Source organism: Dyella marensis (assembly GCF_900112865.1).
Lineage (GTDB): Bacteria > Pseudomonadota > Gammaproteobacteria > Xanthomonadales > Rhodanobacteraceae > Dyella_D > Dyella_D marensis_A.
The window spans coordinates 168,713-226,383 of sequence record NZ_FONH01000002.1 but is presented as its reverse complement, the minus strand read 5'-3'; the positions used below and the strand labels follow the sequence as shown (position 1 = coordinate 226,383).

The window sequence follows — 57,671 nt, the reverse complement described above, 5'->3', positions numbered from 1 at the left end:
CGCTGGTGGAGCGTCCCGCCGCGCCGGCGGACGAGGAGGCCGGCATGGAGCCATCGCCGCCCACTGCCGCGCCGCGCCGCCGCCTGCTCTGGATCGTCCCTGCCGTGCTCGCCTGCCTCGTGCTGCTCGGCGCCGGCTGGTGGTGGACCGCGCGCAAGGCTTCCACGCCGGCGCAGGCGCTGGTTCCCGCGGCCCTGGTGGTGGTGCTGCCGGCCAAGGTGCAGGCGCAAGGCGAGTGGGGCTGGTTGCGCTACGGCGTGATGGACATCGTCGCCAACCATCTGCGCGCCGCCGGCCTGCGCACGGTGCCCAGCGAAACCGTGGTGGCCTTGTCGCGCGACGGCGCGTTCGACGAGGACGACAGCAGGCATCCGTTCGATGCCACCTGGCAGATCGCGCCGGAAGTGCAGTTCCTCGACGGCGCATGGCGCATCCACCTGGGCTTGCGCTCGGCCGACGGGCACGTCGATGGTGTCGACGTCATCGCCAGGGACGTGCTGGCCGCCGCCAAGCAGGCTTCCGACGCACTGGTGAAGCGGCTCGGCGTGCCCGGCACCGGCAGTGCGCAGACGCCTTCGCAGCTCGACGACTGGCTGGCGAGAGTGGCGGCCGCGCGCATGGAAAACCAGATCGATGCCGCGCAGAAAGTGATCGACGACGTGCCGGCGGAATGGCGCAACGACCCGAAGGTCGACTACACGCGCGCCATCCTCGAATGCGACCGCGGCCAGCGCGACGCCTGCGAGAAACACCTGCAGGAGCTGCTTTCGCGGCTGGAGCGCGAGCACAGCAAGGATCCGATCCTGCGCGGCCGCGTGCTGTTCACGCTGGGCCTGCGCTATGCCTCCGCGCAGAAATTCGACCGCGCCGCGGCGGCGCTGGACGAGGCGATCCACGTGCTGGAGCAGGCCAAGGCCAGCGACGAGCTGGCCAATACCTATCTCAACCGCGCGTGGCTGGCGCAGTCGCAGGACAAGATCGACGTGGCCATGACCTTCCTGGGCAAGGGCAGGGCGACGTATACGCTGACCGGCAATGTGTTCGGCATGTCGCGCGCGGATTTCGACATGGGCCTGATCGCCGCCAAGCAGGGCCAGCTCGACAGCGCGATGACCTTCCTGCAGCGCGCCTACGACCAGTATTCGCGCTACGGCGCGCGCACCATGCTGCCGGCCGTGCTGGACGGCATGGCCAGCGTGGCCAAGCAGCAGCTGAAATACCGCGACGAGCTGGCCATCACCGACCGCTTCTGGCCCTTGAGCGCGGACCTGGCCGATGTGCACATGCGCCGCGAACTCACCTTCGTGCGTGCGATCGCGCTGGCCGACAACGGCCGCATGCTGGAAGCTTCCTCGCTGGCCCGCCAGCTGCTGCGCGAGATCGATCCGCACGAGGATGCGGTCCTCGCCGCCGAAGTGCCGGCGCTGCTGGCGCAGATGGCGTTGGACATGGGCGACGACGCCGAAGCGGCACGGCAGGCGCGCCAGGCGATGGCGCCGGAAGAAGGACTGGACCAGCAGGATCGCGCCACCGTATGGCTGGTGCTGGTACGCGCGCTGGAGCGCGGCGGGCATGCGGACGAAGCCGCCGCCGAGGCCGCGCGCTTCGGCGCCTGGGCCGCCAGCCAGCCTGCGGGCGACGGCGACTGGTCGCTGCTGTATGCCAACCTCGCGCAGGCCGAAACCGTCGCTGCGAAAGATGCGCCGCGCGGCCTGGCGATGCTCGAATCCCTGCTGGCGCGCGCGCGCCGCGAAGGCGTGCCCTCGCTGATCGTCAATATCGGCTGCTCCTACGCCGCGGCGCTGCTGAAGGCGGGGCAGGCCGACCAGGCGCTGACGGTGAGCGGCACGCTGTCGGCCTGGGCGCAGGACGATGTGCGCGTGGTGGCGCTGGAAGCGCGCATCTACCAGGCGCTCGGCCACGCCGATGCGCGCGACAAGGCGGTGCAGCGCGCCAAGCTGCTGGCCGGCGAACGGCCGCTGCCCTCCGGCTGATGCATCCGCACCGAAGATTGGCCCGTGCTGACATGGCCGGGCCGGGGTGCCGACCCTAACCTGGGTCTACCTCGCACTGGCACCACCTTCGGGACTCCACTCCCACCGAAGGCCGCGGTGGAGGGAGCGGCGCCCAAAGGGCGCGCAACGGTCTATCGGCGCCGCGCTTTCTAACAACGTCTCGCTCGCCCCGGGGAGGATGCCCCGGTCCGGGCGGCCACGCAGCCCTCGCCCCCGGGGACTGCGCTGTCCGGCCGGTCGCGAGTGAAGACGCCGCCTCCCTAGGCTGTGTGGGCAGTGCAATGAACCTCCGACTCATTGGCTGTACCGTTCGAACCGGCGACCTACCATCGCCGGTTTTTTTTGCGCCGGATTTCTTTTTTCGATGATTTTCCCCGCCCGTTTTTATTGCGCTGATTTGCGCATCTTTCATGCGCCGATCCGCGCACGCCAGCGTGAGCGCTTCAGCTTGGTGAAGGATAGTTTGCGAAATATCACAGCGGCATTTGCGTTTTTTTCTGGATCGATTGAGCGCCGCTCGGTCCGCTCACTAGTCTCGCGGCCATTGCACTCGGATTTTCCGATGGCACGGATGTGGACAGGCAGTATGAAAGTGACAGCGAACCGGGCGGTGCCATGCGCGAAGCGGTGAAACGCCAGGTAGCCATCGTCACCGCCGACGCCGGCCTGCGCGGCAAGCCGGCGCTCGCGCAGTTGCACGAATCGGGTTTTGCCGCCGTCGCCATGGGCTCGGCCGCGGATCTCTACCGCGCCTGGGTCGGCCAGCTGTTCGATGCGGTGGTGGTGGACGTGGCCTTGCCGGACGAGCATGGCCTGACCGTGGTGCGTCACCTGCGCCATCTGTCGCGCACCGGCATCGTGCTGCTCACCGGTTTCGGCGCGAAGGAAGGGGCGCTGGAAGGCCTGCATGCCGGTGCCGACATGTGCCTGCCCAAGCCGGTGGATGCCGCGCTGCTGACCGCGGCGCTGACGCGTCTGGCCGAGCGGCTGGATCCGGAGCCGCAACCGCTGGCGCGCTCGTGGCACTTCGGTGCCGACGACTGGCAGCTGTGGGCGCCGAACGGGCGCGTCGCGCCGCTGTCCTTCGCCGAACGGCAGGTGCTGCGCCACCTGGCCGCTTCGCCGGAAGTACCGGTGAGCCGCGAGCAGCTGCTGCGCCTGCTGGAAACCGCGGAGCAGGAGCCGCGTACCGCGCGGCTGGACCTGCTGGTCCACCGCCTGCGCCGCAAGGTGGAACAGCGCACCGGCTTCGAACTGCCGCTGACTTATATGCGCGGCATCGGCTATCTGCTGGACCTGGAGAAAGCCGCGCCGCGCGCGCGCTAGCGCTAGCGGTGGTCCGGGCTGAGCACGGTGCCCATCGCCGCGAGCAGGTTGCTGATCTCGAACGGCTTGCCCAGGAACATGCTGCCCGGCACGCCCTGCACCTGCCATTCCCCGCCGGCGTGCCCCGACATGTAGATCACGCCGAGCCCGCGGTACAGCGCGCGGGCTTCGCGCGCGAAATGCCAGCCGTCGAGGCCGGGCAGACCGATGTCGGTGAGCAGCACGCCGATGTCCGAGCGTGCGCGCAGCACGGCGAGACCTTCCTCGGCCGATCCGGCCAGCAGCACTTCGTGGCCGAAGCGTTCCAGCAGGAAGCGCAGCGAATCGCGCAGCTCGACGCGGTCCTCGACGACCAGCATGGCGGTGCGCGGGACGCGGGCGGAGTGCAGCGGGCTGGTGGGCGCCGCGTCAAAGCTTCGGATGGGGGGCATGGATGGCGTTCTGGCGGGAGAGGATGGCGGAACCTAGCCATGCGCGCCGCTGGATTCCATGTCGCGACGGGCCAAAAGAATGGCCATCCGGGCCATCGGCTGGCGCAGGCTGGAATGAGCGAACGCGAACCCCGGCGCCGCGGTTTACGTGCAAGGCCGGCCGGCGAGCGCGGGCCTCAACTGACAGCGCACCTGTCCCGCCCTGACATGTCCATCGGCAGACCCGGCCAACACCATATGCCCATGCCACGCCGGCGCCCCACGCTCGGTACCTCAGGGGGTAAGGCATGCTGGCGCTTCACGACATCGAGATCATGCGCGGCACGCATTGCGTGCTGCGGCACGTGTCGCTCGATGTGCAGCGGCCCGGCGCGCTGTTCCTGGTGGGCGGCGGCGGCACCGGCAAGTCCTCGCTGCTGGGCGCGATCGCCGCGCGCGGAGACGCCAGGTTGCTGGGCACGGCGACCTGGGGCGGCCTGCCGCTGACAGCGGTATCGCCGTCGATCGCCTGGCTCGGGCAGCGCGACCTGTTGGAAGGGGGAATCCCGCCCGGAAGCCATGCGATGCATGCATGGCTGCGCGAGATCCGGCGCGAGGCAGATGCCGCCGCGGAAACCCAAGTTTCCGCGTGGCCGCGCGCCCTGCGCAGATACCTGGCGGTGATGGCCGCGCTCGCCGCGCCGGCCGACCTGTACCTGCTGGACGAACCGACCGCCGGCCTGGACGAGGCGATGGCGCTGGCGGTGCGCGCGCGGCTCAAGGCCGTCGCCGCGCGCGCCTGCGTGGTGGTCGCCACGCATAACCGGCTGGACTGCCTGCACGTGGGCGGCGCCACCGCCTTGCTGTCCGGCGGTGCGATGCAGGAATGGACGCCGACGCGCGCGTTCTTCCGCGAGCCGCGCACGCCGGCGGGGCGTATCTACGTCGATACCGGCAACTGCCACCTGCCGGCGCCGGCACGCCAGCTGCGGCCCGACGTCGGCGTGTGGTGGCTGCTGCCGGGCCTGCTGTGCGGCATGAGCCGTCCGGGCATCACTTCCAATGTCGACGCGCAGTTCCGCTACCTCGCCAGCGAAGGCGTGCGCACCCTGGTCTGCGCCGAAGAACGCTGCCTGTATCCGCTGGATGCCTTGCACGAACACGGCATGGCCTTGCACCACTTCGCCATCCGCGACCTGGCGCCGCCGAGCCTGGACCAGGCCGTGCGCATCTGCCGCCTGGTCGAGCGCGCCATGCGCGCGGGCGACGGCGTGGCCGTGCATTGCCGCGGCGGCCTGGGCCGCACCGGCACTGTGCTCGCCGCCGTGCTGGTGTGGCTGGGCGACGGCGCCGAGGAAGCCATCGTCAAGGTGCGCGCGGCGCGCCCGATGGCGATCCAGACCCGCGCGCAGGCCGACTTCGTGCGCGGCTTCGCGCAGGCCGCGCGGCAGCTGCATCCCAACCGTATTCCCTAACCGCAACTATTGACCCACAAGAGAGGACCCAGATGTCTCTGGATAAAGCACTGTCGGCGGCACAGACCGACGTTCCCGAATGCGTGGCGGTCGGCTACGTGGACATGTCCAGCGGTTTCCTGCTCGGCGTGAAGACCGTCGACTCGCATCCGGGCGAGATCCTGGACCTGGTGGCGGCCGCCACCGGCGACCTGTTCCAGGGCAAGAACGTGACCGAGATCGAGCGCCTGTTCGACCAGTCGCGCGGCATCACCAACCGCGCGGCCGGCGCGCACTACTTCAACGAGATCGTGGTGTTCAGCACCAACCTGATCCATGTGTTCATCCGCTCGAAGAAGAACCCCAGCCACGTGGCGGTGTTCGTCGCGCGCGTGGCCGCCAACATCGGCATGGTGCTGACGCGCTCGCGGCTGAGCATGGTGGCGCTGGAGGCTTCGATCTAAGGCCTGGTTTGCGCGGTAGCAGTGGCCATGGGCCGACAAGACGACAGCATCCGCGCGCTGCGGATCGCATGCCCCAACTTCAGCGCGGAAGAGGTCGGCGCCCTGCGTTCGATCCTCGGCCTGCTCAAGCCCTACCTGAAGCATGCCTGGGTGGCGGACACCGTGGCCGACGCCACGGTGCCCACCGATGTGTGCCTGATCAACGTGGATCATCCGGCCGCGCCCACGGTGCCGCCGGGTCATCCGCGCGTGATCGGCTGCTCGTCGCGGCCGCGCAATCATCCGCGCGGCACCTTGCACCGGCCGCTGCGCCCGCCCGAGATCCTGGCCCTGCTGAGCGAAGCGGGCAGCCGGGTGCTCGGCGAGCGGCCGTACGCGGATGCGACGCCGTCGCTGGAGTGGTCGTACCGCCTGGTAGCGTGGCCGCGCGACCTGGGCGACTGGCCCAGGTCGTGGTGGAAAGTGATGGCGAGCATCTGCGCCGAACCGCTGCCGCTGCCGCGTATCGCCGAGCGCACCGAGCTGCCGGTGCGCTACGTGGAGCTGTGTGTCGAGCGTCTGCGCGCGGCCGGCCTGGCCGAACGCATTCCGCGCGTGCGCGAGGTGGCCGCGGCAGTCCAAGAGCGGGGCGGGCGGCGCTGGTCGTCGCTGGCCGGCCGCATTCTGCATCGATTCGGATTGGGGAAATGATGGGCGAAGTCCACAAGATCGTTTTCATGGGGGCTCCGGGCTCGGGCAAGACCACCTGCATCCGCGCACTGAGCGAAATCGATCCGGTCTCCACCGACGTGCCCTGCACGGACGAGTTGCGCGACCTGAAGGAAACCACCACCGTGGCGCTGGACTACGGCGAACTGCAGCTGGACGGCGACAGCCGCGTGCTTCTCTATGGATTGCCGGGGCAGGAGCGCTTCAGCTACATGTTCGAGGTGGTGCGCGCCGGCCTGCTCGGCGCCATCGTGCTGGTGGATGCCACCAGCGGCGACGCCGTCGAGGAGCTGTCGCGCACGCTGGCCTGCCACCGCGGCGACCTGCGCAAGATGCCGTTCATCGTGGCGCTGAACAAAAGCGAGCAGGCCGCCGACGCCATCGCCGAACGCTGCCGCGAAACGGTGCGCGAGCACGGCCTGATGGCGCCGGTGATGACGGTCGATGCGCGCCGGCGCGAAGACATCGCGCACCTGATCGAACTGCTGCTGGTGATCCTGGAATTCGGCTTCGGCTTCGAGCCGAACGGCGAGCCGGGCCGCACCGAGGGCCTGGCATGAGCGGCCTGGACCTGCCCAGCCAGCGCCAGTGCCTGGCCGCGCTGGACAAGGCGATGACGCATTGCCAGGGCATCGTCGCCGGCATGTTCGCGCTGCGCGACGGCCGCTGCTACGCGGAGCGTTCGCGCGCGCGCGTGCCGGTGGGCAAGTTCGCGGCGATGAGCAGCTCGCTGATGGCGCTGTCCAACAGCGTGATGGCGGAACTGGCCGCCGATTCGCCGGGTTATCTGCTGATCGAAGGACGCACGCACAAGCTGGTGGCGTGCAAGGTGCCGCGCGGGAAGGTGGGCTTGATCGTGGCGGTGCTGGCGCAGAGCGAGGTGAGCCTGGGCTTGGTACTGGGGTATGCCAGGACGTGCGCGCGCGAGGTGTGCGAGGCGGAGCAGCCAGGGCCATAAGCAGGGCGTAGGTTGGGGTAAGCGCAGCGAACCCCAACGCACCTCGCACGGGCAAACGCCACGTTGGGGTTCGCTGCGCTCACCCCAACCTACGCCTTGCGCGTGGTGGCGAATGGCCTCGCCTGACCAAGCGCTGGCGCGCTGCGGCCCCTTCGCGCCTGGCCGCACCTTCCTACACTGGACTCGCAGGGTTGCGGCTCCCGTTTCCGGTTTTGCGAACGGGTCCACATAAGGATCGAACGGCAACCCTGGGGACGGAAGCGCAGCAATTCGCCGCCGCGATGTGGCCGGCGCCGCTTCCCGGATCGTCATCCACGCATCTCGTTTCAAACAGCGGCGCCAGGCGCCGCTGCTTCGCCTGCGTGCGCATCGGCGCGCACCGGCGAGCGCAAGCGCAAGGGGAATCCACGCCATGTGCCATCTTCACCAGAACGCGCCGCCGCGCATGCCCGCACGCTCCTGGCCGTCGCGCCGCGTGCTGTGCGTGGCGGTGTTGTCGAGCTTCGGCTGGTTCACGCAGGCGCATGCCGCGTGCACCACCACGGGCACGTCCACCGTGTGCGACACCGCGGCGCCCGCGCCGTGGACCAGCACCGTCGGCACCGGCCCCAATGCCGCGACCGGCGCCAGCGTGACCGTGAACGCCAACGCGCAGATCGTGGTCGGCGATGCTTCCGCGATCGCCTTGTTCGACCGCGCCAGCATCGTGATCAAGTCTGGCGCGTTGGTGCAGAACAATGCGGTGCGCGCGACCGGCCTGTACAAGTCCGGCGCCAATACCATCGATTTCCGCAGCGACAGCACGCTTACGGTGGAGCAGGGCGCGACCGTGCTCGCCGCCGGTTCCGAGAACAACGGCGAGGCGGTGAATCCGCAGGGCGCCGGCAACCACATCGTCAACAGCGGCACGATCCGCTCGATGAACGCCGCGGCGATCTGGTTCCAGGCCAAGTCCGGCGGCAACTACGTCGTCAACAACGAGACCGGCGTGATCCAGGCGCCGGGCAACGTGATCGGCGCGACCGGCAGCAGCACGCTGGATTTCACCAACAAGGGCAAGGTGATCGGCAACCTGGTGTTCGCTGGCGGCAACGACACCTTGCGCCTGTACGGCGGCTCGTCGGTGAGCGGCAGCATCAATGGCGGTGGCGGCAGCAACCTGCTCACGCTCAATGGCAGCGGCACCGACACGCTGCCGACCATCGCCAACTTCCAGACCTTGCGCAAGCTGGACGACGGCACCTGGATCGTCGGACGGTCGCTTGGCGCTATCGGCATCACCTCGGTCGATGTGCAGCAGGGCACGCTGCTGCTTACGGCCGACAATTCGGCCTATGCCGGCGGCATGCAGTTGCGCGCGGGCGGCACGCTCGCCATCGGCGACGCATCGACGGCGGCGGCGACGCTGCGCGGTCCGCTCAGCGTGGTGGCCGGCGCGACGCTCGGCGGCTACGGCAGCGTCATCGGCGATGTCGACAACCAGGGTACGGTGGCGGTGGCGGATGCGCTGCCGGCGTTCGCCGGCGGCACGCTGGGCAACTTCGCCATCAGCGGGCAGCTGAGCAACGCCGGCCTGGTGCGCATCGGCGCCGACCAGGGCGTGGGGCGCACGCTGACGGTGGGCAGCTATGTCGGCCGCAACGGCACGATCGCCATGAACGTCGTGCTCGGCGCCGACGGTTCGCCGGCGGACAGGCTGGTGGTGAACGGCGGCACGGCAACCGGTTCGACCTTGCTGAAGATCACCAACCTGGGCGGGCAGGGCGCGGCCACCGTGTCCGACGGGATCATGGTGGTGCAGGCTACGAACGGAGCGATCACCGACGCGTCAGCGTTCACTTTGAGTGGCGGCTCGCTGAAAGCGGGGGCCTATGAATATCTGCTGGTGAAGGGCGGTGTCACGTCCGGCACGACGGAGGACTGGTACCTGCGCAATACGCAGCCTGCACCGGCACCTGCACCTGCACCTGCACCTGCACCGGCACCTGCGCCGGCACCGGCACCTGCGCCGGCACCTGCACCTGCACCTGCACCTGCACCGGCACCGGCACCGGCGCCTGCACCGGCACCTGCGCCTGCGCCTGCACCGGCACCTGCACCTGCACCTGCACCTGCACCGGCACCGGCACCGGCTCCTGCACCGGCGCCTGCACCGGCGCCTGCACCGGCACCGGCGCCTGCACCTGCACCTGCGCCTGCACCTACACCAGCACCGGCACCGGCGCCTGCACCGGCACCTGCACCTGCACCGGCGCCTGCACCTGCACCTGCACCGGCACCGGCACCGGCACCGGCACCGGCACCGGCACCTGCGCCGGCACCTGCACCTGCACCCGCACCGACCCCATCAACACCATCCCAACCCGTCGTGCTGTATCGCCCCGAAGCCGCGCTCTACGCCGTGGCTCCTTCTGTCGCACGCCAGCTCGGCGCCATGCAGCTGGAAAACTTCCACGCACGCCAGGGCGAGCAGGCGCAGCTGGATGAGAGCGGCGAGCTGCCCGCGGCATGGGGGCGCGTGTGGGGCGGACATAGCGCGATGTCGCAGGGCGGCACGCTGGATCCGCGTTATTCGGGCACGGTGAGCGGCGCGCAGGTCGGCCAGGACATCTATGCGGACCTCGGCGCCGCGGGCCAGCGCAACCACTACGGCGTGTTCGCCGGCTTCGCGCGCTCCAGCGGCGAAGCGCACGGCTTTGCCTCCGGCATGCAGGATCTCGCCGTGGGCCGCCTGCGCCTGGATGCCTACAGCGCCGGTGGCTACTGGACGCATCTGGCGCCGCGCGGCTGGTATGCCGATGCGGTGCTGATGGGCACCGCCTACCGTTTCGATCCCACCTCGCGCGATGGCGTGCAGGCGAGCGCGCATGGCCATGCGCTGACTGCATCGCTGGAGAGCGGCTGGTCACTGGCGTTGGGCCATGGCCTGCGCATCGAGCCGCAGGCACAACTGGTGTGGCAGCACCTCGCGCTCGGGCGCCTGGACGACGGTATTTCCAGCGTCTCGTTCCGCAGCGGGCAGGCGGTGACCGGGCGAGTCGGCGTGCGTCTCGCCGGCACCTGGCAGGCCGGCGGCACCACCTGGCAACCGTATGTGCGACTGCATGTGCTGCGCACCACCGGCGCCGACGATGTCACCACCTTCGGCGGGCTTGACCCGGTCGGCACGTCCACGCGCCAGACCCTGGGGCAGGCGGATGCGGGCGTGGCGATGTCCTTCCCCGGCGGCGGCAGCGTGTATGCGTCGGTGAGCTACACCGGGAATCTCGCCGGCGAGCGACAGCGCGTCGTCGCCGGCCGCGTCGGACTGCGCTGGTCATGGTGAGGCGATGATGATCGATCCGGAAGAACTGACCACGGCGCATCTGCCCAAGGAACTGCGACGCGGCGAACCCGACGAGCGGGCGCGCAACGAGAGCGAGCGGATGGCGATCTACGCGCTGGTCTATCGGCGTCGCGCGCGGGCGGCGTCGACCCGGGCGGCAGTTGGCGTGGCCTTGTCCTGCCTGCTGGCGGCGTTGTTCGCCGGTTCGCCGTGGGTGGCGGCGGCGGGCTTTGCCGCCTGCCCTGTGGTGTATGTGGTTGCGTACTGGAATGCGCAGCGGATGCTGCGCGCGCAGCTGGATATGTCGCAGGCGGCGCTGTCGGCGTGCGTGGACCGGTTCATGGCCAGCGCCGAGGGCGCGGCGACGGCTGCCATGCTGGAGCGGGGCGATGCGCAGGTGAACCTGCGGGCAGCGCGGCGCGAGCGCGGAGTGAGCTGAAGCCTCGCCGGCCTGGCTCGGCTTGCCATACCGTCGTGTCAGCCGCTAAAAAGCCCGGATCGCGTCCGCCAACTCTCCCGTGACCGACTTTTATCCTCCCAGCGGTTGCGCAACTGCGAAGACACCCGCCGCTTTGCGCCGTTGGCGCATGCGCAACGCCTGCTGGCGGTCCATCGTGCTGTTCGGATGGGCACTGCTGGTCATGGGCACGCGGGCCTGGGCGAACCCGGCCTTCGACTACCGCGTCGGCGTGCGCGCGTACAGCAGCGACGACGGCCTGCCGCAGTCGCATGTGAACGCCATCGTGCAGGCCCGCGACGGCTATCTGTGGGTGGGCACCTTCGGCGGGCTCGCCCGTTTCGACGGCACCACGTTCACCATTTTTCATGGCCGCTCGCGTTCGGCGAGCGGCCAGGCCGGCGCGCCTGTCAGCGACCGGGTCACTGCGCTGCTGGAAAGCCGCGACGGGCGCCTCTGGGTCGGCACCGAGGATGCTGGCCTGAGCGTGCGCGACCGCACCGGCTTCCGCCACCTGCCGGTGTGTGCCGGGAGCTGCCAGGTCAACTCGATCCTGCAGGCGGCCGATGGCGCGATCTGGATGGCCGGCAATGCAGGATTGCTGAAACTCGATCCGATCAGCGCGCAGGTGCAGTGGACCGAGCATTCCAGCGCGGTCGGCTACAACCAGCTGGCCATCGATAAGGCGGGCGCCCTGTTTGTCGGCGGCACCAGCGGTCTTTACCTGGTCGATCGCGACGCGCTCGTACCGGTCGCGCTGCCGGCGGGAGAGCGGGTCGTGTGGCTACTCAAGCGCGACGGCGATGGCTTGCTGGTCGGCACCGGGCGGGAGCTGTACCGGTATGCGCCGGCTACGCATGCGTGGCAGGCGCTCGGCGTGGCGCAACCCAGGGACGCCGCGCAGGCGCCGAACGGCCGCTGGTGGGTAGCGCAGGCGAGCGGACGCGTGCTGCTTCAGGACGGCCGCGGCGGCTGGCAGGAAGCGCCCGAGCTGTCCGTGCCGGGTGTCGCCAACCTCACCTGGGACGACGAGGGCAATCTGTGGGCCGGCAGCGGCCACAGCGGCCTGCTCAAGGTCCGCGCGCCCTTGTTCGGACTGGTGGGCGAACGCAGGCTCGGCACCGTCATGGCCGGGCGCGCCATCGCCTCCGACGGAAGCGACGGGCTGTGGCTGGGCTCCGCCTGCGGCGGCCTCTTTCATTGGGACAGCGATGGCCGCGCGCGCGCCGTGCCGACCTTGCCCGCGCTGGGCAGCACCTGCATCTTCAGCCTGCTGCTGGACCGCCGCGGCAGCTTGTGGATAGGCACGGCCAACGGCCAGCTGGGCCGCCTGGACCACGGCGAGCCGAAACTCGTCGAAGCCTGGCCAAGCAAGGAGCCGGTCAACGTATGGCAACGCGAGGACGGCGCCTATGTGGTGACCACCGGCGCGTCGACCTTGCTGCTCGACATCGACGCCGACGGGCGCATTACCCATCGGCAACGCATCGACGCGCTGCAGGGCATGCGCATCAATGACGTCAGCAAGGCCAGGAGCGGCGGCTACTGGTACGTGGGCGACCATGGCGCGTGGCGTCTGCAGGGGGAGCAGGTCGCCGAGCACTGGACCGTCGACGACGGGCTGTCGTCGCGTTTCGCGCGCGCGCTGCACGAGGAGGCCGACGGCACGCTGTGGATCGGCACCTACGGCGGCGGGCTCAACCGCATCAAGGACGGCACGATCCGCTACTACGACCGCAGCAACGGCTTGTTCGACGATACGGTGTCCTGCATCGAGGCCGACGAGCGCGGGCGCCTGTGGCTGGCCGGCAATCTCGGCGTGACGCTGCTGCCCGCGCCGAAACTGGCGGCCGCTTCGATCGAGTCGGCCCGCTTCGCCGAGCGCGATGGCTTGATTCCCGCCGAAATCAACGGCGGCGGATCGACCACCTGTCACCGGGACGGGCAGGGCCGGCTGTGGTTTTCCCTGGTGTCGGGATTCGGCGTGCTCAATCCGGCCAAGGTGCCTGCCGCCGATCCGGTGCCGCCGATCGCGCATGTGGAATACGCCGCGGTGAACGGGCATGCGCTGGACCTTGCCGGCCCCAGGCTGGTGCTCCCTCCGTTTTCGCGCAACCTGGAGATCCGCTACACCGCGATCAATCTCGGGCGGCCGCAGGAAACCCTGTTTCGCTTTCGCCTGGTCGGCGTGGATCGCGACTGGGTCGATGCCGGCCAGAGCCGCAGCCTGCTCTATCCCGTGGTGCCCTGGGGCGTGCATCAGCTCGAAGTGCAGGCTCGCGTGGTCGGCGGCCCGTGGGCTTCCGCGCCCGCGGTGCTGACCATCGTGCATCCGCAGCCGTGGTATCAGCGGCCGTGGATCTGGACGCTGGTTACCTTGCTGGGCTTGCTTGTGCTGGTGGGGAGCGGGCGTTCGGATGTAGGCGGGAAAGCGATTGCGCGGTATTTCCGGTGAGGTGTGCACATCACTGTTGCGCTCCGCCCGAACCCTCACCCCAACCCCTCTCCCGGAGGGAGAGGGGATCACCTCACCGTTTCAAAGTGGAATCCTTCTCCCTTCGGGAGAAGGTGGCGGCAGCCGGATGAGGGTGCGGGCGGAGCGATGCATATCACCCTTGCGTTCCGTCATGGAACCGCCGCCGCTTCATCCAGCGGCGGCAAACGAATCTCGATGCGCGTGCCCCGGTCCGGCTGACTGTCGATGGCAATGCTGCCGCCGCAGTCCGTCACGAAGCGATGCACGATGGTCAGCCCGATGCCCGTGCCTTCGCCGCGCGGCTTGGTGCTGAAGAACGGCGTGAAGACATGGGCAAGGACGTGCGGCGGCATGCCGACGCCGCTGTCCTCGGCGCGCACCAGGGCATGCTCGCCGTCGACACTGGCCGACAGCGTGAAATGCCCGCCGTCCGGCATCGCGTCGGAGGCATTGCTGGCCAGGTTCAGCAGGGCCAGCTCGAGCTCGTCGCGATCCGCCTTGACCAGCAGGTCGCCGGCGGAGATCTCGAAATCCACCCGGATGCGCGGATGGAACATCGCGGCGATCAGCGATGACATCTCGTCGATCGCCTCGCCGAGGTCGAACACGCTCATGTTGCGGCTTTGCGGGCGGCTGAAGCTCAGCAGCCGCCGGGTCAGGATGGTGCCGCGCCGCGCGGCCCGCTCGATCCGCGACAGGGCCGCCTCCGGCGCGGTCCGCGCCGCGGGGGAGGCGACCAGCCCGATGATCACGCTGAGGATATGGTTGAAATCGTGCGCGACGCCGGTCGACAGGCGCCCGATCGCTTCCATGCGCTGCGCTTCCATCAGCCGCGCGTAGGCCTGCTCTTTCTCGTCCATGGTGCGCTGCAGTTCCCGGTACGCCGCATCCAGCTCGCGGCTGCGCGCGATGGCGCGCTGCGAGGAAAGGATCAGGCGGTCCAGGATGGTCGCCAGCACCAGGAAATTCATGCCCGCGAGAAACAGGCTGGACCAGGTCTCGGACGAAGCGCCCGCACTGGTGGCGCCGTGCAGGTCGCTCCAGGCTCCCAGCGCCAGCGACAGGGCGCTGCCCAGGGCCACCCACCACACCGCCGCCCGGCCCAGCAGCAGCCCGGCCAGCAGCAACGGCAGCAGATGGACCATCAGCAGGTCCGGCTGCGCCTGCAGCCCGTACATGACGTAGCCGGTCCCGATCAGCAGCAGGCTGCCGATCACCGTGAGGCCCGCCGACAGCCGGTAATAACCCGCCCTCGCCAGCGCGAGGCAGGTCCATGCATAAGCGCAGATCACCATCGCGGTCCAGGCATCGCGCGGTTGCCCCGCATCGATGTCGAGGTGCGCGGCGAGCGCCGCGATCAGGGCGATCGCGCCCACCGCGGCCAGGATCACCTGCAGCATCCGGTCGCCGCGCGGTTCGTGAGAAATCGCGGGAAGCGAGCGCAAGCGCGTGAAGGGTGGCCGCGATTTCGATGAGGCTTCGATGGACATGGCGGCCTGGTGGACAGGTGAAAAAGATGGGGATGAGCGCACGCCATGGCAGACGGCGCCGCGGACGCATCGCTGCATTTTATCCATGACGCAGGCTTCACACCTCCGCGTTGTAGTCTCCGCCCGTTTACAGGGGGCTGGATCCGTTTCTGCAAGTAGCCATGTCGGTATCCGCGCGTAGCATCGCGCCGACTTGCGGCTATCGCCCTCATGCGTTGGCTGGAGCAAATCACCAAGCGTAGTGGGGCGGACCGACGCATCGGTCCAAGGAGCGCTCTATGAAAGTCACCGTTAGCCTGCAGGCCGTCATTCTCTGCATTGGGTCCCGGATCGGGACGGTCATGTCCTGGGGCAATACCGAATAGTCGATGCGTTCCGGATGCGTTCCATGCATCCGGCGGGGGAAGGGCGCGCACGCGCCCGGCAGGCGTACATCCAATCTTTTCGGCAACGACGGAAGCGGCGCGTACGGCGCTACCGGCTTGTGTCGTGCGCCTTCATGGCCAAACAGGGGGAAACGTCATGGCAGACAGCAATATCTCGAACAAGTCCCGCTCCATCGCCACCGCGCCGGCGTCGATATCGACCGCCACCTTCACCGTCGCCGATTATCTGTTGACGCGACTGAAGCAATTGAATGTGACGGATGTCTTCCAGATACCCGGCGACTACGTAAAGCACTTCACCCAGGCGCTGGAATATTTCGACGGCGTCAACACCATCGGCGCGATCAACGAACTGGACGCGGCTTACGCCGCCGATGCCTATGCGCGTACCCGCGGCCTCGCCGCCGTGTCCTTGCAGTTCGGCGTCAGCACCTACAGCGCGCTCAATGCGATTGCCGGCGCCTGGGTCGAGCGCAGTCCGATCGTGGTGATCAGCGCCACGCCCGGCGCCGACATGCGCGATATCACCGACATGTACGACGTGCTGTTCCACCACTCCACCGGCGACCTCAATTCGGACCGCGCCATCTACGAGTATGTCACCGTCAAGGCGATCACCCTGAGCACCAACGTGGGTGCGGCCGAACAGATCGACGAGCTGCTGGTCGATGCGATCACCGAGAAGCGCCCCGTCTACATCGCCTGCTACAAGGAGGTCTGGGGCCAGCCCTGCGAGCGTCCGCCGGCGACGCCGCTCAAGCCGCGCGTCACGCGCAGCCCCGAGCTGGCGCTGCGCAATGCGGTGGACCAGGCCTGGGCGATGATCACCCAGGCCAAGAGTCCGCTGATCTTCGCCGGCGTCGAGGTCCTGCGCTTCGGCCTGTCCGGCCTGCTGCAGAAGATCATCGACGCCAGCGGCTTCCTCTATACGACCACCACCCTCGGCAAGAGCGTGCTGGACGAGCAGGGCGACAAGTTCATCGGCACCTACTCCGACGCCGCCTCGATCGAGGCGGTACGCGAGATCGTGATGGCCTCGGACTGCGTGCTGACGCTGGGCGCCATCATCACGGACGACTACCTCACCTTCATCGAAGCCAAGTACGCCGACATGGTGCTGGCCGACACCGCCGGCGTGCGCGCCGGCTATTTCAAGTACGGCGACGTGACCATGCGCGACTTCATGGAAGCCCTGCTGGCCAGGTTCACCGCCAGCAAGGCCTATCCGATCAAGGCCAAGGCGCCGCCGCAGCCGAAGTACCCGCAGCCATGGGCGGCCAATTCCGATCCGGTCTACGACGCCCAGCCGCAGATCATCACCTACAACCGGTTCTTCGCCCACACCATGAAGTTCCTGCAGGACAAGGACCTGCTGAAGGACATCGTGATGACCTACGGCGTCAGCTCGTCGATGTACGTCGCCACCAACTGCTATGGCCTCAAGCAGGGCAGCTTCGTTTCATCGGCTGCATGGCAGTGCATCGGCTTCGAGACCGGCGCCGCCTGCGGCGCGCAGCTGGGCAGCGGCAAGCGCGCGTGGACCGTCGCCGGCGACGGCGGCTTCATGATGGTCTGCCAGTCGCTGTCCACGCTCGCCCGCAACCAGCTCAACGCGGTGATCTTCGTGATGAGCAACCAGGTCTATGCGATCGAGCAGGTGTACGTCGACATGTCGGCGTTCAAGCCCGGCCCGAAGCACAAGTTCGACGCCTTCGACATCCTGCCCAAGTGGGACTACCTCGCGCTGGCCAAGGCCTTCGGTGCCGAGGGCATCCGGGTGGAGACGGTGGACGAACTCAATGCCGCCTTGCCGCGCATCGCCAAGATCAAGGACAAGCCCGTGCTCGTCGAAGTCGTCATTCCGCAAAAGGATCTGCCCGGCCAGATGTACCGCCTCGGCAGCGAATGAACCGCGCTGCCAGCCACTCCGCCTTCAGGGAGCTATCACCATGACACAGAAGACCTACTCGATCTTCGGCGCCGGCGCCTCCGGCCTCTATACGGCCTGGCGCCTGCTCACCGGCCAGTGCAAGCAGAGCAAGTTCAACGCCAGGCAGCTGAAGAAGGGCGACGTCCTGGAGCTGTACGACTGGGGCAAGTACGACTTCACCAAGCGCTACCCGGGCAGCCGCGCGGCAGGTGCGCGCGTGTGCACCTGGCATTACAACGACGACAAGACCGACTCCTACGTCGAACTCGGCGGCATGCGCTATTCCTACTGGAACCGGATCCCGAGCAAGGACAACCCGGATCCGAACAACGGCCTGGCGCCGGGCCATCGCGTGGTCACCACGGTGATCTCCATGCTGGGCCTGGACAAGTATTCGGTGCCGTTCAATGTCACCAACAACCAGCTGTTCTATCTGCGCTCGCGCAACTTCTATCTGAATTCGATCAGCTCCAATACGCCCGCGCCGTACAACGTGAACAACTTCGGCGCGTCGACCACGCCGGACCAGGGTTTCACCACCGTGCAGGACCTGGCCACCACCAAGCCGTGGAACGACTTCACCCGGCGCGACTGGTGCCGCTTCTACCAGCACGGCCGGATCACCGCGCAGCTGCCCGCGTCCAGCGTGTTCCAGCCGGGCGACTATCTGAAGGACATCGGCTACTGGAACCTGCTTTACGATCAGCTCGGCGCGGAAGGCTATGACTATGCGGCCGACGGCAACGGCTACAGCTCCAATGTCATCAATACGCATGCCGGCGTTTCGTTCAACATCAACAACGAGTTCACCCCGGGCAGCCAGTACCGCACGCTGTCGATCGGCTACTCGGGCATGTTCAATGCGCTGTTCGAGGAGATCGTGAAGCAGGCCAAGGCCAAGGGCGTCGAGTTCCGCTATCGCCCCGACACGCGCCTGCATTCCATCCTGTCCAAGTCCGGCAAGGCGGTCTTCACCTACGCCCATCGCGACAATCCCAATATCGCCGCCGGCGCCAGCGAGGCGGATGCGGCGTGGATGGCGATGCCGCGGGCGGCGATCGACCTGGTCGCGCAGGCCACCCGGTTCCGTGCCGCTGGGAAGGGCGAGGTGGACGTGCTCAATCACGAGAAGGTCGGCCTGTACCTGGAGTCGACGATCATGCAGCCGTCGTACAAGATCGGCATGTTCTTCGACCAGCCGTGGTGGTCGCCCGATATCGACAATCCGGCGCCTTATCCGGCCCAGGTGGTCGGCTATACGATCACGCCAGAGACGATCTCCACGCTGCGGGGACAGAAATTCCCCGCCGCGGCGCTGAAGGCGATGACGACGCTGGTCGACGTGCCCTACGAGTCCGCCGCGGACATGCTCAAGGCGATCGAGAACATCACCGACCAGGCCCTGACCATCAGCCAGGCCAAGCAGCTGACCGCGGCCTCGCGCAACGACACCATCGGGCCCAGCGTGAGCAACTCGCCGATCCGCATGGTGGTGTACTTCGGCAACAACGCCACCGCGACGAAGAAGAAGCCGGTCTACGGCATCCTGGCCAGCTACGACGACGAGGACAACACGGCGTTCTGGCACGAACTGGAGCTGGGCCCCAAGCGCCAGCGCGAAATCCCCAGCTCGCAGGACACCCAGCCGCTGGATGGCCCGCGCCCGGTGCCGGCACGCATGGTGAAGATGCTGCGCAAGATGCTGGCGGAGCTTCACTTCGGCCCGAACTCGGACTACACCGCCGTGCCCGAGCCGCTGCAGTCCGCCTACATGGACTGGGCGCTGCCGCCGTTCAATGCCGGCTATCACGAGTGGGCGCCGCACTACGACATCGGCGACGTGCAGCGCAAGATCCGCAAGCCGTCGCAGTTGATCCAGGGCGCGGATGCCGACATCTTCATCGTCGGCGAGGCCTATTCGAACGACCAGGCCTGGGTGGAAGGCGCCTACTGCACGGCGGAGTCGGTCCTGAACGACTTCTTCGGCATCGAGCCGATCATCGACAACCGGGCCTATCCGTTCATCTGCCCGGAAGAGGCGTCGGAGGGTACCGACGACGAGCTCGACAAGATCCTGCGCAAGATCGATCCCAAGCGGCAGTCGCAGGAGCCGGAGGCGGTGTAACGACGGACAGAGAGGGCCCCGCATGACGGGGCCCTCTGCGTTTCGGCGGACTCGGTTCGACGAAGTACCGCAGAGCATTCCGCGTCCGCGGTCCGGAGCCGCCTGCGCCGTGCCGAACCTGTGCGGATCGCCTGCCACCTGCGCGTGGCCGCCCACCGTGGGCAAACCAGTGATGGACTGGCCACCTCGCCGGTGGCGCCGTCATGCCGCCTTTACGCCAAAGCGGCTTCAGATATCCGACAGCGGGCTTACGTTTTATGTGCGGAATTGCGCTTGTTCACTGTGACGAGTGCGCAAATTCTTGCCCCGCCGAATTCGCGACGCATCACGAATTTCACCTGCCGGCCTTGCATGACCATGCCGCGGCCTGCGCGGACAAGAGCAGGAGCGACGCGCTCTCTACGCTTGCCGCCGCGGAGGTACGTCCGCTTATCAACACATTCTGGAGAGCTGCATGCGTACGCAGGGGAGTCATGCCTTGTTGTCACCGAAGTCGTTGTCACACGCCATCCATGTCCTGATCGGTTCCACCGCATTCGTCGCCTCGTTCGCCTGCGCGGCGACGCAGGCGCCGGTGCAGACGAGCTGGGGCACGACCGCCGCCGAACCCTCGTTGCCGGCGGCTTCCGCCGTGTGCACGACGCTGACCGCCAGGCGCACGCCGGTCAACGGCTCGCTAGATGCCAGCGATGCCGATCCGTCCAAGTCCGCCCCGGACACCGAGGACCTGCAGTCGGCCATCGACCACTGCGCCGTCACCGGCGGCGCGGTGAAGCTGGTGGCGGTGGCGAACGGCCCGTCGGGCTTCCTCAGCGGTCCGCTGACGCTGCGCTCGGGCGTGACGCTGTGGCTCGACAAGAACGTTACGCTGTTCGCTTCGCGCAACCCCAAGGATTTCGACAATGGCCTGGGCTTGTGCGGCATCGCCAACAAGACCGACAAGGTCTCGTGCTATGCGCTGCTCAACGGCAACCATGTCGACAACGCTGGCATCGTCGGCGAGGGCATCATCGACGGCCGCGGCGGCAGCCTGCTGACCGGCGGCGCCAACAAGGGCCTGCGCAGCTGGTGGGACGTGGCCTACCAGACCAAGACCAGCAGCGTGACGCAGCACAACCCGCGCCTGCTGAACATCAACGGCGGCAATCACTTCACCCTGTCCGGCGTGACGCTGCAGAACTCGCCGAACTTCCATGTCGTGCTCGACGGCATGGACGACGTGCTGGCGTGGAACGTCAAGATCCTCTCGCCCAGCCTGGCCTACACCGTGCAGGGCAATGCCTGCCCGAAGGGCACGACGCCGGATGCGAAGACGCCGGCCACCTGCTTTACGCCGGACACGGTGAAGAACACAGATGGCTTCGATCCGGGCGAATCCACCCACGTCGTGCTGGCCTATTCGTATATCAGCACCGGCGACGACCACGTGGCGGTGAAGGCCGGCTCCGGTAAGGGCTCGCAGCATCTGCTGTTCTCGCACGACCACCTGTATGCCGGGCATGGCATGTCGATCGGCAGCGAAACCAATACCGGCGTGAGCGACATGACGGTGGAGGACCTCACGGTCGACGGCCATGACGGCTCCAACAGCGTGGGCATCCGCATCAAGTCCGACGTGTCGCGCGGCGGTGCGGTCAGCGACGTGGTGTATCGCGGCGTATGCATGCGCAACGTGCGCCAGCCGCTGGTGTTCGACGCGTTCTACAGCTCGACCAAGACCAAGAAGTCCTATCCGTCCTTCACCGGCATCGAAGTGCACGACTTCCACGACCTGGGCAGCGTGGCCTACGGCGGCGGCCAGGCCACGTTCGAGGCCTATGCCAGCTATCCGCTGCGCATCGTGCTGGACAACGTGCAGTTCGACGGTACCCAGCCGACCACCTACCTGAAGGGCCACAACGGCGGACCGGGCACGCTGCCGGCCAACACCGTGTTCACCCTGGGGCCGGGCCCGGTCAGCTTCGCCAAGGCGATGGAACAGAAGCACGGCAATGGCGTGTCGTTCGATGGCGCGGTCACGCAGAGCCCGGCGCCGCGCGATTGCACCAGCGCGTTCGTGCCGATGAGCAGCGTGCTGGCGACGGCGCCGCTCTGAGTAGGTAGCTAGTCGATGCGGGCCGGAGGCAAGCTCCGGCCCGTTTTTTTTTTGCCGATGGTGTTGGTTTTGGTGAGCCGCAGGCGAACCCCAGCATGGCTGCGTTCGGACGTCGCCATGCTCGCCTGCGGCTCACTCCAGCCAACTCGTCATTCCGGCGCGGGCCGGAATTCAGTGACGACACCCTGTGCTCAAACGTGAGAGCAGGAGCTTCCGGCCTTTCGCTTGCAAACCAGCGCTATGGCCACTGGATTCCGGCCTGCGCCGGAATGACGGGGTTGGGGCGCAGGGCTGATGGCAGCGTTGCGTTGCGAGCGAATGTTTCATCGCGCGGTCTCTCGTCGCGCTCCACGTCAAGCACCGGTCACGCACCAAACATCAATTTGTCACTGTGAGTGATAAAAATGCGCACAACGGGATCGGCTCTCAGGGGAGACGCACGGTCCCGCCGCGCTGGTGTTCGCTGACGAGCCTGGTGGTCGGGGACATGCGGCGTATTCATCACTAAGACTCGCCCGGAGATCTCGCTCAATGAAACGTCGTTCCAACAAGCAAACTTCGACGCTGCGCGTCCTGAGCAGCGTATTGCTGCTCGCGCTGGGAGCCACCCTGGCGCCCAAGGCCTCGGCTGGAATTTCCGAACCGTGCGTGTACCAGAACTACAAGATCCTCAACGTCTGGAAACACCTCAATTCCGAACGCCACATGGTGGTCGTGATCGCGCATCGCGGCTGGTGGGGCAATGAGAAGGGTCCGGCCAATACCTGCGGTGCCAGGAACGATCGCGCTTCCGGCGATCCGGAGAATTCGATCTACGCGGTGCAGGATGCCCTGCACGGCGGTTTCGAGGCGGTCGAGGTCGACATCAAGATGACCCGCGATGGCATTCCGATCCTGATGCACGATTTCACCCTGGGCCGCACCACCGATATCTACCAGGGCAGCGGCCAGCGCAAGTTCGATCCCTATGCGCAGAGCCACAACCAGCCGCAGGGCTACAACCCCTATGTCAACCAGGTGAACTGGTACGGCAACCTCGAACACCACTACCTGCTGTCGCCCGACCGCAGCAAGGTCTACAACCAGCACATCCCGGCGTTCGCGCAGCTGCTCGACGAATATCGCCTCGGCGAGACCAGCGGCATCATCGTGCTGGACGTGAAGGACCGCGCCTCCATGCAGTCGGTGTGGCGCCTGATGAACAACCACCGCGACAGCCACGGCTCGCTGGCGCGCAACTGGGTGGCGGTGAAGTTCAACGTCTCCACCTATCCCAACCCCGCCGATCTCGAGGCGGATCTGTACAAGTCGGCCAATCCGCACAACGACAACAGCCAGGAGCCGTTCCTCGGCATTCCGGTGCTGACCAACAACATGCTGGACAAGTACCGCAACCTGATCGACATCGAGAAGAACTACATGACCAAGGACTACACCCTTGGCGTGGAAGTGAACATCAATACCAAGAACGGCCGCCTGCAGAACGCTTACAACGTGGTGGGCCAGTACCGCAAGCCAGTGGGCATCTTCAATCCCATCGCCGACCCAGGCGCGTGGAGCGGCGACGGCCAGAACCGCGCGTTCTTCCAGAACACCGGGCAGTGCTGCTACCGCCTGTGGTCGGTGGCCTATGGCGACAACACGGTGTCGCGCTGGGATTGGTCTTTCCTGTACGGCAACGGCTGGAAGTCGTTCGACTTCATCACTACCGATGCGGCCGGCAAGATGATCGACGATCTCGCCTCCAAGGGCCTGCGCTGGGACAACAACTCGATGCGCTGACGCAAGCGGCCGGTGCGCCGCCAGGCGCACCGGTTTCCGATCCGGGAAACCCTGTCATGTACAAAGGTCTATCCATGTCGCTCCATCGTCTTTGCGCCGCCGCGCTGCTGTCCCTGCCGTTCCTTGCCATGGCGCCCGCCGCCCAGGCCTCGGACGACGATCCGGTCGTGTTTTCCATGGGCCACGAGCAGTGGACCGCCTCGCAGTTCAAGCGCGTGGTGGCGGATACGCCGCCGCAGGTGAAAGAAGCCGCGCTCGCCGATCCCGCCGCGTTCGCCCGGCGCTACGCCGACATGCATCTGCTCGCGCAGCTGGCCGAGTCGCGCCAGCTGGAGCAGGACGCGGATGTCCGCCAGCAGCTCGCCTGGGTGCGCGAAGGCGTGCTGGCGAATGCCGCCAAGGACGATCTGTACAAACATGCGCAGGTCAGCGACGAGGAGGCCCGGCGCTATTACGGCGCGCACCAGGGCGATTTCGTCGACTACACCTTGCAGCATGTGGTGCTGCGCTACCACGGTTCGGAAATCGCGCCGCGGGCAGGGCAGAAGGACATGAGCGAGAGCGAGGCCACGGCCGAAGCCGGCAAGCTGCGTGCGCAGGTGTTGCATGGCAAGGATTTCGCCGAACTCGTCCAGCGCTATTCCGATGACGACGAATCCAAGGCCGATGGCGGCGTGCTGCCGGAAACGGCCTCGCGCAACCTGTTGCCGGAGATCGCGCAGGGTATCGCCGGCCTCAAGGAGAACGAGATCTCCCAGCCGATCAAGACCCGCTACGGCATCCATCTGGTGCGCGTGCTCAAGCGCACCGACAATAATTTCGAAGACGCCCATCCGCACGTGGTGATCCTGCTGAAGAGCCAGCTGGTCGACCGGCAGATCGAGGCGATGAAGCAGGCGACGCCGGCGAAGCTGGACGACGGCTTCTTCCAGTCGAACTCCGCGCCATAAAGACGGCGCCTCGAAGCGCACGACCCACTTCCACCACACCCAGCCCCTCTCCCCACCGGGGAGAGGGTTGGCATGAGGGGCCGGGCGGAGCGTGATGCTGAAGGTCGCGTCTAGCTCAAGAGCTTTTCGCTTCGTAGAAACGCTTGGGCAAGCCCCGGCCCCTCATCTGTCGCGACCGAAGGGAGCCCCCATGGGACCGGCATCCTCGCTCCTGCACGCGAAGAGGGTACAGGGATGTGCCCGGCTTTGATGAGCGAGGAAAGCCGCGCACATCCATGTGCGCTCCCCGCGTGCTCCCCGGTGGGGAGAAGAGTTCCATGTCAGAAAGTGTGGCTAAGGCTGAGTGCCAAGGCGGCTAGGGGCAACTGCCATTGATCCAATAACCCTGCGCGCTTTGCGACAGCGTGGAGGAATAGAAAGTGTTGTCGAGGCCGCCGCCGCCCGCCAGCCGCTGGTTCGAACCCTTGGCATAGGCGTAGCCGCCATTGTCGTAGGCGCGGCCGTTCTGCACGTGGCTGTAGTTGGTGGCGGTGACGGTGTTGCATTGCCACTGCGCCGGCGGGCTGCCGACGCCGATGTCCGCTGCCGTGGCGCTGCCGGTGGCGTTGGCGGTGGTCGTGGCGGTGACCGTGATGCGGTACCAGTTATTGTTCGGCACGCTGAAGTCGCCGCCATAGCTTCCGCCGGCGCCCAGCGAGAGATTCACCGGCTGGCCGCTGGCCTGATAGCCATTGCCGCTGGCATTCCATGCGTAGAGTTGCGCCTGCGTACCCTGGATCGGATCGGTGGACGCAACCGTGCCGGAGTAGTGGATGGTGGTAGCTGCTACCGAAATGTTGAGCGCGACACTGGGAATATCGGCGCGGCGATTGTTGGCGATCAGCCAGCCGATCACGTAGTCGCCGTAGTTCATGCCGCTCTGCGCCATCCACACGCCGCCCTTGCTCGCGTCGTTGGCCTGGCCGCTGCCGGCGGGCCAGGCATGGCCGACGGCGTACACCCGGGTGAGGGTGATGCGCGGCACGCCGCCGGCCGTCGCCGTGCTGGTCTCGCCGGTGCCGTTGTAGACCGTGGCCGCGCTGCCCGGCGTGCCGGTGCCGTAGATCTGCTGGAACATGGCCACGTTGTCGCTATCCCACTTCTTGCTGACCAGCTGGTACTGGCCAGGACAGGATGTGCTGCCCGAGAGATAGGTGCAACCTGGGCTTTCCGCGTTCCGGTCCTTCTCGCCGTAGGCGAGGTTGGCGATCTGCGTCGCGAAGTAGGAGCCGTTGGCGCCGGCGAGGCTGTTGCACTTGCTGACGGCATTGGACACGTTGCTGGAAAGAATGCCCGACTGATCCACCGTGGCGCTGAACTGCGCGCTGCCCACCGACGGTCCCGCCAAGGCACCCACGCCGGCGATCAGGTTCGGCGCCTTGCAGGCCACGTCCAGCGCGACGGATGCGCCGGACGACAGGCCGACGATATAGACGTGGCGGCTGTCGATGTTCAGCGCGCCTCGAGCGAGCAGATCCTGGGTCAGGCTGACCAGGTCCGCGATATGCCCCGAGGCATCGCTGGCGCCGTCGTAGTCCCAGCAGGCCGCCGAGGTATTGCCGGACCACACCTTGCTGCCCACGCCCGGCACGGCGATCACGGCGCCGTTGTTTTCCGCCGCCGCCGCGAGGTTGCCCCAGCTCTTCAGGTCGTCGTTGGTCTGCGCGCATCCGTGCAGCGCGATCACCAGTGCGTGCTTACCGTTGGCGAGCGCGCTAGTCGGGGTGTAGATCCAGGTCGGATGGTTGTCGATGGTTTCCTTGCCGGCGTTCCAGCTTCCGGCCCATGCGGGAGCGACAGCGCCCGCCATCGCCGCGAAAGCCAGCGCGATCCCGCCGGCCCGTGCCGGTTTCGAACGTGGGTGTTGCTTATGCAGCGTGCTGCTCATGCTCATTCCTCCTCCGTGTCGAACAAAGCTTTCGGCAGCGTCGCGGCATGGCGCCGCATCGCCGTGGCATGCCTGAGCAAGCTGCGAGAACCGTGGGAGGGGGGCAATCGTACGAAGGTAGCAGTTTGCGGAACGGTGTCGCGCGAGCGCGCTACGCACGGTTCATGGCTATGCGTGCAAGCGAAGTCTTCCATGGATGGAAGTGTTTCAGGCCAACTGACGTGCCGGCGATCTTTCCACATGACGATGCCCGGGACGGAGGTTCCGCCCCGGGCATCGAAGGTCATCGGCTACGTCGTTATCGCATCGTTCGCGACGGACCGGAAGCCGTCCTGAAATTCTCGCTACAGCTTCGTCTGGCCGATATTGGGCGTGGCCGGCACGATGCTCAGCGTCGGATGCCCCGCGCCGATCGTCGGCGACTTCGGATCCAGCGCGGTGCTCCAGTGGTTTTCCGCGCGCGGCAGGCGCACGAACAGCGGATCGCGCGCGATGCCATGCCGATCGAAGCCGGCCTGTCCGGCCTGCACCAGCGTCGCGTAGTCGCGGCTGTATCGGCCGCCGCTCCCTGCGTCGAAGCAGAGGTTGTAGTCGAAGGCGGTGAAGCGCTCGGCGGCAAGCCCAAGGGTCGAAAAACAGGCTGTGCCAGCGACGCTGCCGTTGCCGAAATAGACCAGGTTGGAAACCACGACATGCTGGCTGCCGTAGGTGCCCACCTGGATGCCGACGCTCGACGCCGTGCCGCCGGCGATATAGATCGTGTTGTTGCGAACCGTCAGATGCTGGTCGGCGGCGTCGGTGCCGGTCTGGATGTTCTCGGTCGGCATGGTGATGCCGTAGAAATTACGGGGCAGCATCTGCACGATCTTGTTGTTCTCGATGACGCAATCCGGGCAGGCGCCGACCGCGATGCCATTGCCGCCGACATTGACGATGGTATTGCCTCGAATGACGCTGCCGCCCAGGTTCTCCGCCGCCGGATAACCAGGGTTGACCTGGATGCCATAGCAACCGTCGCCCGCGCCGGTGCTCTCGTCGATCAGGTTGTTCTCGATGACCAGCCCGACCTGCTGCCCGTGCGAGACGATCGGATCGCCCTGGCATACGCCATTGCCGACGGCGCTGCGGGTCAGCACGTTGGAGCTGACCGTAACGTCCTGTCCGCTGTCGCCGATATAGATATTGTGATTGTGCGAAAGCAGCGGGCCGGCGAAGCCGTTGTTGTCGAAGATGTTGTTGGCGACCAGGACGTGGCCGCAGCCGCCGTTGTAGTAGCCCTGCACGCCGTTGTCGTGGATGAACGACCCGCGCAGGGTGATGTAGTCGTTCTTCGCGTCGCTGGTCTGGGGGTTTTCCGCCGCATGGGATGCCGCGCAGTTCACGCCGATGGCGAAGCCGGAAATCTCCAGATTCTCCAGCAGCACATGATCGACATCGTTGAAAAGGAAGACGCCGGTTCCGCCGGAGGACGACGACAGGCCGCCGCGAATGTTCATGTTGCGGACGACATAACCCTCGTCGTGATTGGCCAGTCCACTGTCCTGGAAATTCAGGCCGGACACGCCTGCTGCCACATTCAGGATCGGCAGGGCGCCGGTGGTCGACCAATCCGGCGCGTAGGCGTCCAGCACGATCGGGTTCGCCGCCACGCTGTTCTTGTTGTAGATGGACAGGCTGCCGCTCTGCGCGGAACCGCGTGCGAACAGGATCTGATCGCCGGGCTGCAGCAGGGCGATCGCGCTCGCCACCTTCGACAAGGTCTGCCAGGGATGGGCCTTGGACAGGCCGTCGTTGGCGTCGCTGCCGGGTTTGCATGAGGCCTCCGCGCCGGACTGGCAATCGGAAACGTAATACACGCTGGCATGGCATGGCGCGCCCAGCGACAGGCCCAGCAGGGCCAGCGCCAGGGTCTTTGCAGGTTTCATGTGTCTTCTCCATGGTGGAAGGCGCGCTCCGCCATGGCGGGCGCGCGGGATGGCTTCGGCCTTGGCCGAAGAGGGTGTGTTTTCGAAGGGGGACGCCTCGGTGGAGGCGTATGCCGATACCCGATCGGCCTGTACTGGATCAGCGCGCAGCGGTCCTGCTGTACACACGAACCCAATCGATATCCAGCGCCTGCGGAAAGGCGCTGTCGTCGATGCCATGCCGGCCGGCCCAGTCGCCGCCGATGGCGAGATTGAGCAGGATGTGGGCCGGGCCCGCGGGTGTGCCGTCGCTGTCGTAGATCCAGGGATAGGTGCGCGTATTGGTCAGCACGCCGTCGACGTAGAACGACACCTCGGTGTTCGTCCACAGCAGGCCGTAGGTATGGAAGCCCGCGGTCAGGTCGGCATCGGCCCGGAACAGATTCCATACGCGCTGGTAATTGGGGTGCGTATAGGTCGTCGTGCTCGGAATCTTTCCGCTGTGCGTGATGGCGTTGCTGTGGACCATGTTCTTCGGCCGCGAAGGCGGGTTTTCCTCGATGCCGTCGACGACGAATTCGAAGATGTCGATCTCGGGGCCCCAGTTGAGCCGGCCCGTGGACGTGTAGCCGGAGTTCAACCAGAACGCGGGCCACACGCCTTTTCCGGCCGGCATGCGCGCCCGCGCTTCCAGGTAATAGCTGGTATCCGGCGCGGGCTTGAATTCCCACAGCGAGCGGATCATTCCCGATTCGTAGCCGCTGCCGACGCGGCGGGCGGTGAGGCTGAGCATGCCGTCGTGCATCAGGTGGTTGTCGTTGTCGCGATAGACCTGCGCCTCGCCGACGAGATGGTCCAGCGTTCCATTGGCGTAGATATAGCGGGTCGCCCATTTCGCCCGGTTCAACTGCGTGTCGTTGAACTCATCGTTGAAGACCAGCGAGTAACCCGAGGGCACGTAGCTGCCGGTATCGCTCGGTTCCTGTCCTGGTTCGGCGCCGGATGGGGAGCTCAGTGCGATCAACGCTATGGCGGCAAGCGCGGAATATGACGGCTTCACTTTCATTGGGACGCTTCTCCTTAAGAAGGCGGCCGGAGCTGGGCCCGGTCGCCGGATTCCCCCTTTCGTGACGTGCGGTCATGGCTGCCGGTATTCGAACGCCCCGCGATCCCAGTTGCCGTCCCCTCCGCGCTGCTGGCCGAACGGATCCTTGCCGTCGTAGGCGGGCGGCATCTTCAGGCCGGCCCAGGTGGGAGCCTTCAGCCGGAAATCGAAATGCGCGGCATCGACGAAGGGATCGGTGCCATCCGCGATGGCCACGCCGGAGGGCTCCGCCTGGGCGTCGCCCGCACGAATGAAAAGGTTGTCGTCGTGGCTGTCGTAGGAGCTGAAATCCGGCGCCTGCGAGTCATAGAAGAGATTGTCGTAGGCGTGGTTGTTCGCATGTATCTGCGGCGCATTGCTCAGCGACGCCTGGTCGACATTGACGAAGTTGTTGTTGTAGACCGTTACGTTGCTGAACGCTTCGGCCGTCCATCCGCCGATCAGGCCGTTGGCCGCTGGCCACGTGGAACCCGCCGGGCGGTAAAACGTATTGCCGTAGATGCGCAGCCTGGCCGACGGATTCTCTTTGGTGCTCCACATGATGCCGCCGGTGGACTGGATGTCGGTAAACAGGTTGTCGCGGAAGGTGACATCGCCGAAGGTGTCGGCGAAGCCCCAGATCGAGGCCAGCTCCGCATGGGTGTCGCCGGTGTAGAACGACTCCACCCAGCCATGCTCGATGACGATGTTCTGGCCGCTCAGGAAGAATGGGCAGCGGCCGATGCCGTGCATCCGGAAGCTTGAAAGCGTGACATCGGTGGCGCCGTAGACGGCGAGGCCGTCGTTCGAGGTGCCCCCGCCTGAATGGCTGCTCTGGCCCATCCCGACAATCTCGGCATGGCGGATGGCGATGTTCGAAATGCCGCTTACCGGCACGCCATGCAGGCTGTCCCAGCCGATGCGGATCATGGCGTCGCCTTCGGCGGTCGAGACGAAACGGAAGCCGAAGTCGCCTTGCCATCGATACAGGGCGCTGCCGCCCGCCTGTCCGTCGATCACCCAGTTGGAGGAGTTGATTTCCAGCATGCGCGAGAACGTCGCCGCACCCGCCGCGTAGGCCGCCTGCCAGCCGTCGTTGGTGCCGTGATCAGCGGCGGTCGCTTTCTTGATGACGATGGCCATGCCGCTCTGGGCCGGCGCATCCAGGCGAAACGCGAAATCGTCGTCGACCGGCAGGTATTGGCCCGCGGCGATGTAATAGGTGACGCCGCGGCGAAAATCACGCGGCAGGGTCGGGCAAGCATTGGCCCAGTCGGCGCAGGTGGTTCCGCCGGCACCCGCGCGGATGTACAGGATGCTGGACGACGACGGCGCTGCTACAGGCGTACCGTCGGCCATGGCGATATTCGCGCCAAGACATGCCATGCCGCACATCGCTGCCAGCACGGTGCTGGTCCTTCGTTCCTTGATCATCGCTGCTCCCTGGATGGCCGACCTTGGCGGGGCGGCACGATCGTGGCCCGGCACCTTGAGGCGCGACAGTGGGCCACCGCCCGACCGTCCGGGCCATCGTACGAAAGGGCAAGTCAGGCGCTTATGGCGGGCAGACGCGGATATTTATCGTCGTGGCTTGATTGCCTTCTCGTTACGCCTGTTAACTGGCGCACAAAGAAAACAGCGGTTGCTCCGCTTTCGATCTCGCGCCATGCGGTTGACGCCATGCTGCGCAGCTTGGGGTGAAACCCCAACCTTCCTCTTAATGGAAGAAGCATTCCTTGAACGGCAGGCTCGCCGCGCCCAGTGCCACCGCGTCGAACGGCGCCTGCGCGGTGACGATGGCCGGCTGTGGACGCGCGTGCCCGCGCCGCGACACATTGTCGATGGCGATGCGCGGGATCAGGCGTTGCGCGAGATCCGGCGGAATGCGCCCGCCCAGCACGATGGCCTGCGGATCGACGATGGCGACGACCGCCGAAGCGATCACCGAAAGACCGGGCGCCACGCGCTCGATCCAACGCTCGATCGCCGGCCACGCCGGATCGTACTGCTCGACCAGCGCCTGGATGTCGGGCAGGTCCTCGCCATCCTTGACCAGCATGCTGCGCAGCGTTTCCAGCGCGGCGCGTTCCAGTCCGAGCGCCGGCAACATGCCGGCGAACTCGCCGGCGTTGCCGTGCGCACCGCGCGAGCAGCGGCCGTCCATGATCAGGCCGCCGCCGAAGCCGTGGCCGAAATAGAAATAGGCGAAGTCGCGATAGCGATGCCCCACGCCATGCAGGCTCTCGCCGATGGCGGCGACGCTGCCGTCGTTGTCCAGCCACACGGGATGGCCCATCGCATCGGCCAGCAGCGTGTCCACTTCGAGCAAAGCCAGGCCGTCCAGCGGCTCGGGCGGATTGACCTTGGAGCCTTCGCCGATGAAGAAACCGGTCATGCCCAGGCCGACGCCGAACACGCTGTCCTCGTCCACCTCGCTCTTGTGCAGCAGGCGCTCGGCCAGCGTGCGGATGCGCCGCAGCAGCGCGCCGCGGCCGGTGGCGCGCATCGGCTCCTGGTGCTGGCCGAGCAGGTTGCCGGCGAAATCCATCAAGCCCAGCGCGATGGAATCGGTGGTGATCGATACGCCGATCGCATGCGCATAGTCCGGCACCAGGGTCACCGTGGCCGCCGGCTTGCCGCGCCCCTGCGAGCGCGTTTCGCCCAGCTCCAGCATGCCGCGCTCGACCAGTTCGTCGACCAGGCGCATCACCGACTGCGCGGTCAGCCCGGTGGCGCGCACCAGGTCGGCGCGGGTGGTGGTGCCGTGGCGGCGGACCAGGTCGAGCAGGTCGCGTTCGTTGGACGAGACGGCGGCGCCGCTGTCGACATCGCGCAGGAAGGCCGGATGCAGCTGGCGGGCGAACGGCGTGGGAGCGGCCATGAGGGGCGGGGAATCCTTAGGTCAACGCGCTTATGTTAGCGGCCGCGGCTGTGGACGCCAGGCGAGCCATGCCGTGGCGAGTCCGCACAGGCCCATGCTCGCGGCCATCGGCAGGTCCGCATGTTCCATCGACGCGGCGAGCAGCCAGCCGGCCAGCGCGGCGGGCAGCGCAAGCAGCACGCCCGAAAGCGCGGACGCGGTGCCGGCGCGTTCGGGGAATTGTTCGCTCACCGCGGCCTGTCCGCAGGACTGGTGGATCGCATGGCCAAATACATACAGGCATTGCGGCGCGACGATCGCCCAGGCCGCATGCAGGCCGGCCAGCACCAGCACGGTCATGCCCAGGCCGCCGCCGAGCGTGAGCAGCGCGGCGCGCGCCAGCGTCGCGCGCAGCCCCAGCCGGTCCACCCAGCGGCGGCAGACGAAGGTGCCGGCCATATGCACCATCGAACCGCCGGCCAGCACCAGCGCGTAATGCGGCGGCGTCATGCCCAGGCGCACGATCAGCGCGTACGAGGAGCCGGCCAGGAACAGGTAGTGGCCGATGTAGCTGCTTGCAGTGAGGCCGGTGTAGTGGCGGAACGAAGCGTGCCGCAGGATCGCGCGCCACTCGCCCGGTTGCCATGCCGGGCGCGTGTGCGCTGCGGGCAGTGTTTCGTCGATCTTGAACAGCACCAGCAGCAGGGCGGCCGCGCCGAAAGCCGCGATCGCCGCGAGCGTCGCCTGCATGCCGGCATGCTCGAACAGCCACGCGCCGACCGGCGGCCCCAGCAGCGAGATCACCCCCAGCCACGAGAACGCCAGCGACAGGCGGTGCACGCGGTCGTGCAAGGCGTGCAGGTCGCGCAGCATCGCGCGGCAGGCCACGCCGGCGGCGGCTACGCCCAGGCCCTGGCCGATGCGGCAGGCGAGGAACAGGCCGTAGTCGTGCGTGCTCATCAGGCCGAGGCTGGCGAGCAGGAACAACGTGAGTCCCGCCAGCAGCACGGGACGCCGACCCCAGCGATCGGCCGGCATGCCCCATAGCCATTGCCCCAGGCCGAAGCTCGCCACCGCCACCGACAGCGTGTGCTGCGCCTGCGCTGCGCTGGCGCCGAGCGTGGCCTGCAGCGCGGGCAGCGCCGGCAGGTACAGGTACATCGCGGTCGGATGCAGGCCCAGCATCAGCACGATCGCCGTCATCAGCACGGCGGGCGAGGCGGCGCGCGGCCGCGCGGCGAGGGACAGGGCGGAGGACGACATGCGGGCAAGGCTTCCGGCGGACGGACCAAAGTCGATCATCTTGCCCGCCGCCGGTTGCCGCTTCATGGCTGCCTCAGGGCGCCGCGTCCAGGCGCAGGCCGAGGTGGTTGCCGACCGGGCGCTCGCGTCCGGGGATGCCGGTATGGATCGGACTGTTGACCACCGCGGGCTTGCCGTCGCGGCGCAAGACCATGGTCGAGGAGCCGCCGCCGTCCAGGTTCATCGCCGAGTCCGCGCCGAGCTCGCGCAGCAGCGCGGTCAGCTCGGGCAAGGTGATGCCTTCGCTGTAGCCGGCCTGGCGGCCGTCCACCACCACCCACCACATGCGGCGATGCGCCTTGTCGATGCCGATGGCGGTGCGCGGCTCGGTATCCAGGTAGTACTCGCGGCGCTTCGCTTCCAGCGGCTGGGTCTTGCCGTCGAGCAGCAGCACCGGGCCGGCACCGACGGCGTCGGTGGTGCCGGCGGGGCAGGCCCGCAGCGTGATCGCCACGCGCTGGCCATGGAGGCACAGCGAACCGTTCGAGCGCGGGTCGGCATTTGCGTAGCCGGAATCCTGGTGGCCCTGCGCGATGGAAACGCCATCGACCGTCACCGCCTGGCCGGCGGCCGGCACGTAGGGCTTGTCCAGCAGGTGGCCGCCGTCGAAGGGCAGGAAGTAGGTGGCATTGATCGCGGCGGCGAGATGTTCGCGGCGGGCGAACGACGAGGTCTTCTCGGCGACGAACTCGCCGCCGTTCGCGGGTGCGCCGGGCGTGACCACGAACGACAGGCCCGGCGTGGACAGGTCGATCTCCAGCACGTGCAGCATCATCGGACGCGGCGCGGTGCGTGCCACATGCCAGTAGCTCAGGCCCGGCGCGATGGTGTCCGGCGCGGCATCGCCGATGGGACGTTCCAGCATCGGCTGCACCTGCACACGGCCGGCGGCATCCGCGCGAAGCACCGCGGCCTGTACTTCATCGAGTAGCGCGGGCGAGGTCTGCAGCAGCAGCGCGGGCGCCGGCTTGAGCGCGAGCGCATCGGCCAGCGGCACACAGTCAGTGCCGGGCTGGCAGGCGGTGCGGGCGTAGCTGGACGCGGCGTAAGGCGCGCCGTCGGGCCCGCGGCGCACCGGCAGCGTCACGGCCTGCACGCCCTTGCGTGCGCACTGGCGCAGCGCGGCCACGACGTCGTGCGGTTGCGCGTTCCAGCAGGTGGCATCGGCGATGACGGGGATGGCAGGTACCGCAACCTTGGTTGGCGGCACATCGTCCGCGTGCGCGAAGGTCGCGGCGAGACAGGCAGCCAGGACGGCGCGGCGAAAATCAGAACGCATAGGTGGCTCCCAGGAAATAGGCGCGGCCGTTGTCCAGCTCTTCCTTCACCAGCGCCTGGCCCGGACCGAGCACACGCGTGGGCCGGGCATTGGCGAGGTTCTTGCCCTGCACCAGGAAGCTGAGATGGCGGTCGACCGCATAGCGCAACTGCGCGTCGTAGGTCTGCAGGCGCGCGTAGTAGACGTCGTTGGCGGGGTTGTCGGTGGCGAAGCTGATCGGCATCTTGCCGGTGCGGTTGGCGCTGAGCTGCGCGCTGAAGGCGCCGTCGCTGTACATCAGCGAGGCATTGAAGATGCTGCGCGCGGCGCCGGTGAGCATCGGCAGCGTGCGGCGGCTGCCGTCGTTCATGGCGATCGCCGGGCCGTCCATGTCCAGCAGGGTGGCGTTGAAGGTGGCGCCGAAGCGGTCGAACGGCGCAGGCAGGAAGTCGAAATGCAGGTCGGCCAGGCCCAGCTCCAGGCCGCGCACCTTGGCGGTGCTGGCGTTCTGCGCCTGGGTGGTGGTCACCTGCCAGGTACCGCTCAGGCCGCCGGGATCGGTCTGCGTGCCGGTGCTGCTCAAGTTGACGATCTCGTGCTTGATGTTCTTCTCGAACAGCGCCAGCGACATCATCGCGTCGCGCGAGGCGTACCACTCCAGCGACAGGTCGAGGTTGGTCGATTGGCGCGGCTGCAACTGCGGGTTGCCGAGCGTCTGCGAGATCGTGCCCGCCGCAGGGCTGACGGTGGGCGTACTGTTCTGCGCCAGGGCCGCATAGGTGGCGCGGCCCAGCGTCTGGCTGGCGCCGGCGCGCAGCAGCAGGTCGGGCGCCAGGTGGTAGGTGGCGACGGCCGACGGCAGCAGCTTGCCGTAGCTGCGGTCCACGCTCTGCCTGGCGAACCGGGTGAGGCTGTTGAGCGGCGAGGGCAGGGTGTTTTGCACCGTCTGCTTCGTATCCTCGTAGCGCAGGCCGCCCAGCGCCGTCCAAGTGTCGTCGCGATAGCCGCCCATCAGGTAGGCGCTGTCGATCGCCTCCTTGATATTGAAATCGCCGATCGCGCTGTTGCGCGCATTGGTGGTGGCGAGTGCGTAGCTGCCCGGATGCGCGGCAACGTAGGCATCGACCTTGTCCGGATCGATCAGCAGCATGCTCTGGCCGGCGCCGTCGTAGGGCTGGAAGCGCGTGTCCTCGCTGCCGATCGCGGCGAGCGACACGCTGCGCGTCGGCACGTAGCCGGTTTCGTCCAGGCCGTAGCGCTGCTGCAGGTTGCGATGTTCGACGCCGCCCTTGTAGCCCCAGCCGCTGGCGTCTTCCTGCAGGTTGTGGGTGAAGTCGGCCTTCAGCGTGAGCAGGCCCGAGCGGCTGCGCTCCATGCGCGAGAGATAGCTGGTCTGCGCGTAGTTGGCCGGGTCGAGGAAATAGCCGGGATTGCTCGGCGCGAACAAGGCCACGTCGCCCGGCACGGCGCGATAGGCGAAGCCGAGCTTGGAAGAAGCCGCGCTGGTGAACACGTCTTCCTTGGTCGACTGCCGGTAGCTGCCGGCGGCGTAGTTAGCCACCAGGTCGAGCTGGCTGCGCTCGGCCGGCTCGTAGCTGGCGCCCAGCTCCGCATAGCGGATGCGCCGCACCTGATCGTAGTGGTCGAAGTCCGCCTGCGCCGAGCCCTTGGCGAAGCTGCCGCTGGTGGGCGAGTCGAGGGTGGCGGGACCGACGCGGTTGAGGAACTGCGCGCGGCGCTGCTCGTCGTTCTCGTGCTGGAAGTAGCCGGCGGTCAGGTGCGCCTGCAGGTTCTGGTGATTGTCGTACTCGAACTTGCCGAACAGCGCCTGGCGGGTGCGCACGTTGTCGTAGGTGAGCCAGCGGTGGCGGTCCGGCACCGCGGCGAGGCCGTCCAGGTCGTCCGACGGCTTCAGCGACGAGCCGGTGCCGGCCGCGTTCTGGCGCAGCGAGGACAGGGTCTGGGTACCGCCGGTGTAGCGGTAGTAGCCGTCGCTGTCCATGGCCGTGTCCAGTGACGAGGAGTCGCGGCGGAAGTAGCTGCCCGACAGCACGAAGCCGAACTGACGGTCCGCGCCGAAGGTATTGCTGAGCGTGCCTTCGACCTGGCCGGACGGCTTGGAGTCGGCCACCACGCGCTGGTTGTCCCAGCGGGCCAGGTCGGCGCGGCCGGCGGCGAACAGCCCCGGCGCATCGAAGGCGCTGCGCGTGCGCAGGTTGGTGATGCCGCCCACGGCATTGCCGGTCATGTCGGGCGTCACCGTCTTGTAGATGCTCACCTGGCGCGCCAGCGAGGACGGCAGCACATCGAGCGAGACATTGCGCGAGGTGGTTTCGGTGGAGGGCAGGGCGATGCCGTCCACGGTCACCGCGTTGTAGTCCGGGTTGAGGCCGCGCAGGTTGAGGAACTGCGCTTCGCCACGGCCGTTGTTGATGGTCATCGCCACGCCTGGGATGCGCTGCACCGCCTCGCCCAGGCCGAAGTCCGGGATCGAGCCGATCTCGTCGGCGGAGACGCCGTCGGAAATGCCCGGCGCGGCGCGCTTCTCGGCGATCGCCTGCTCGGTGGACAGCACCTTGCCGGTGACTTTCACCCCGTCCAGCGCGACGGCGTCGGCCGGCGCGGGAGTGTTCTGCGCGCTGGCCTGGCCGATGGCCAGCGCCAGGGCGGTGAATGCGAAAACCTGCCCGCGGCGCGCCTTGGCGCGGCAGGGCCTTGCGTTGAAGCCCATGAATGCGATTCCCCGGCATGGACCGTCCATGCGTTGCCGGGCAATTTAGTCACTTTATGTGAATTAATTTTGACGGTGGCGACTTCGGCTCGGGCGAGGCGCTAGTCGTTTGTGATGCAGAACACAATCGGCAGGGCCAGCTTCGTCATCCCGGCACAGGCCGGGATCCAGTGGCGACGGCGCTTGATGGTCGCCGCGAAGTTCGAGCGCGTGTCTTGTGCCGTTCGGGCTCGACCTTGCGCGTCGCGACTGGATCCCGGCCTGCGCCGGGATGACGATCGAGGTTGAGGGACGCCATGCGGGCGTACGGCGTCCCCCGTCATCGTCACACTGCGATGGTCATCCGCTCTCGCATCACTCGAGCCGCCTCGACGTGCTCTACGCCCGTTTGTATCCAGGCTTCTTCCTCACCGGAAAGGCGACACGATCTACCGGCTTCGTCATCCCGGCCTGCGCCGGGATGACGATCGAGGTTGAGGGACGCCATGCGGGTGCACGGCGTCCCCCGTCATCGTCACACTGCGATGGTCATCCGCTCTCGCATCACCCGTGCCGCCTCCACCAGCGAGACCAGCGCCTTGCGCGTTTCTTCCCAGCCGCGCGTCTTCAGTCCGCAATCGGGATTCACCCACAACTGCTCGGGACTGAGCACCTCGCCGGCCTTCTCCAGCAGCGCGACCATCTCGGCCACGTCCGGCACGCGCGGCGAATGGATGTCGTAGACGCCGGGGCCGATCTCATTGGGATAGCGGAAGCGTTCGAATGCGCCGAGCAGTTCCATGCGCGAGCGCGAGGTCTCGATCGAGATCACGTCGGCGTCCATCGCGGCCACCGCCTCGATGATGTCGTTGAACTCCGAGTAGCACATGTGGGTGTGGATCTGGGTGTCGTCGGCCACGCCGGAGGCGGCGAGGCGGAAGCTCTCCACCGCCCAGCCCAGATACCCGGCCCAGTCCGCGCGGCGCAGCGGCAGGCCTTCGCGCAGCGCGGGCTCGTCGATCTGGATGATGCGGATGCCGGCCGCTTCCAGGTCGAGCACTTCGTCGCGCAGGGCCAATGCCAACTGTCGGCAGGTGGTGGCGCGCGGCTGGTCGTCGCGCACGAACGACCACTGCAGCACGGTCACCGGCCCGGTCAGCATGCCTTTCACCGGCCGCCCGGTGAGCGCTTGCGCGTAGGCGGACCAGCGCACCGTCATCGGCGCCGGCCGCTGCACGTCGCCGTAGATGATCGGCGGCTTGACGCAGCGCGAGCCGTAGCTTTGCACCCAGCCATGCCTGGTGAAGACGAAGCCGTCGAGCTGTTCGCCGAAGTATTCGACCATGTCGTTGCGCTCGAACTCTCCGTGCACCAGCACGTCGATGCCGATCGCTTCCTGGAACTGCACGCAGGCGGCGGTCTGCTCGGCGATCAGCGCGTCGTACTCGGCTGCCGACCACTGGCCCGACTTGTAGCGGGCGCGCGCCTCGCGTACCTCGGCGGTCTGCGGGAAAGAGCCGATCGTGGTGGTCGGAAACAGCGGCAGCTGGAAGCGCTGTTGCTGTTTGCCGCGGCGGAACGCATAGGTCGACCGGCGATGCGCGGCCGACGCGTCCAGGTTGGCCAGGCGCTGCGCGACCGCCAGCCGGTGCACCTTGGGCGAGGCGCGGCGCGCGGCGATCACTTCGCGTGCGTGTTCGAGCGCCGGGTAGGCGGTGACCACGCCCTTGCACATGTCCGCCACCGTGCGCAGTTCTTCGAGCTTCTGCCGCGCGAAGGCGAGCCAGGCATGCACGTCGGCGGGCAGCGCCTTTTCCAACGACGCGTCGAGCGGCACGTGCAGCAGCGAACACGATGGCGCCAGCCACACGCGCTGCCTGCCCAGGCGCTCGATCGCCACGCGGGTGATGGCCATGGCGCGATCCAGGTCGGCGCGCCATACGTTGCGGCCGTCGACCACGCCGAGCGAAAGCACGCGGTCGGCGGGCAAGCTGCCCAGCACGGCATCGAGCTGCGCAGGCGCGCGCACCAGGTCGATGTGCAGGCCGTCGACCGGCAGCTCCTGCGCCAGCGGCAGGTTGTCGCCGAGCGCGCCGAAGTAAGTGGCCAGCAGCAGCTTCGGCCGCGTGGTGCCGGCGAGCGCGGCGTAGGCGCTGCGATAGGCCGCCGCGTCCTCATGGTCGAGGTCGAGCACCAGGCAGGGCTCGTCGAGCTGCACCCATTCGGCGCCGGCATCGTGCAGCTTGCCCAGCAGTTCCGCATAGGCGGGCAGCAGGCGGTCGAGCAGGGCGAGACGGTCGCTGCCGTCGCTGGTCTTGGACAGCAGCAGGAAACTCACCGGCCCCAGCAGCACCGGTCGCGCTTCATGGCCCTGCGCCCGCGCTTCGAGGAATTCCTGCACGGGCTTGTCGCCGCGCAGGCGGAAGGCCTGGCCGGCGTGCAGCTCGGGCACGATGTAGTGGTAGTTGGTATCGAACCACTTGGTCATTTCCAGCGCGTGCAGGTCCACGCCCGCGCGTTGCGTGCCGCGCGCCATGGCGAAGTAGCCGGCCAGCGGATCGGCGTCGGCCAGCGCGCGGTAGCGCTCGGGAATCGCGTCGAACAGCCAGGCCGTATCGAGCACGTGGTCGTACAGCGAGAAGTCGTTGCACGGCACCACGTGGGCGCCGGCCTCGCGCTGCATTTTCCAGTGGCGTTCGCGCAGTTGGCCTGCGGTGTCCAGCAGCGGCGCACGCTGTGTCTCGTCGCGCCAGTACGCTTCCAGGGCCTGCTTGAGCTCGCGCCGCGCACCCATGCGCGGGAAGCCGAGATTGGTAACGGTAGTCATGCTGCATTTCCTCGATTCGTGGTGAATGAGGAACGAAGGAACCGCGCAGCCGCGAGGCATCCGCGGATACGCGCGCGACCTTCGCCCCCGCGGGCGAACCGGGCTGCCGCGAGATCGCGCAGGGGCGGGCGGCCAGCGCAGAGGCATGGCACGCAGCCCCGGCCGCCTCCCCGCGGAAGCTCCAGGTCAGGCGGGAAGCTGTCGGCTTCCCGGCCGGGGCAGGTCTTCGGGCTCGTGGACATGAGGCGCGAACGCCTCGCCTAGTGCTCGCCGCTTCCCGGCCGGCTAAGGCCAGTGCTTATGACGAGGTTCGTTTCCACACACCGCTGCGGGGCAGCGCCGGAATTGGCCGTAAGGCCGCACCGGCTTCCCTTTTAATTGCATCCTTTCATCGCGATGAAAGGATGAAAACCACCAGCGGCGTGGAAATTAGGGCCAGGGGATGGGTTTCGTCAAGCACGAGGTCATACCTGGGCGGTGCCTTGCTGCATCGCCGGTCCGCGAGGGCGTCGCCGTTTGCCGTCAAGCCGGAACATGGCGACAGATGTCGCTTCATATCGATTCTGCGATGCGCTTATCACTATGCGGCGTTCGCTATCGATGGGTCAGATCCTATCGAATGATCCATACAGCGAACCCGAGCATGTAAGCGAATCTTCTTGAGTCACTCCCCTGGTCGTGGCTCGGCAAAGCGGTTGCCGTCGTCGGTCAGCCATAGCTGCGCAGGGTCTCATCGCGTTTCCCATGCTGATTTCTCGGATACATCAGCTAGGAATGATCAATCTGCCCGCCGCGATGTGTTCTCCGTATGTTTCGCGCGTCGACAACGCGGCGATAGGAGCAATACGCATGATGGCGACGCGACACATCAATCGGAGTGCGGTCCGCAAAGCCATGATCCACGACATGGCGATCGAGATTCTCGAAGAGATCTACGCCGGCGTGTCGGACGGCAGCATCGAGAACCATCCGAAGTTCTCCCTGCGACTGGGCCGCGATCCGCGGAAGCTGCAGTTCATCAACAGCATGCCGGCCTATCTGCCTCTGAAAGGCTATGCCGGCATCAAGTGGGTGAGCATGAATTCGGAAAACTCCCTAAGAGACATGCCCGCCGTGATGGGCATGATCGTACTCAACGATCCCGACAGCGGTTATCCCCTGGCCGTCATGGACGGCGGCTTCATCAGCAGCTGGCGCACCGGCATGACCGCCGGCATGTGCGCGTACTACTTCGCCGACCGCGACAGCCGCGTGCTGAGCGTGATCGGTCCCGGCGAAAACAACTTCCACGCGCTGGAATACCTGCTGCCGCGCATGCCCCGGCTGACCACCGTCCACATCATCGGACAGCGGCGCGAGCGCGCCCGGCGCTTCGCGCGCCAGTTCGCCGAGCGCTTCCGGCCGATCGCCTTTCCGGTGGCCGACGACGTGTCGGTGCTGGCCGCCTCGGACATCGTGCTGGTCTCGACGCATACGCGGCAGAGCCTGCTCGACGGCGTGCGCCTGAAGGAAGGCGCCTGCGTGGTCGGCACCAACGGTTTTCTGGACCTGGGCACGCGCTTCCTCAGCCAGATCGACCTGATCGTCTACGACCAGCGCCGGGCGGTGCTGAAGCGGCTGGGCGAGTTGGGCAGCGTCGACCTTTCGCTGTTCGACAGCATCGAGCTAGGGGAGGCCATCGCCCAGGGCGGTGTGCGGCGGCGCAAGCAGCGGATCCTGGCGATCCCGGTGGGCCTGGCGGTGATCGACCTGGCGATTGCCGCCCATGTCTATGAGAACGCGGCCAACGAGTACGCCTTCGACTATCAGTCCTGAGCCGCGCCGGCAGCCCGCCCTAGGGCGCGTAATGGGTGAAGACGTCGTCGTGTCCTTTGGCACGCGCCTCGTGGCAGGCGTAGCAGGTGCGGTGCTGCGCCTCGTCCGCCGGCTTGCCGTCGATGAAGCGCCCGTAGCCCCAGCTGCCGCTGGCCGCATATTTCTTGGAGTCCTTCACCATGACCTGCACGGTGGTGGCCGCGCCCGGCACGGTGGCGCTGGCGAAGGCGGTGGAAGGCTGCTGCTTCCACGCCAGCTTGACCAGCACCGTGCCGTCCGGGAACGGCTGCGCACCGCGGCGGTAGGCATCGACGGCGATCCGGTTGCCGAGCACGGTGCGGATCTCGTTCAACGGTGCGGCTTCCAGCGCGGGAGCGATCAGCTCCCACTGCCGGTAGCCCTCCGGCAGCGTGACGCCATAGATCGGCGAGGCGGCGGGCATGGGCTTGGGCGTGTCCGGATGCGCGGTGACGAAGGCGCCGGCGACCAGGATCGCGCCCATGCAGGCGAGGGCATGCAAGGTATTCATCGCAAGGGGTTCCCCGGGGTCAGAAGCGGGCGACGTCGAGTACGGCCTGGGCAAAAGCCTGCGGCGCTTCCTGCGGCAGGTTGTGGCCGATGCCGCCGCCGATGGTGCGGTGCTCGTACTTGCCGGTGAAGCGCCTGGCATAGGCGGCCGGTTCCGGATGCGGCGCGCCGTTGGCGTCGCCTTCCAGGGTGATGGCGGGCACGCGGATCGGCGGCAGTGCGGCGAGTTGCTTCTCCAGCGCGTCGTACTGCGCCTCGCCTTCGGCCAGGCCCAGGCGCCACCGGTAGTTGTGCAGGGTGATCGCCACGTGGTCCGGGTTGTCCAGCGCCGCGGCGGAGCGCGCGAAGGTGGCGTCGTCGAAGGCCCACTGCGGCGAGGCGGTTTGCCAGATCAGGCGCGCGAAGTCGTGCGTGTACCTGGCGTAGCCGGCGGCGCCGCGCTCGGTGGCGAAGTAGAACTGATACCACCACTGCTGCTCCGCCTTGGGCGGCAACGGGTCGTGGTTCAGCGCCTGGCTGCCGATCAGATAACCGCTGACGGAGACCAGCGCCTTGCAGCGCTCCGGCCACAGCGCGGCCATGATGTCGGCGGTGCGCGCGCCCCAGTCGTAGCCGGCGACGATCGCCCGGTCGATCTTCAGTGCATCCAGCAGGGCCAGCCCGTCGGCGGCGAGCGCGGCCTGCTGGCCGTTGCGCGGCGTGTCGGCAGAGACGAAGCGGGTGTCGCCGTAGCCGCGCAGGTAAGGAACGATCACGCGATAGCCGGCGGCGGCGAGGATCGGCGCGACATCGACGTAGCTGTAGATGTCGTAGGGCCAGCCGTGCAGCAGCAGCACCGGCGTGCCGTCGGCGGGGCCGTCCTCGGCATAGGCGACATCGAGCACGCCGGCACGGATGCGCTTCATGCGGGCGAACGAGCTGCGGCCGCCGGTGGCGGTGGCGGTGGCGGTGGCGAGCTTCGCCGGCGTCGCGCTCTTGTCGGATGCCGAGGCGAAGGCGAGGCCCGCGAAGGGCGCGGCGGCCAGGCCGAGTGCGGCGGCACCGAGGAACTTGCGGCGCTGCTGGTCGATGGAGGCGGACATGGGGCTTCTCCTGAAAAAGATGGTGTGCCGTGGGGACTTCAGATTCCGTGCGATGCGGCGGCCCGTTCGCCGCCGGCTCAGCGGCCGGCGCGCTGTTGCGCGAGCGAGGCGTCGCCGCTCGATCCGGCCATCGGCGTCGTGCGGCCGGTGGTCGCGCTGGCGCGCGGACCTTCCGGGCCGAGCTGCGACGGGTAGTCGATGTTCCAGTCGATGGCGGTATCGGCGTTGCCGTCCGATGCGGCGCGCTGCATGTCATGCACCGTCGCGGTGGCGGGCACCTGATGCGTATCGGCAGCCTGGGCCACCCCGGCCAGGGCGAACGTCAGCGCGACGGCGGCGAAGCGGAAGGAGATGGTGAGCAGGGAAGAACGCATGGCGGGACTCCTGGTAAGTGAGGGCGACGACTGGCGATCAGCCGATGTGCTCAGGAGACACCCGGCGCGTATCTGCGATATGTCGCGCATGCCGCTCGAAGGCGTCGGAATGTGTCCGGACCGGGGGTGGATACATTTCGATACACAATCGGAACGTTCGGACCATCGAGCTGCCTACCATCGCCTGACGCGGCGGCCGTCGTGCGGATTCGACCGCGGCTCACCCGACCCGCGGCATTTGCAAAATCGTATCTAGTTGGATACAGTTTCCATGAACGAAATCAGGCAGACGGAAGCGTTCGGCCGATGGATCGCCGACCTGAAGGACCAGACGGGCAAGGCCAGGATTCTCGGTCGCATCGCCAGGGCGAAGCTGGGCAACCTCGGCGACGTCAAATACTTCGACGGTATCGGCGAGATGCGCATCGATGCCGGCCCCGGCTACCGGATCTACTTCGCCAGACAGGGAAAGACGCTCTACCTCCTGCTGCTCGGCGGAGACAAGCAATCGCAGCGTGCGGATATCAGACTCGCCAAGGCCCTGTGGTCCGCCATCGGGTAACGGCCGGAGACAGGGTGATGGCTACCAAGACCAGACAATTCGATGCCGCCGAGTACCTCGACAACGAAGAGGTCATCGCGGCCTATCTGCAGGACGCCCTGGACGACGACGACCCCGATGTATTCCTGCTCGCCGTGGCGGATGTCGTCAGAGCCAGGAGCATGACCCGCGTGTCCAAGGACAGCGGCCTGGGCCGCGAGAGTCTCTACAAGACCATCCGGCCCGGCTCGCGCCCGGGTTTCGCCACGGTCACCCGGCTGCTCGGCGCCCTGGGCGTCAAGCTCGCCGCGGTGCCTGCGCGGAAGTCGGTGCCGGCGCAGAAGGTGGCGGCGAAAGCCGCCGCCAAGCCGGCACGCAAGGCCAAGGCCGGCCGGCCTGCGGCGGCCAAGGCGGCGAAGGCGGCGAAGCGGAAGACCAGCTAGCTTCCGCGATCGACGCTCATCGCGGTTCAAGGCATGCCTGCCTCCTTCTGCATCTGGCCGAAGTGCGCGAGCAGGGCGAGAGCGAGCGACGCCGGTTCGCTCCTCATCAACTGGTGTGAGGCGACCTGCTGCAGCGAGCGCGAACGCGTGGCGCCTTGCTGATCGAGGGCGGCAAGATCGCCATCATTTACGCGATGCGCAATCCGGACCACTAAAACATTTGCACTGGCGCGATGCCGGTACTTCTCCGTTTCGATTGATTGCAAGCGCAAGAAAAATGCAATACGCAAACCCGCCCTGAAAAGACATAACCATCACACTTCCTGTTGCAGAGTCGGGAAGGCGGTGCGTGCGCAAGGCACGTATCGCCATAGGGATATCAGGACAGGGGGAATTATGAAGTTCAGCGCCACGCCGCCGTCCTAGGCGGCGCCTAACCGTCACCTCTCCGCTCCGTCCGTGCTTGCGCGCGGCGTCGGCTTGCATCTGTTCGCCAGCATCCGGCGCGCGGCACGGGCGTGTGCGCCTGCTGCCCGGATGTGCGCGAACGCAGTGCATGCCGCATCGCAGGATTTCGCGATAGCGACGACGGAAGCGCGAGAGACTCAGGCCCGGTGCGGATCGACCGGCGCGGGCGGCACCGCGAGCTTGGCCGCCTGTTCGCGCGCGAACTCGATCACGTCGCCGACGCACAGCATCCGATGCCGCAGATCTTCCAGCGCGCCATCCAGGGATACGCCGACGTGCTCCTCCACCAGGAACACCAGTTCGATGAAATCCAGCGAGTCCAGCTGCAGGGATTCGAACGTGGTCTCGGGTGTCAGGCGCTCGACCGGGATGTCGATGTAGTCCGCCATCACGCGAAGCAGTTTGCTGGTGAGCGCGTCGTATTGAGTGTCGTCCATGAGCGTGCAGGGTGGTGGCAAGTGGGCGCGATAGTGCAGCCAGGTCGTGGCTTCTTGCAACGACTCACGGAGCTCGCCCGCTACTTCGAAAGCTTTCCTCGCAGCAACGTACACCGCGTCAGGTCGTCCGGGTTGATGGCTGAGATGGACGATATCGATGGACCGACGCCGGCGATCGCCGCAGCGATCACGGCCTGCAATCACATCTAACGTCGACAGGGGAATGACATGGATACGCTCTTGCAGCTCAGCCAGGCCGCGGGCCTGTTCTTCGGCTACCGCCCGGTGTGGGAACCGAAGGCCGGCACCGTTCCGTTCTTCGCGCCGCCGGTGGCGCCGGTACTGCCGGCGACGGTCGAGCCGGTGCTGAATCCCTATCCGGACTGGAGCAATACGCCGACCATCACGATCCACGATTCGGCCGAGAGCCTGCTCGACACGCTGTACGGCTATCACGTCGATCCGATGTCGGGCGATCCCGCCGGCATCGACGTGCCGCCCGGGCCGCTGGCCCTGAACGATGCCGACGGCGTCGCCGCGCTGGCCGCGGCAGGCACGTTGTTCGGCCTGGATTTCTCGCAGCGGCGCGGCTACGTGCTGGTGCGCATGACGCGCGTCAACGCCACCTGGACGCATCCCTTCAGCGCCAATCCTTCCTCGCTGCATCGCACGGATTACCTGACCCAGGCGGCCAAGGACGTGATCGACGCCTTGCCGCCGGCCACCGCGCCGAAGCAGGGTTCGGTGCTGTACGACTCCAAAATTGGCAAGGACGACGCCGCCAAGTACATCGCGGCGATCTACCAGCTGGGCAGCCACTTCACCAGCCAGGTGGTGGGCGGCGACGTGCTGTTCCAGGTGTTCGCCTATGACGCCACGCACTTCAAAGTGGTGCAGGGCGCTTTCCAGTCCGACTCCACCCTGCAGCCCGACGGCACTCGCGCGGTGGTGGGCCCCACCGCCGCCGCCTGGGCCTACCTGACCTCGCAGGTGCAGCAGGGCCGCGGCTTCGTTTCGGAATACGGCAAGCTGCGCAGCCTCAGCCGCGATCCCGCGCTGGACGCGGCGATCGCCAAGGGCGACTGGGCCAATGGCTATGTACCCGCCGGCACGGCCAGCGTGTTCGCCGCCGCGACCAACTACAAGCTGATGCTGCCGCTGGTGCTGCAGGTGCCGATTGCGTTCACGCTGACGCCGCTGGCCGACCTGATCGACCAGCCGCTGGTGGCCGGCCCCTGGGACCGCCTGGTCAAGGGCGGCCTGCTGCAGAAATACGGCGATGCCGTGCGCATTCCGCAGGCGCGCGAGATCGACTACGACTGGGCGCAGATCTTCCCCGAGTCGGTGGCCTCGTTCAGCAGCAACATCATCACGCCCACGGTGGACATCTACCAGGAGCGCGTCGATCTCTCCCAGGTCAACCTGCTCGGCGGCGGCATCGTCGCCGAGAACTTCCGGATGAAGTCGTTCACCTCGTTCTCGCAGGTGCTGCATACCAGCGCCATGCCGGGCGATGGCGTGCTGGCGCTGCCCAGCGACGAAGTGACGCTGATCGCGCAGATCATCGACATGAGCCAGGCTCCGCAGACGCCCACGCTGAGCATGAGCTCCGCCGCGCTGGCCAACCTCACCGTGGTGTGCGACCACATGTACGGTGCGCTGGTGTTCGAATCGCAGGACGGCGGCCAGCTGCAGCGCAAGGTGGCGCTGGACGGCATCCTGTTCGCCACCGATGCGCAGGCGGATCCGGCCACCGGCCGATTCAAGGTGTCGATCGCCGGCGTGCTGGAGCGCGGCATCGATGCTTCCACCCTGCCGGCGCTGACCCAGAGCATCCAGTTCTCGCTGGTCGCCGCCGAATCGCTGCTGCATGCGCGCGGCCCGAATGCCGACGTCGTGCGCGGGCTGCAGGTCAGCTACCTGGACTGGCTGGCCGCGCAGATCCCGGGCGACACCAGCGATTTCAACCTGGCCGAGGCGCGCGCCCGCGCGCTGTACATCGCCAACAACGTCGCCTCGCTCGATGCCGACGTGGTCTACGTGCCGTATGTCACCTACGACTCGTACAACAAGTTCGTCGGCGACATGGTGAGCCAGGCGCAGACCCTCACCGGGCAGATCTCGCAGTACCAGATCCAGATCACCGACACCGTCAACAGCTTCAAGATCATGGATTCGATCGCGAACCTCAATGACAACGTCAAGCAGATCGGCGGCGTGCTGACCCAGTACTTCAAGGTGCTGGCCACCGGCCGCGGCGCCATGAACGACTACTACGACTCGGTGCTCAGCCAGCTCAACCGCGAGCAGGAGCAGAACGCCAAGGACATCCTCGACCTGGGCAAGAAGCTCGACGCCCAGAACCTGGTGATCAGCAACGTCAGCGAGAAGGACCCCGGCATCATCCAGCGCTTCCAGCAGCACTACGCCGACTATGCCAACGACCTGGTGGCGCAGTGCGTGGTCTCCGGCATCGAAGGCTTGTTCTCGCTGGGCCTGAGCATGGCGGCGATTCCCGGCGAGGCGGCCGGCGGCGTGCTCAAGGCGCTGAAGGCGATCAAGGACGTCTACGACAAGCTGCAGGCAGTGATGAAGGTGCTCAAGAGCCTGGCCGCCGTGCAGAAGGCGGCCAGCAGCATCAGCAATCTCAATGCCTTGTCCAACGACATCGCCGCGGCCAGCGCCGCCGGCACGCTCAACCTGCCCAGCCAGGTGGACCTGCAGGCCGTGGCCGAGAACGTGCGCGCCGCGCTGGCCAACGTGCCGGACAGCGGCAAGCTCAATCAGGACAAGGCCGACCTGATCGCCGCGGTCAATACCCTGGTCACCATCGGCACGGCCCTGCTGGTGGCGCAGACGCGCGCCAGCCAGATCGCCATGCAGATCATCAACCAGAACCGCCTGAAGACCATCAACGGCGACCAGCAGGGCCGGCTGGATGCGCTCACCAGCATGCTGCACTTGAACGATTCGAGCCGGCCGCCGGATATCAACAGCATCGACCTGATCGGCCTCACCGGCCAGCTGCAGTACCAGCTCAAGCAGGTGCTGTCGGTATTGGCGCAGACGCTGGAGCTGCAGGATGGCGCGATCCAGTACGAGTATTTCGGCCAGCCCACGCCGATCACCTCGTTCAGCCTGATCAACCTGCAGTCGGTGATCGCCACCCAGGACAGCGCGATCATCTCCGCGCTGCAGCAGCTCAATCCGCCGCCGCAGGCGGTGCCCAAGCCGATCACCATCCGCATCGACAACGTGCTGGCCACGCGCCTGTCCGGCGGCAACGTGTTCCAGTTCCCGGTCGCGCTGTGCCGCACCGAGTTCTACAACTACGACATGGTGCGCATCGACCGCGTGGTGCCGCGCATCGTCGGCATCAAGAGCACGCGCACCGGCAACAGCGAAATCCACTTCGCCTGCCAGGCGCGGCCGTTCCAGGACCGCGACTACCAGCGCGACGCATATACCTTCGCCACTTCGCGCCGGGCCTTCGGCCCCTACGTCTACAACCTGGCCACCGGCGAGCCGGAGTTCGGCACCAACACCGGCACCTTCGCCAAGCAGACCACGCACCTGACGCCGTTCTCGGTGTGGGAGATCAGCCTGCCGGCGAACGTGCAGAACAACCAGGACCTCGTGTTCGACAACCTGTTCGTCAGCATCGAGGTGGACTTCTACGTCACCGCGCACTACGACGATCCGGCCCTGCTGCGCCGTCCGCGCCTGATGTCGAAGCTGCCGGCCTCGCTGGCGGCGATGGTGGGCGACCCCAGCCCGGGCGGCACGCCGACGCTGGCCAACCTCGAAGCGCAGATGTACCAGAACCAGGCCGTGCTGCAGAAATGGGACGCCGTGTTCAACGTGCTGTCCGGGCCGGTGAATGCCTTCCTGTACCAGCAGTTCCAGCAGTACATCCAGAAGATCAACCCCGGCAGCACCGATAACCTGATGCAGGTGAACGCGTACTACTGCGAGAACGTGCAGCAGTTCCGCGGCTTCTGGTTCACCAACGTCACCAAGATGACCTTCAAGCTCAGCAATCCGCTGCTGCAGTTCGTGCCCGGCAACGACAGCGTGACCGTGGTGCAGAACATCCTGAGCGGCACCATCGTGCTGGGCACGCTGGGCGTGACCGAGAACGGCTTCGATCCCACCGCCTGCCACCTGGTCGACCAGGACGTAAATTTCACCGGCGCGGCGGGCGGCAGCACGCTGACGCTGTCGGTGCAGGGCGTGTTCGAAAGCAATATGCAGGTGAAGGTGAAGTCCACCGGCACGCTGCCGGCGCCACTGCAGGCCACTACCGATTATTGGATCGTCGGCTGGACCCAGAGCGGCGGCAACACCACCCTGGCCCTGGCCAGCACCGCGGGCGGCACGCCGATCGCGCTGACCAGTGCCGGCAGCGGCACGCACACCATCTATCCGGACATCGAGTGGGGCAATCCCAACCAGGTGGACGTGTCGAAGAAGCCCTATGTCAACGGCAGCGTGGCGCTGGCCAAGGTATCCGGCATCGTCACGCCGCCGCCGGGGCAGGGCTCGTCCAGCGAGACGCATACGGTGATCCTGGATTTCCCGGCCGGCGCGTTCACTCTCAATCAGTTCGAGGTCGATCCGCCGAACTGGGATCCGAACCACCACGCCACCCAGATCTCCAATGCGCTGGCCAGCTACTACGCCACCAACGACATCAAGTACCAGGTCCAGACGATCAACTACAGCAACCTCAACAACGATGTCGCGCTGCAGCCGTCCAAGTTCGTGCTGAACGCCGCCACCACCAATGCCGGCAACAACATCCTGCAGATCCTGATCGCCACCACCGGCGACATCCAGCACGCGCATACCATCACGCTGAACGAGCCGATCGCCTACGACCCGAGCAATCCCATCCCGGGCGTCAGCGATTTCTCGGTGAGCCTGATGATCAGCACCAAGCTGATGTTCGATCACATCTTCGTCAGCAGCTTCAACCAGGGCGGCACCAATCTGCAGGTGCAGGCGGTGGATCCGGGCAAGGACTTCGAATCCTGGAGCGCCAAGGTCAGCCAGGGCAGCGCCACCGGCACGGTGGTCTTCAACAACCCCTACACCATCCGTGGCACGCAGACCAATTTCCAGATGTCCTCGAGCGGCAGCAATGCGTTGAGCTGGGATCTCACCGGGTTGCTGTTCCAGCGCTCGCCGACCGCCGGCCTGGTGATGAACTACACCAACGGCACGGCCAGCCCGCCCACCGGCGGCACCAATGTCAACTTCCAATATCAGCAGTATTACCCGCCGGTATGCTACCGCGGCGGCTGCAGCCCGGGTCACTGGGGCAACTGGCAGAATTCCAGCGCCACCGCCTACGTCACCATGACCGGTGCGTATCCGCTGACGGTGACCGGCAGCGGTGCGGCGCAGCTGGTGCAGTTCGCCAATATCGAACCCACCGTGACTTTCGCGCAGTCGTCCGACCTCAAGCCGACCGGCCCGTGCGAGTGCAATGACAACGACCTGAAGATCGCCTTGCTCAAGAGCCTCGGCGATTCGGTACCGGCCACGCTCAAGCAGTACATGGCAAAAATCAGCTTCAAGCCGATCTCGGTGTTCGCGCTGGAGAACCTGCTGTTCCCGGCCGAGCAGCTGATCACCATGCGCGAGGCGCGCGTGCCGGGCGACCTGCTGGTGGTGGGCAGCTTCCTGCCGAGCGTGCGCAAGACCGCGCCTTCGTACAACGTAACGATCAGCGCGGCGGCCGGCGCCAAGGGCGTGTTCGGCACCACGCAGTTCCAGAACGGCGTGGGCACCGGCAGCGCCACGCAGAACGGCCTGCCGAAGCAGTTCCAGTTCCAGTACGGGCCGATCAATCCCGCGGTCGGCGGCATGGTGACCTACACCATCGACATCGAGGCGGGCACGGTCACGCCGCCGCTGTTCGTGGTGGTGACCCAGCCCGACCCCGACCACAGCCCTGCCACCGTGATCCTGCTGCCTCCGGGCTTCGCGGGCAGCACCGGCAACTGAGCCCATCCGAAGACATGGAGCACTAGCGATGAATACGAACGTTGCCACCAAGGCGCAGTTGTTCGACGAAATGCACGCGAAGGGTTCGGTGCTCAACGGCTGGGGCGCCGTGCTGAATCTCAGCGCGGACCACCTGGCGAAGCGCCTGCACCGCCAGTGGCCGGCCGATGCCAATGGCACGCGCCAGGTGACCTTGCTCAGCGCGCATCCCGCGCCGCCGGGCGCGCCGCAGCGGAGCATCGGCCAGATGCAGATCGAGCTGGGCGCGCCGCAGGTCGCGCTGGTCGCGGGCCAGCCGACGCTGGCGGTGGATTTCCCCGTGCAGCGCGTGCTGGGCCGCTCCGGTTCGATCGGTGTTGTGGCGAAGGCGCTGCCGCTGCTGGCCAACGACGCGGGCGTGGCCTGGGATAGTCCCACCGCAGTCCAGGTGCCGTCGCCGCCGGAGGCGAAGCTCTCGGTGCACTTGCCGTTGCAGGTGCAGCGCGTGCCGTCGGGTTCCGCTGGCGCGCCGCCGGTGTTCGAGCTGGTGCTGGACGTGGCCGGTGCGACAGCCGTGGCACATCAGCTGCCCGCCGCGGCTGGTGATGGCAGTGCGCTGGCGCGCGAGGCCTTGAACGCGATCGGCGGCACGGATGGCCGCCTGCTGGTGGCGACGGTGGACAGCGGCACGCAGGCCAACTGTCGTGCCTTGCAACCGCACACCGTGGCCTTGCGCACCACCAGCACGCCGTCCGGCCAGCAGGTGTTGCAGGTGCATTTCGCGCTGGGCGATGCGCCGGCGCCGCAGGACACCGGCGTGGATGTCGGCGAGCCCGTACCCGTCACCGACGGCATGGACTGGTCGCTGCTGTTCCAGAGCCAGAAGGTGTTCCAGGACCTGGTGGTGCCGGGGTTCAACGCGCTGTCCAAGCACGTGCAGCTCGCCGCCGCGCCGCCGCAGGGCGACCAGCGTGCCTGGTTCCTGCAGACCAAGAACCGCATGTACTTCCAGGGCACGGTCGACTGGGGCAACGCGATGCCTCCGGTGGCGCAGGAGGCGCAGCTGGGCCTGAATTTCACCGGCTCGCCTAACCAGGGCCTGCGCGTATCCGCCTTCGCCGATCCCGGTGCGACGGTGAACCTGGAGTTCGGCGTGCAGCAGAACTACCCGGTGCAGTGCGCCGGACAGCCGGGACAGCAGACGGTGGCCTTCGCCGGCAACGTCGCCACGGTGGCCGCGCCGGGCGTGGCGGAGAAAACCTTCAAGCCCTACCTGGACGCGATCCTCAGCCAGGAAATCCGCGGCGATCTCGACGCCACTTCGCTGCAGCCGCTGGCCGCCTTCGCGGTCCACACCATCCGCTTTCCCGGCGACGAGGCGGTGATCGACGCGGTGCAGATTCCCGGCGACCTGGTGATGGTCGGCGACCTGCAGCCGGACGCGGCGGCCTGAGCCGCGTCCTCCTTCCACGCACGCCTTCCGCCCGTCACAAGGAACCGACCATGCCCAGTCCCGCCACCCTGAGCAACCTGCTGCAGCAGATGTACCAGAACAAGGAAGTGCTGCAGGGCTGGGATGCCGTGATGAACCTGCTGGAAAGCTCGGTCAACACCTTCTTCATGAAGCAGTGGAACCAGCAGACCGGCGGCGCCGGACGGCTGTGCATCGCAGTGGTGTGGTGCGAGGGCGTGTTGCCGGCGCCGGGTCACCAGGGCTGGTTCACCAATGTCACCCAGGTGCAGGTCGACCTCGGCCCGCCGCTGTTCCAGTTCATGAGCGGGCGCAACGAAGTGACGGTGCGCCAGGACATCCTCGGCGGCGCGACCCGCCTGGGCACGATGTCGGTGCCATCCAACTTCAATCCGTCCACCGCGCAGATCTCGCCCAACGATCCGCGCGTGGACTGGGCCGCACCGCAGCCGGTGGACACATCGAAGCATCCGTACCTGTCCGGTACGGTCGGCCTGCAGCAGGTGCAGGGTGTGGTGGGCAGTGCGCATTCGCTGGTGCTGAACTTCGCGCAAGGCGCGTTCGCGCTCAATGCGCTGAGCGTGGTGGGCGTGGACAACACCGTGCTGGTCAACCAGCTGAAGAACTGGTTCGCCACGCATCAGGTCCGTTACGTACTCGCCTCGGTGGATTTCCAGAACATCGCCGGCGCGTCCGGTCTCACGCCGACGTCCCTTCGCTTCAACGTGGTCACCACCAACGCCGGCAACACGGTGGTGCAGTTGCTGATCACCACCAACGGCAACCCGCCGTCGAGCAACGTCATCAACGTCAACGAGCCCGTGCCCACCGCCGACGGCCTCACCTGCACGCTGATGATCAGCTCGCGCGTGCTGTACCAGGACGTGCTGTGCCGGGGCTTCAACGGCCACGGCGGCAATTTCTCGCTGTACCCGATGGGTCCGAAGGCGGGCTACAACGCCTGGTACGCCACCATCAGCCCGCAGATGCATTTCCAGGGCAGCTTCAGCTACGGCAACTGCTGCGACCGCACCACGGTGACCTACAGCGTGTACCTGGGGGGCGACTACACCGGCACCGCCACCGAAGGCTTCGCGCTGTCGCAGCAGATTCACACCCAGGGCAATGCGCCGGTGGATATCACGGTGTCGGCGCGCTACGCGGTGGCGCTGTCCGGCAGCGGGGCGGGGCAGGCGATCCGCATCATTCCAGGCACGCCGTCGGTCACCGTCAGCGGCGGCGCGGAAGGCGAGATGAAGTCGCGCCTGCAGGACATCCTCAACAACGACATCCGCAATTCGATGGCCGGCGTGTCGTTCAATCCGGTGACTTATTTCGCGCTGCGCAACCTGCTGTTCCCCGGCAACCTGATCAATATGAGCCAGGTGCAGGTGCCGGCCGACCTGCTGATCGCCGGCACCTTCTCTCCGCAATGAGCGACACGATGAGCGCAAGCATGCGACTGGGCGAGAGCGTCAACCTGCTGGAAGGACTGGTGCCGGGATGGTTCGACGACGCAAGTGGTTCGCGCCCCTTCGAGGTGCCGCCACGCGAGGCCCTGCTGGGTCTCGATGCGCAGGTGCAGAAGGGGACGGGTGCCTGGTGCGGCCTGGATATCGGCTTCCATGCCTCGATCGAATCGCTGCTCGATGCGCTGTTCGACTATCGCGTCCGGCCGATGCCGGGCGACGCCGGCCGCTTCGACTTGCCTCCGAGTGCGCTGATGCTCGGCGGCGGACGGCGCGCGGCGACGCTGGCGCGCCTGGAGCAGCTACTGGGCGTGCCGGTTGCGCAACTCGAACGTGGCGGGCTGGTGCTGTTGCAATTCCGCCGTGACGACGCCGGGGAGCAGCATCCGCTGGAAGAAGGCGGGATCGGGCGGCGCATCCAGGTCGAACGATACTGGACCCGCGAGGGACGCCACGCAGTAGGGCGCCTGCGCGTGGCCGAGCGCGGCGGCGACGGTCGCGAACCCGTGCTGCGGCAGCGCCAGGCCGAGCGCTACATCGATTATCTCTACGAATACGGCACGCACTTCGTCTCGCGCATCGGCACGGGCGACCGCCTGTTCCAGGTGCTGGCCTGCCAGCCGGGGCGCCATGAACTGTTGCGCAGCCTGTGGCGGCAGGCCGCGGGCGCGGGCGAGCCTGGTGTGTCGGCCGCGGCCTTCGCGATGTATCTGGGCGATGCATGGATCGGTTGGCATGGGCACCTGGTGAGCGCCGCGCAGGATCCGGTGTTCGAGCGTTCCATCCTGGATGGGCTGTGGCGTCTCCCCGAGGCGGGAATGCGCGCCAGCCTGCTGGCCGCCTTGCATCGCGATGCGGGCGCCTGGCTGGACGGGTTTCGGCGCAGTGTGCCGGTGCGGCTCGGTTTCAGCGCGCACAGTCCGTATATGGAGCCCAGCCGCGCTTCGGCATGGCAGCGTGTTGCGAAAGGCGCATTGTTGCAGCGTTATGGCGATGCATTGCTGGTGTCCGCCGTCGGCACCGGCGAGGCGGAAACGGCGACACCTCTCGTCAACCATGGCGAGAGCATCGTGGTGGCGGGCCATGACGGTGCGAGCCTGCTGGTGGACCGTACCGAAGCCATCCAGGCGCAACTGGGCGAGGCGGCAATGGATGCGGGCGTGGCCCATCTGTTCGCGCGTCGCCTGGGTTTCGTCAGCGATGTCGTGTTGCCGGTCCAGGGGGCGCTCACGTTGTTCGGCTTCGCCATCGATGCGGATCTTGCGCGCGGGCATATGCCGACCCTTCGCCTGGAAGGCGATGTCACGGCCGTCGTGCGCTGCCATACGCCGGTGCTGCATGGCGCGCTGCGCATCGCCCGCCCGGATGGCACGCATGAAGTGCTGAGCGGCGGCCTGCATTTTGGCGACGACGCCCAGGGGCGCGTGTCCGTGCTGGCCGATCTGTGCCAGGTGGATGCGGCTGTGCTGGCGGCATTGCGCGTGCCATTGATTGCCGCGCTGGACGAAGCGGAGGCACAGTGGCTGCGCGCCATCGCGGCCGGCGTGCCGGCGACGATAGCCACGATCCGTGCGGAACTCGACTGGTTGATTCGATGCCTGCGCGACAGCGGGGCGTTGGCGCCGGAGGCCGCTCATCGTGGCGGCTGGGACGCGTTGTTCCGTCGCCTGGCGCTGCTGGCCCGCCTGGGCCCGACGGTGCCGCGACTGCGGCCGGACGCCGGCGCGTCGCTGATCCAGACGGCCGCCGAGCTGTTGCTGCATTGCCGTCTTGCGACCGACGCGCCCGACAGCGAGCAGCAGGCCTTGGCGCAGGCATGCGCGGAGGTATCGCTGGGCTTCGATGCCGCGATGGATCACACGCTGGAGCCGGATGCCGGCGACCTGGCGCGGTTGGCGCAATGCCTTTCGCGCATCGACGAGGCTTGTGGCCAGGCGGTATGTGCCATCGAGACTTTGCTTGAGGAAGCTCAGGCCACGGTTGATGAAAACGTACAGGTCGTGTTGCTGACGATGGCGCGCCTGTGGGGCGACGAGTTCGGCGGGGCGATGCCGCCGCCTCCGGGCGAAGAACGGCCCGCGCTGGCGCTGGAGCTGTTGCGTGCGGCGGAGCACGATCGCCGTGCGGCCAGGTTGCTGCATGCGGTGGCGGTCCATGCCGATCTCGGCATGGTCGACGCCGCGGTCGAGGCGATGGATGGTTTGGGCCAGCATGGGCTCGCGCTGGAGCAATGGAGTGCGCTGCCGGGGATGATCATGTCGTTGCTCGATCCGTCGGACGCGACTGCCTCATCGTTGTCGGATGCGTTGCGCGAGTGGGCTGCGCAGGGCTTGCGCCTGGCTGTGTCGATTCCGGTGGTCCAGCAGGGAGTGCAGGATCGGTTGCGCAGGGGGCGGGCGGTGGATGTTCCGTCGCCGGTCGCGGTGTCGTTGCGGATGATGTTGGCGTCGAGGCGGTTGCAGTTGCAGTGGGTGGGGGCGTATGGGCAGGGGGACGCGGTGGCGCGTCGGTTGGGTGTTGTGGCGGCGTAGGCCGCCTCTTGCTCGTCATTCCGGCGCGGGCCGGAGTCCAGGTTTTGCTCGTCATTCCGGCGTAGGCCGGAATCCTGTTTCCGTGTCGCCTGGTTGTCGCGTGGCGGCGACTTGGCCGCTACACAGCGGGCGTTCCTTTTTTTGCTCGTCATTCCGGCGCAGGCCGGAATCCAGTAGCGGGATCGCTTGATGGTCGCGATCCGGTGACCTGGCCGCTTATGCAGCGGGCATTTCGGACGCCTGCCGGCGCCCGAGTTACTTTTTCTTTGCTGGCCCAAAGCAAAAGTAACCAAAAAGA

The 57,671-nt window shown here is 67.1% G+C and carries 38 protein-coding genes and 1 riboswitch (1 of these 39 cut by a window edge); of the genes, 22 read left to right on the top strand and 16 right to left on the bottom strand.

What is annotated here, in order from left to right; translation table 11 throughout:
• A protein-coding gene (locus tag BM172_RS03750) for a winged helix-turn-helix domain-containing protein (protein ID WP_026636635.1) crosses the window boundary here: on the top strand, positions 1 to 1,994 show its 3' portion. 328 nt of this gene lie to the left of the window's left edge; the window shows 1,994 of its 2,322 coding nt (coding positions 329–2,322); its start codon lies off the left edge, out of view; it ends in the stop codon at positions 1,992 to 1,994.
• A gap of 636 nt (positions 1,995 to 2,630) precedes the next feature.
• A complete protein-coding gene (locus tag BM172_RS03745) occupies positions 2,631 to 3,341 on the top strand; it encodes a response regulator transcription factor (RefSeq protein ID WP_026636636.1) in 711 nt (236 codons plus the stop codon).
• 2 nt (positions 3,342 to 3,343) lie between these two features.
• On the opposite strand, the gene BM172_RS03740 is transcribed toward BM172_RS03745, so the two are convergent.
• Positions 3,344 to 3,772 (bottom strand): response regulator, encoded by a 429-nt coding sequence (locus BM172_RS03740; protein WP_081805293.1) that lies wholly within the window; start codon positions 3,770 to 3,772, stop codon positions 3,344 to 3,346.
• A 287-nt stretch (positions 3,773 to 4,059) separates the two neighbouring features.
• On the opposite strand from BM172_RS03740, the gene BM172_RS03735 reads away from it, so the two are divergent.
• The 8 genes from BM172_RS03735 (at position 4,060) to BM172_RS03705 (ending at position 13,572) form a co-directional block, all read left to right on the top strand.
• Positions 4,060 to 5,226 carry a phosphatase domain-containing putative toxin gene (locus tag BM172_RS03735; RefSeq protein WP_026636637.1) on the top strand — a complete coding sequence of 389 codons (1,167 nt, stop codon included), beginning with the start codon at positions 4,060 to 4,062 and terminating at the stop codon, positions 5,224 to 5,226.
• A 32-nt stretch (positions 5,227 to 5,258) separates the two neighbouring features.
• Entirely contained in the window at positions 5,259 to 5,669 is a 411-nt protein-coding gene (locus tag BM172_RS03730; protein WP_026636638.1) for a hypothetical protein, read from the top strand.
• A gap of 27 nt (positions 5,670 to 5,696) precedes the next feature.
• Positions 5,697 to 6,359 (top strand): hypothetical protein, encoded by a 663-nt coding sequence (locus tag BM172_RS22405; protein ID WP_035323864.1) that lies wholly within the window; start codon positions 5,697 to 5,699, stop codon positions 6,357 to 6,359.
• Positions 6,356 to 6,937, top strand: a complete 582-nt coding sequence (locus tag BM172_RS22400; protein ID WP_051549035.1) for a GTP-binding protein — start codon at positions 6,356 to 6,358, stop codon at positions 6,935 to 6,937. The genes BM172_RS22405 and BM172_RS22400 overlap by 4 nt, the downstream gene beginning before the upstream one ends.
• The gene (locus BM172_RS03720; RefSeq protein ID WP_026636640.1) at positions 6,934 to 7,335 is read left to right on the top strand and encodes a roadblock/LC7 domain-containing protein; all 402 of its coding nucleotides are present in this window, start codon (positions 6,934 to 6,936) and stop codon (positions 7,333 to 7,335) included. Before BM172_RS22400 ends, BM172_RS03720 begins: the two co-directional genes overlap by 4 nt.
• Before the next feature lie 412 nt (positions 7,336 to 7,747).
• On the top strand, positions 7,748 to 10,660 hold the full coding sequence (locus tag BM172_RS03715) for an autotransporter family protein (RefSeq protein ID WP_090423537.1): 2,913 nt from the start codon (positions 7,748 to 7,750) through the stop codon (positions 10,658 to 10,660).
• A 4-nt stretch (positions 10,661 to 10,664) separates the two neighbouring features.
• On the top strand, positions 10,665 to 11,099 hold the full coding sequence (locus BM172_RS03710) for a hypothetical protein (protein WP_026636641.1): 435 nt from the start codon (positions 10,665 to 10,667) through the stop codon (positions 11,097 to 11,099).
• A 148-nt stretch (positions 11,100 to 11,247) separates the two neighbouring features.
• Complete coding sequence (locus BM172_RS03705; RefSeq protein WP_026636642.1) at positions 11,248 to 13,572, top strand: ligand-binding sensor domain-containing protein; 2,325 nt, start codon at positions 11,248 to 11,250, stop codon at positions 13,570 to 13,572.
• 170 nt (positions 13,573 to 13,742) lie between these two features.
• On the opposite strand, the gene BM172_RS03700 is transcribed toward BM172_RS03705, so the two are convergent.
• Positions 13,743 to 14,993: a sensor histidine kinase gene (locus tag BM172_RS03700; protein WP_026636643.1), complete on the bottom strand. Its 1,251-nt coding sequence runs from the start codon at positions 14,991 to 14,993 to the stop codon at positions 13,743 to 13,745.
• Positions 14,994 to 15,605: 612 nt separating this feature from the next.
• Here BM172_RS03700 and BM172_RS03695 point away from each other — a divergent pair.
• The 5 genes from BM172_RS03695 (at position 15,606) to BM172_RS03675 (ending at position 24,351) form a co-directional block, all read left to right on the top strand.
• Positions 15,606 to 17,378: an alpha-keto acid decarboxylase family protein gene (locus tag BM172_RS03695; RefSeq protein ID WP_081805296.1), complete on the top strand. Its 1,773-nt coding sequence runs from the start codon at positions 15,606 to 15,608 to the stop codon at positions 17,376 to 17,378.
• 40 nt (positions 17,379 to 17,418) lie between these two features.
• A complete protein-coding gene (locus BM172_RS03690) occupies positions 17,419 to 19,524 on the top strand; it encodes a flavin monoamine oxidase family protein (protein ID WP_197022893.1) in 2,106 nt (701 codons plus the stop codon).
• A 454-nt stretch (positions 19,525 to 19,978) separates the two neighbouring features.
• Entirely contained in the window at positions 19,979 to 21,619 is a 1,641-nt protein-coding gene (locus BM172_RS03685) for a glycoside hydrolase family 28 protein (protein WP_081805297.1), read from the top strand.
• Positions 21,620 to 22,150: 531 nt separating this feature from the next.
• Entirely contained in the window at positions 22,151 to 23,401 is a 1,251-nt protein-coding gene (locus BM172_RS03680; RefSeq protein ID WP_026636646.1) for a glycerophosphodiester phosphodiesterase family protein, read from the top strand.
• A 74-nt stretch (positions 23,402 to 23,475) separates the two neighbouring features.
• On the top strand, positions 23,476 to 24,351 hold the full coding sequence (locus BM172_RS03675; protein ID WP_026636647.1) for a peptidylprolyl isomerase: 876 nt from the start codon (positions 23,476 to 23,478) through the stop codon (positions 24,349 to 24,351).
• A 355-nt stretch (positions 24,352 to 24,706) separates the two neighbouring features.
• Here the strand turns inward: BM172_RS03675 and BM172_RS03670 are convergent, their stop codons facing one another.
• The 9 genes from BM172_RS03670 to metE form a co-directional block, all read right to left on the bottom strand.
• Entirely contained in the window at positions 24,707 to 26,278 is a 1,572-nt protein-coding gene (locus tag BM172_RS03670; RefSeq protein ID WP_177218778.1) for a CE1 family esterase, read from the bottom strand.
• 344 nt (positions 26,279 to 26,622) lie between these two features.
• Entirely contained in the window at positions 26,623 to 28,203 is a 1,581-nt protein-coding gene (locus BM172_RS03665; protein ID WP_026636649.1) for a right-handed parallel beta-helix repeat-containing protein, read from the bottom strand.
• Between the two features lie 139 nt (positions 28,204 to 28,342).
• Positions 28,343 to 29,248, bottom strand: a complete 906-nt coding sequence (locus tag BM172_RS03660) for a glycoside hydrolase family 16 protein (protein WP_026636650.1) — start codon at positions 29,246 to 29,248, stop codon at positions 28,343 to 28,345.
• Positions 29,249 to 29,320: 72 nt separating this feature from the next.
• Entirely contained in the window at positions 29,321 to 30,700 is a 1,380-nt protein-coding gene (locus BM172_RS03655) for a hypothetical protein (RefSeq protein WP_026636651.1), read from the bottom strand.
• Between the two features lie 283 nt (positions 30,701 to 30,983).
• Positions 30,984 to 32,147, bottom strand: a complete 1,164-nt coding sequence (locus tag BM172_RS03650) for an ROK family transcriptional regulator (RefSeq protein WP_026636652.1) — start codon at positions 32,145 to 32,147, stop codon at positions 30,984 to 30,986.
• Between the two features lie 30 nt (positions 32,148 to 32,177).
• A complete protein-coding gene (locus BM172_RS03645) occupies positions 32,178 to 33,389 on the bottom strand; it encodes an MFS transporter (protein ID WP_026636653.1) in 1,212 nt (403 codons plus the stop codon).
• Between the two features lie 73 nt (positions 33,390 to 33,462).
• Positions 33,463 to 34,707: a phosphodiester glycosidase family protein gene (locus tag BM172_RS03640; protein WP_051549040.1), complete on the bottom strand. Its 1,245-nt coding sequence runs from the start codon at positions 34,705 to 34,707 to the stop codon at positions 33,463 to 33,465.
• Positions 34,697 to 37,417, bottom strand: a complete 2,721-nt coding sequence (locus tag BM172_RS03635) for a TonB-dependent receptor (protein WP_051549043.1) — start codon at positions 37,415 to 37,417, stop codon at positions 34,697 to 34,699. Before BM172_RS03635 ends, BM172_RS03640 begins: the two co-directional genes overlap by 11 nt.
• 514 nt (positions 37,418 to 37,931) lie before the next feature.
• Positions 37,932 to 40,223 (bottom strand): 5-methyltetrahydropteroyltriglutamate--homocysteine S-methyltransferase, encoded by a 2,292-nt coding sequence (gene metE / locus BM172_RS03630; protein ID WP_026636654.1) that lies wholly within the window; start codon positions 40,221 to 40,223, stop codon positions 37,932 to 37,934.
• Between the two features lie 200 nt (positions 40,224 to 40,423).
• Positions 40,424 to 40,655: riboswitch (cobalamin riboswitch) on the bottom strand.
• A gap of 417 nt (positions 40,656 to 41,072) precedes the next feature.
• Between metE and BM172_RS03625 the strand changes: the two genes are divergently transcribed.
• On the top strand, positions 41,073 to 42,038 hold the full coding sequence (locus tag BM172_RS03625) for an ornithine cyclodeaminase family protein (RefSeq protein WP_026636655.1): 966 nt from the start codon (positions 41,073 to 41,075) through the stop codon (positions 42,036 to 42,038).
• Positions 42,039 to 42,057: 19 nt separating this feature from the next.
• Here the strand turns inward: BM172_RS03625 and BM172_RS03620 are convergent, their stop codons facing one another.
• The 3 genes from BM172_RS03620 to BM172_RS03610 form a co-directional block, all read right to left on the bottom strand.
• Complete coding sequence (locus BM172_RS03620) at positions 42,058 to 42,567, bottom strand: cytochrome P460 family protein (RefSeq protein WP_026636656.1); 510 nt, start codon at positions 42,565 to 42,567, stop codon at positions 42,058 to 42,060.
• 19 nt (positions 42,568 to 42,586) lie between these two features.
• On the bottom strand, positions 42,587 to 43,648 hold the full coding sequence (locus BM172_RS03615; protein WP_026636657.1) for an alpha/beta fold hydrolase: 1,062 nt from the start codon (positions 43,646 to 43,648) through the stop codon (positions 42,587 to 42,589).
• Positions 43,649 to 43,725: 77 nt separating this feature from the next.
• Entirely contained in the window at positions 43,726 to 44,022 is a 297-nt protein-coding gene (locus BM172_RS03610; protein ID WP_026636658.1) for a hypothetical protein, read from the bottom strand.
• A gap of 271 nt (positions 44,023 to 44,293) precedes the next feature.
• Here BM172_RS03610 and BM172_RS03605 point away from each other — a divergent pair, with 271 nt between their 5' ends.
• Both BM172_RS03605 and BM172_RS03600 read left to right on the top strand, forming a co-directional pair.
• The gene (locus tag BM172_RS03605) at positions 44,294 to 44,584 is read left to right on the top strand and encodes a type II toxin-antitoxin system RelE/ParE family toxin (protein ID WP_026636659.1); all 291 of its coding nucleotides are present in this window, start codon (positions 44,294 to 44,296) and stop codon (positions 44,582 to 44,584) included.
• A gap of 17 nt (positions 44,585 to 44,601) precedes the next feature.
• Positions 44,602 to 45,006 carry an addiction module antidote protein gene (locus BM172_RS03600; RefSeq protein WP_081805301.1) on the top strand — a complete coding sequence of 135 codons (405 nt, stop codon included), beginning with the start codon at positions 44,602 to 44,604 and terminating at the stop codon, positions 45,004 to 45,006.
• Positions 45,007 to 45,032: 26 nt separating this feature from the next.
• Here the strand turns inward: BM172_RS03600 and BM172_RS03595 are convergent, their stop codons facing one another.
• Both BM172_RS03595 and BM172_RS03590 read right to left on the bottom strand, forming a co-directional pair.
• Positions 45,033 to 45,296, bottom strand: a complete 264-nt coding sequence (locus BM172_RS03595; protein WP_090423534.1) for a hypothetical protein — start codon at positions 45,294 to 45,296, stop codon at positions 45,033 to 45,035.
• Positions 45,297 to 45,611: 315 nt separating this feature from the next.
• Positions 45,612 to 45,911, bottom strand: coding sequence for an acyl carrier protein (locus tag BM172_RS03590; RefSeq protein ID WP_035323865.1), 300 nt, complete (start codon positions 45,909 to 45,911; stop codon positions 45,612 to 45,614).
• A gap of 228 nt (positions 45,912 to 46,139) precedes the next feature.
• On the opposite strand from BM172_RS03590, the gene BM172_RS03585 reads away from it, so the two are divergent.
• Genes BM172_RS03585 through BM172_RS03570 form a run of 4 tightly spaced genes read left to right on the top strand, consistent with a single transcriptional unit; the run spans position 46,140 to position 57,373 of the window.
• Complete coding sequence (locus tag BM172_RS03585; protein ID WP_026636662.1) at positions 46,140 to 51,923, top strand: hypothetical protein; 5,784 nt, start codon at positions 46,140 to 46,142, stop codon at positions 51,921 to 51,923.
• Between the two features lie 28 nt (positions 51,924 to 51,951).
• A complete protein-coding gene (locus tag BM172_RS03580) occupies positions 51,952 to 53,355 on the top strand; it encodes a serine/threonine-protein kinase (RefSeq protein WP_026636663.1) in 1,404 nt (467 codons plus the stop codon).
• 50 nt (positions 53,356 to 53,405) lie between these two features.
• Positions 53,406 to 54,809: a hypothetical protein gene (locus tag BM172_RS03575; RefSeq protein ID WP_026636664.1), complete on the top strand. Its 1,404-nt coding sequence runs from the start codon at positions 53,406 to 53,408 to the stop codon at positions 54,807 to 54,809.
• Positions 54,810 to 54,817: 8 nt separating this feature from the next.
• The gene (locus tag BM172_RS03570; protein ID WP_026636665.1) at positions 54,818 to 57,373 is read left to right on the top strand and encodes a hypothetical protein; all 2,556 of its coding nucleotides are present in this window, start codon (positions 54,818 to 54,820) and stop codon (positions 57,371 to 57,373) included.
• The last annotated feature ends 298 nt before the right edge of the window (positions 57,374 to 57,671 follow it).

Coding starts and splice junctions, on each gene's coding strand:
- BM172_RS03745 (WP_026636636.1), top strand. CDS start 2,631: ATGCGCGAAGCGGTGAAACGCCAGGTAGCCATCGTCACCGCCGACGCC.
- BM172_RS03740 (WP_081805293.1), bottom strand. CDS start 3,772: ATGCCCCCCATCCGAAGCTTTGACGCGGCGCCCACCAGCCCGCTGCAC.
- BM172_RS03735 (WP_026636637.1), top strand. CDS start 4,060: ATGCTGGCGCTTCACGACATCGAGATCATGCGCGGCACGCATTGCGTG.
- BM172_RS03730 (WP_026636638.1), top strand. CDS start 5,259: ATGTCTCTGGATAAAGCACTGTCGGCGGCACAGACCGACGTTCCCGAA.
- BM172_RS22405 (WP_035323864.1), top strand. CDS start 5,697: ATGGGCCGACAAGACGACAGCATCCGCGCGCTGCGGATCGCATGCCCC.
- BM172_RS22400 (WP_051549035.1), top strand. CDS start 6,356: ATGATGGGCGAAGTCCACAAGATCGTTTTCATGGGGGCTCCGGGCTCG.
- BM172_RS03720 (WP_026636640.1), top strand. CDS start 6,934: ATGAGCGGCCTGGACCTGCCCAGCCAGCGCCAGTGCCTGGCCGCGCTG.
- BM172_RS03715 (WP_090423537.1), top strand. CDS start 7,748: ATGTGCCATCTTCACCAGAACGCGCCGCCGCGCATGCCCGCACGCTCC.
- BM172_RS03710 (WP_026636641.1), top strand. CDS start 10,665: ATGATGATCGATCCGGAAGAACTGACCACGGCGCATCTGCCCAAGGAA.
- BM172_RS03705 (WP_026636642.1), top strand. CDS start 11,248: ATGCGCAACGCCTGCTGGCGGTCCATCGTGCTGTTCGGATGGGCACTG.
- BM172_RS03700 (WP_026636643.1), bottom strand. CDS start 14,993: ATGCTGCAGGTGATCCTGGCCGCGGTGGGCGCGATCGCCCTGATCGCG.
- BM172_RS03695 (WP_081805296.1), top strand. CDS start 15,606: ATGGCAGACAGCAATATCTCGAACAAGTCCCGCTCCATCGCCACCGCG.
- BM172_RS03690 (WP_197022893.1), top strand. CDS start 17,419: ATGACACAGAAGACCTACTCGATCTTCGGCGCCGGCGCCTCCGGCCTC.
- BM172_RS03685 (WP_081805297.1), top strand. CDS start 19,979: ATGCGTACGCAGGGGAGTCATGCCTTGTTGTCACCGAAGTCGTTGTCA.
- BM172_RS03680 (WP_026636646.1), top strand. CDS start 22,151: ATGAAACGTCGTTCCAACAAGCAAACTTCGACGCTGCGCGTCCTGAGC.
- BM172_RS03675 (WP_026636647.1), top strand. CDS start 23,476: ATGTCGCTCCATCGTCTTTGCGCCGCCGCGCTGCTGTCCCTGCCGTTC.
- BM172_RS03670 (WP_177218778.1), bottom strand. CDS start 26,278: ATGAGCAGCACGCTGCATAAGCAACACCCACGTTCGAAACCGGCACGG.
- BM172_RS03665 (WP_026636649.1), bottom strand. CDS start 28,203: ATGAAACCTGCAAAGACCCTGGCGCTGGCCCTGCTGGGCCTGTCGCTG.
- BM172_RS03660 (WP_026636650.1), bottom strand. CDS start 29,248: ATGAAAGTGAAGCCGTCATATTCCGCGCTTGCCGCCATAGCGTTGATC.
- BM172_RS03655 (WP_026636651.1), bottom strand. CDS start 30,700: ATGATCAAGGAACGAAGGACCAGCACCGTGCTGGCAGCGATGTGCGGC.
- BM172_RS03650 (WP_026636652.1), bottom strand. CDS start 32,147: ATGGCCGCTCCCACGCCGTTCGCCCGCCAGCTGCATCCGGCCTTCCTG.
- BM172_RS03645 (WP_026636653.1), bottom strand. CDS start 33,389: ATGTCGTCCTCCGCCCTGTCCCTCGCCGCGCGGCCGCGCGCCGCCTCG.
- BM172_RS03640 (WP_051549040.1), bottom strand. CDS start 34,707: ATGCGTTCTGATTTTCGCCGCGCCGTCCTGGCTGCCTGTCTCGCCGCG.
- BM172_RS03635 (WP_051549043.1), bottom strand. CDS start 37,417: ATGGGCTTCAACGCAAGGCCCTGCCGCGCCAAGGCGCGCCGCGGGCAG.
- metE (WP_026636654.1), bottom strand. CDS start 40,223: ATGACTACCGTTACCAATCTCGGCTTCCCGCGCATGGGTGCGCGGCGC.
- BM172_RS03625 (WP_026636655.1), top strand. CDS start 41,073: ATGATGGCGACGCGACACATCAATCGGAGTGCGGTCCGCAAAGCCATG.
- BM172_RS03620 (WP_026636656.1), bottom strand. CDS start 42,567: ATGAATACCTTGCATGCCCTCGCCTGCATGGGCGCGATCCTGGTCGCC.
- BM172_RS03615 (WP_026636657.1), bottom strand. CDS start 43,648: ATGTCCGCCTCCATCGACCAGCAGCGCCGCAAGTTCCTCGGTGCCGCC.
- BM172_RS03610 (WP_026636658.1), bottom strand. CDS start 44,022: ATGCGTTCTTCCCTGCTCACCATCTCCTTCCGCTTCGCCGCCGTCGCG.
- BM172_RS03605 (WP_026636659.1), top strand. CDS start 44,294: ATGAACGAAATCAGGCAGACGGAAGCGTTCGGCCGATGGATCGCCGAC.
- BM172_RS03600 (WP_081805301.1), top strand. CDS start 44,602: ATGGCTACCAAGACCAGACAATTCGATGCCGCCGAGTACCTCGACAAC.
- BM172_RS03590 (WP_035323865.1), bottom strand. CDS start 45,911: ATGGACGACACTCAATACGACGCGCTCACCAGCAAACTGCTTCGCGTG.
- BM172_RS03585 (WP_026636662.1), top strand. CDS start 46,140: ATGGATACGCTCTTGCAGCTCAGCCAGGCCGCGGGCCTGTTCTTCGGC.
- BM172_RS03580 (WP_026636663.1), top strand. CDS start 51,952: ATGAATACGAACGTTGCCACCAAGGCGCAGTTGTTCGACGAAATGCAC.
- BM172_RS03575 (WP_026636664.1), top strand. CDS start 53,406: ATGCCCAGTCCCGCCACCCTGAGCAACCTGCTGCAGCAGATGTACCAG.
- BM172_RS03570 (WP_026636665.1), top strand. CDS start 54,818: ATGAGCGCAAGCATGCGACTGGGCGAGAGCGTCAACCTGCTGGAAGGA.